49 protein-coding genes and 1 pseudogene (2 of these 50 cut by a window edge) are annotated in these 57,671 nt (G+C 61.2%); 14 read left to right on the top strand and 36 right to left on the bottom strand.

The features are described from left to right. From GT019_RS16160 to GT019_RS16180, 5 genes are all read right to left on the bottom strand, one after another. Positions 1-271, bottom strand: the beginning of a protein-coding gene (locus GT019_RS16160) for a carbohydrate ABC transporter permease (protein ID WP_161744225.1). 560 nt of this gene lie to the left of the window's left edge; 271 of the gene's 831 nt are visible here — the first part of the coding sequence; its start codon is at positions 269-271; its stop codon lies off the left edge, out of view. Then, positions 268-1,218 carry a carbohydrate ABC transporter permease gene (locus GT019_RS16165; RefSeq protein WP_161744226.1) on the bottom strand — a complete coding sequence of 317 codons (951 nt, stop codon included), beginning with the start codon at positions 1,216-1,218 and terminating at the stop codon, positions 268-270. The genes GT019_RS16160 and GT019_RS16165 overlap by 4 nt, the downstream gene beginning before the upstream one ends. A gap of 90 nt (positions 1,219-1,308) precedes the next feature. Continuing rightward, positions 1,309-2,772, bottom strand: coding sequence for an ABC transporter substrate-binding protein (locus GT019_RS16170; RefSeq protein ID WP_161744227.1), 1,464 nt, complete (start codon positions 2,770-2,772; stop codon positions 1,309-1,311). A gap of 119 nt (positions 2,773-2,891) precedes the next feature. After that, positions 2,892-4,667 (bottom strand): cache domain-containing sensor histidine kinase, encoded by a 1,776-nt coding sequence (locus GT019_RS16175; protein WP_161744228.1) that lies wholly within the window; start codon positions 4,665-4,667, stop codon positions 2,892-2,894. Then, complete coding sequence (locus GT019_RS16180) at positions 4,664-6,490, bottom strand: response regulator transcription factor (protein WP_161744229.1); 1,827 nt, start codon at positions 6,488-6,490, stop codon at positions 4,664-4,666. The genes GT019_RS16175 and GT019_RS16180 overlap by 4 nt, the downstream gene beginning before the upstream one ends. Before the next feature lie 392 nt (positions 6,491-6,882). Here GT019_RS16180 and GT019_RS31985 point away from each other — a divergent pair, with 392 nt between their 5' ends. The 3 genes and pseudogenes from GT019_RS31985 to GT019_RS16190 form a co-directional block, all read left to right on the top strand. Beyond that, positions 6,883-7,293: a serine dehydratase beta chain gene (locus tag GT019_RS31985; protein ID WP_235948327.1), complete on the top strand. Its 411-nt coding sequence runs from the start codon at positions 6,883-6,885 to the stop codon at positions 7,291-7,293. Further along, positions 7,254-7,559, top strand: coding sequence for an ACT domain-containing protein (locus GT019_RS32485; protein WP_328803977.1), 306 nt, complete (start codon positions 7,254-7,256; stop codon positions 7,557-7,559). Before GT019_RS31985 ends, GT019_RS32485 begins: the two co-directional genes overlap by 40 nt. A 48-nt stretch (positions 7,560-7,607) precedes the next feature. Beyond that, positions 7,608-7,760: pseudogene (locus GT019_RS16190) on the top strand (L-serine ammonia-lyase, iron-sulfur-dependent, subunit alpha); the annotation flags it as partial. A 136-nt stretch (positions 7,761-7,896) separates the two neighbouring features. On the opposite strand, the gene GT019_RS16195 reads toward GT019_RS16190, so the two are convergent. From GT019_RS16195 to GT019_RS16210, 4 genes are all read right to left on the bottom strand, one after another. After that, a complete protein-coding gene (locus GT019_RS16195) occupies positions 7,897-8,040 on the bottom strand; it encodes a sporulation protein YjcZ (RefSeq protein ID WP_161744230.1) in 144 nt (47 codons plus the stop codon). A 372-nt stretch (positions 8,041-8,412) separates the two neighbouring features. After that, entirely contained in the window at positions 8,413-9,195 is a 783-nt protein-coding gene (locus tag GT019_RS16200; protein ID WP_161744231.1) for an ABC transporter permease, read from the bottom strand. Between the two features lie 4 nt (positions 9,196-9,199). Next, on the bottom strand, positions 9,200-10,003 hold the full coding sequence (locus GT019_RS16205) for an ABC transporter permease (RefSeq protein ID WP_161744232.1): 804 nt from the start codon (positions 10,001-10,003) through the stop codon (positions 9,200-9,202). Beyond that, positions 10,000-10,977 (bottom strand): ABC transporter ATP-binding protein, encoded by a 978-nt coding sequence (locus GT019_RS16210; RefSeq protein ID WP_161744233.1) that lies wholly within the window; start codon positions 10,975-10,977, stop codon positions 10,000-10,002. Before GT019_RS16210 ends, GT019_RS16205 begins: the two co-directional genes overlap by 4 nt. A 476-nt stretch (positions 10,978-11,453) precedes the next feature. On the opposite strand from GT019_RS16210, the gene GT019_RS16215 reads away from it, so the two are divergent. Continuing rightward, entirely contained in the window at positions 11,454-12,239 is a 786-nt protein-coding gene (locus GT019_RS16215) for an SDR family oxidoreductase (RefSeq protein ID WP_161744234.1), read from the top strand. Positions 12,240-12,534: 295 nt separating this feature from the next. Here the strand turns inward: GT019_RS16215 and GT019_RS16220 are convergent, their stop codons facing one another. After that, positions 12,535-15,270, bottom strand: coding sequence for an alpha-L-rhamnosidase (locus GT019_RS16220; protein ID WP_161744235.1), 2,736 nt, complete (start codon positions 15,268-15,270; stop codon positions 12,535-12,537). Positions 15,271-15,407: 137 nt separating this feature from the next. Here GT019_RS16220 and GT019_RS16225 point away from each other — a divergent pair, with 137 nt between their 5' ends. Further along, positions 15,408-16,274, top strand: a complete 867-nt coding sequence (locus GT019_RS16225; RefSeq protein ID WP_161744236.1) for an AraC family transcriptional regulator — start codon at positions 15,408-15,410, stop codon at positions 16,272-16,274. A 281-nt stretch (positions 16,275-16,555) separates the two neighbouring features. On the opposite strand, the gene GT019_RS16230 is transcribed toward GT019_RS16225, so the two are convergent. The 4 genes from GT019_RS16230 to GT019_RS16245 form a co-directional block, all read right to left on the bottom strand. Then, complete coding sequence (locus GT019_RS16230; RefSeq protein WP_161744237.1) at positions 16,556-17,056, bottom strand: hypothetical protein; 501 nt, start codon at positions 17,054-17,056, stop codon at positions 16,556-16,558. Between the two features lie 67 nt (positions 17,057-17,123). Beyond that, complete coding sequence (locus tag GT019_RS16235) at positions 17,124-17,354, bottom strand: hypothetical protein (protein ID WP_161744238.1); 231 nt, start codon at positions 17,352-17,354, stop codon at positions 17,124-17,126. 67 nt (positions 17,355-17,421) lie between these two features. After that, positions 17,422-17,973: a glutathione peroxidase gene (locus GT019_RS16240; RefSeq protein WP_161744367.1), complete on the bottom strand. Its 552-nt coding sequence runs from the start codon at positions 17,971-17,973 to the stop codon at positions 17,422-17,424. A 427-nt stretch (positions 17,974-18,400) separates the two neighbouring features. Then, the gene (locus tag GT019_RS16245) at positions 18,401-19,279 is read right to left on the bottom strand and encodes a helix-turn-helix domain-containing protein (RefSeq protein WP_161744239.1); all 879 of its coding nucleotides are present in this window, start codon (positions 19,277-19,279) and stop codon (positions 18,401-18,403) included. Positions 19,280-19,411: 132 nt separating this feature from the next. Between GT019_RS16245 and GT019_RS16250 the strand changes: the two genes are divergently transcribed. The 3 genes from GT019_RS16250 (at position 19,412) to GT019_RS16260 (ending at position 23,175) form a co-directional block, all read left to right on the top strand. Then, positions 19,412-20,389, top strand: coding sequence for a Gfo/Idh/MocA family protein (locus GT019_RS16250; RefSeq protein ID WP_161744240.1), 978 nt, complete (start codon positions 19,412-19,414; stop codon positions 20,387-20,389). A gap of 19 nt (positions 20,390-20,408) precedes the next feature. Continuing rightward, on the top strand, positions 20,409-21,395 hold the full coding sequence (locus tag GT019_RS16255; RefSeq protein ID WP_161744241.1) for a Gfo/Idh/MocA family protein: 987 nt from the start codon (positions 20,409-20,411) through the stop codon (positions 21,393-21,395). Positions 21,396-21,702: 307 nt separating this feature from the next. Beyond that, positions 21,703-23,175, top strand: a complete 1,473-nt coding sequence (locus tag GT019_RS16260) for an exosporium glycoprotein BclB-related protein (RefSeq protein ID WP_201755414.1) — start codon at positions 21,703-21,705, stop codon at positions 23,173-23,175. Between the two features lie 204 nt (positions 23,176-23,379). Here the strand turns inward: GT019_RS16260 and GT019_RS16265 are convergent, their stop codons facing one another. The 9 genes from GT019_RS16265 to GT019_RS16305 all read right to left on the bottom strand — a co-directional run bounded on the left by GT019_RS16265 (position 23,380) and on the right by GT019_RS16305 (position 32,803). Next, the gene (locus tag GT019_RS16265; RefSeq protein ID WP_161744242.1) at positions 23,380-23,877 is read right to left on the bottom strand and encodes a discoidin domain-containing protein; all 498 of its coding nucleotides are present in this window, start codon (positions 23,875-23,877) and stop codon (positions 23,380-23,382) included. 26 nt (positions 23,878-23,903) lie between these two features. Beyond that, a complete protein-coding gene (locus tag GT019_RS16270) occupies positions 23,904-25,151 on the bottom strand; it encodes an MFS transporter (RefSeq protein ID WP_161744243.1) in 1,248 nt (415 codons plus the stop codon). 199 nt (positions 25,152-25,350) lie between these two features. Beyond that, positions 25,351-26,349 carry a type I glyceraldehyde-3-phosphate dehydrogenase gene (locus GT019_RS16275; protein WP_161744244.1) on the bottom strand — a complete coding sequence of 333 codons (999 nt, stop codon included), beginning with the start codon at positions 26,347-26,349 and terminating at the stop codon, positions 25,351-25,353. Between the two features lie 96 nt (positions 26,350-26,445). Continuing rightward, positions 26,446-27,276: a sugar phosphate isomerase/epimerase family protein gene (locus GT019_RS16280; RefSeq protein ID WP_161744245.1), complete on the bottom strand. Its 831-nt coding sequence runs from the start codon at positions 27,274-27,276 to the stop codon at positions 26,446-26,448. Between the two features lie 5 nt (positions 27,277-27,281). Then, entirely contained in the window at positions 27,282-28,373 is a 1,092-nt protein-coding gene (locus GT019_RS16285; protein WP_161744246.1) for a Gfo/Idh/MocA family protein, read from the bottom strand. 97 nt (positions 28,374-28,470) lie between these two features. Beyond that, positions 28,471-30,312: a glycoside hydrolase family protein gene (locus GT019_RS16290; protein ID WP_161744247.1), complete on the bottom strand. Its 1,842-nt coding sequence runs from the start codon at positions 30,310-30,312 to the stop codon at positions 28,471-28,473. Positions 30,313-30,519: 207 nt separating this feature from the next. Then, a complete protein-coding gene (locus GT019_RS16295) occupies positions 30,520-31,461 on the bottom strand; it encodes a methylenetetrahydrofolate reductase (protein WP_161744248.1) in 942 nt (313 codons plus the stop codon). A gap of 362 nt (positions 31,462-31,823) precedes the next feature. Beyond that, positions 31,824-32,576, bottom strand: a complete 753-nt coding sequence (gene tatC / locus GT019_RS16300) for a twin-arginine translocase subunit TatC (protein ID WP_161744249.1) — start codon at positions 32,574-32,576, stop codon at positions 31,824-31,826. After that, positions 32,573-32,803 carry a MerR family transcriptional regulator gene (locus tag GT019_RS16305; protein ID WP_161744250.1) on the bottom strand — a complete coding sequence of 77 codons (231 nt, stop codon included), beginning with the start codon at positions 32,801-32,803 and terminating at the stop codon, positions 32,573-32,575. Before GT019_RS16305 ends, tatC begins: the two co-directional genes overlap by 4 nt. A 366-nt stretch (positions 32,804-33,169) precedes the next feature. On the opposite strand from GT019_RS16305, the gene GT019_RS16310 reads away from it, so the two are divergent. The 3 genes from GT019_RS16310 (at position 33,170) to GT019_RS16320 (ending at position 35,698) form a co-directional block, all read left to right on the top strand. After that, positions 33,170-34,774 carry a flavin monoamine oxidase family protein gene (locus tag GT019_RS16310; protein ID WP_161744251.1) on the top strand — a complete coding sequence of 535 codons (1,605 nt, stop codon included), beginning with the start codon at positions 33,170-33,172 and terminating at the stop codon, positions 34,772-34,774. A 103-nt stretch (positions 34,775-34,877) separates the two neighbouring features. Beyond that, positions 34,878-35,435 (top strand): RidA family protein, encoded by a 558-nt coding sequence (locus GT019_RS16315; protein ID WP_161744252.1) that lies wholly within the window; start codon positions 34,878-34,880, stop codon positions 35,433-35,435. Positions 35,436-35,515: 80 nt separating this feature from the next. Continuing rightward, positions 35,516-35,698 (top strand): twin-arginine translocase TatA/TatE family subunit, encoded by a 183-nt coding sequence (locus GT019_RS16320; protein WP_161744253.1) that lies wholly within the window; start codon positions 35,516-35,518, stop codon positions 35,696-35,698. A gap of 204 nt (positions 35,699-35,902) precedes the next feature. Here GT019_RS16320 and GT019_RS32490 read toward each other — a convergent pair whose 3' ends face one another. The 5 genes from GT019_RS32490 to GT019_RS16345 form a co-directional block, all read right to left on the bottom strand. Beyond that, complete coding sequence (locus GT019_RS32490) at positions 35,903-37,906, bottom strand: carbohydrate-binding protein (RefSeq protein ID WP_161744254.1); 2,004 nt, start codon at positions 37,904-37,906, stop codon at positions 35,903-35,905. A 644-nt stretch (positions 37,907-38,550) separates the two neighbouring features. Next, complete coding sequence (locus GT019_RS16330) at positions 38,551-39,606, bottom strand: Gfo/Idh/MocA family protein (RefSeq protein ID WP_161744255.1); 1,056 nt, start codon at positions 39,604-39,606, stop codon at positions 38,551-38,553. 137 nt (positions 39,607-39,743) lie between these two features. Then, on the bottom strand, positions 39,744-41,408 hold the full coding sequence (locus GT019_RS16335) for an extracellular solute-binding protein (RefSeq protein ID WP_161744256.1): 1,665 nt from the start codon (positions 41,406-41,408) through the stop codon (positions 39,744-39,746). A gap of 68 nt (positions 41,409-41,476) precedes the next feature. Further along, positions 41,477-42,388, bottom strand: a complete 912-nt coding sequence (locus GT019_RS16340) for a carbohydrate ABC transporter permease (RefSeq protein WP_161744257.1) — start codon at positions 42,386-42,388, stop codon at positions 41,477-41,479. Between the two features lie 21 nt (positions 42,389-42,409). Beyond that, positions 42,410-43,339, bottom strand: a complete 930-nt coding sequence (locus GT019_RS16345; protein WP_161744258.1) for an ABC transporter permease — start codon at positions 43,337-43,339, stop codon at positions 42,410-42,412. Between the two features lie 313 nt (positions 43,340-43,652). On the opposite strand from GT019_RS16345, the gene GT019_RS16350 reads away from it, so the two are divergent. Both GT019_RS16350 and GT019_RS16355 read left to right on the top strand, forming a co-directional pair. Then, the gene (locus tag GT019_RS16350) at positions 43,653-45,392 is read left to right on the top strand and encodes a sensor histidine kinase (protein WP_161744259.1); all 1,740 of its coding nucleotides are present in this window, start codon (positions 43,653-43,655) and stop codon (positions 45,390-45,392) included. 4 nt (positions 45,393-45,396) lie between these two features. Beyond that, positions 45,397-47,001, top strand: a complete 1,605-nt coding sequence (locus GT019_RS16355; RefSeq protein ID WP_161744260.1) for a response regulator transcription factor — start codon at positions 45,397-45,399, stop codon at positions 46,999-47,001. A 168-nt stretch (positions 47,002-47,169) separates the two neighbouring features. Here GT019_RS16355 and GT019_RS16360 read toward each other — a convergent pair whose 3' ends face one another. The 3 genes from GT019_RS16360 to trxB all read right to left on the bottom strand — a co-directional run bounded on the left by GT019_RS16360 (position 47,170) and on the right by trxB (position 49,325). Continuing rightward, on the bottom strand, positions 47,170-47,628 hold the full coding sequence (locus GT019_RS16360) for a MarR family winged helix-turn-helix transcriptional regulator (RefSeq protein ID WP_161744261.1): 459 nt from the start codon (positions 47,626-47,628) through the stop codon (positions 47,170-47,172). Positions 47,629-47,819: 191 nt separating this feature from the next. Continuing rightward, the gene (gene tpx, locus GT019_RS16365; protein WP_161744262.1) at positions 47,820-48,341 is read right to left on the bottom strand and encodes a thiol peroxidase; all 522 of its coding nucleotides are present in this window, start codon (positions 48,339-48,341) and stop codon (positions 47,820-47,822) included. 57 nt (positions 48,342-48,398) lie between these two features. After that, positions 48,399-49,325, bottom strand: a complete 927-nt coding sequence (gene trxB, locus GT019_RS16370; RefSeq protein ID WP_235948330.1) for a thioredoxin-disulfide reductase — start codon at positions 49,323-49,325, stop codon at positions 48,399-48,401. A 367-nt stretch (positions 49,326-49,692) separates the two neighbouring features. Here trxB and GT019_RS16375 point away from each other — a divergent pair, with 367 nt between their 5' ends. Next, positions 49,693-50,643: an alpha/beta fold hydrolase gene (locus tag GT019_RS16375; protein WP_161744264.1), complete on the top strand. Its 951-nt coding sequence runs from the start codon at positions 49,693-49,695 to the stop codon at positions 50,641-50,643. A gap of 140 nt (positions 50,644-50,783) precedes the next feature. Here GT019_RS16375 and iolB read toward each other — a convergent pair whose 3' ends face one another. The 5 genes from iolB to GT019_RS16400 form a co-directional block, all read right to left on the bottom strand. Further along, positions 50,784-51,602: a 5-deoxy-glucuronate isomerase gene (iolB, locus tag GT019_RS16380; protein ID WP_161744265.1), complete on the bottom strand. Its 819-nt coding sequence runs from the start codon at positions 51,600-51,602 to the stop codon at positions 50,784-50,786. Between the two features lie 25 nt (positions 51,603-51,627). After that, the gene (locus GT019_RS16385; RefSeq protein WP_161744266.1) at positions 51,628-53,088 is read right to left on the bottom strand and encodes a CoA-acylating methylmalonate-semialdehyde dehydrogenase; all 1,461 of its coding nucleotides are present in this window, start codon (positions 53,086-53,088) and stop codon (positions 51,628-51,630) included. A gap of 21 nt (positions 53,089-53,109) precedes the next feature. Beyond that, positions 53,110-54,105: a 5-dehydro-2-deoxygluconokinase gene (gene iolC, locus GT019_RS16390; protein WP_161744267.1), complete on the bottom strand. Its 996-nt coding sequence runs from the start codon at positions 54,103-54,105 to the stop codon at positions 53,110-53,112. 182 nt (positions 54,106-54,287) lie between these two features. Then, entirely contained in the window at positions 54,288-56,153 is a 1,866-nt protein-coding gene (gene iolD / locus GT019_RS16395; RefSeq protein ID WP_161744268.1) for a 3D-(3,5/4)-trihydroxycyclohexane-1,2-dione acylhydrolase (decyclizing), read from the bottom strand. Beyond that, positions 56,150-57,671 carry the end of an alpha-mannosidase gene (locus GT019_RS16400; protein ID WP_161744269.1) on the bottom strand. It continues 1,781 nt past the right edge of the window, so 1,522 of the gene's 3,303 nt are visible here — the last part of the coding sequence; its start codon lies beyond the right edge, outside the window — the gene reads right to left on this strand; it ends in the stop codon at positions 56,150-56,152. Before GT019_RS16400 ends, iolD begins: the two co-directional genes overlap by 4 nt.

A 57,671-nucleotide genomic window follows, 5' to 3' on the forward strand; every position in this document is an offset into this window, starting at 1 on the left:
CCACGGTGCTCGAGACGACCGTGCCGAGCAGCACGCTCGCGACGATGATGAGCGTGTTCTTGAAGAACGCGCCGAACGGCACGACCGTCAGCGCTTCCTTGAAGTTCTCGAAGTGAAACGGCCTCGGCCACCACGCCGGCGGCATGATGAAGATCTGGGACAGATCCATGACGGAGCTGCGCAGCAGCCAGACGAACGGGACGATGAACAGCACGGCTACGATGAGCAGGGCGATATACCCCGCGGTAAGCTTCAGCCTGGACTCTCTCATGCGCGGTCCCCCTCGTAATGCACCCAGGATTTGGACGTCTTGAAGACGATGAACGTGAAGAACAGGATGATGACGAACAGCACCCACGCCAGCGCGGACGCATAGCCCATCTCGGTGTCGCGGAACGCGGTGCGCCACAGGTAGAACACGAAGAACAGGCTTTTATTGTTCGGTCCGCCCTGGGTCAGGATATACGCCTCGCTGAACACCTGGAAGGAGCCGATGATCGTCATGATCGTGTTGAAGAAGATCGTCGGCGTCACCATCGGTATCGTGATATGCCGCAGCTTGTGGTACCAGCCGCCGCCGTCGACGTCGATCGCCTCGTAATACTGCTTGGGAATGCCGGAGAGCCCCGCCAGGAAAATGATGACGGTGCCGCCGATGCCCCACAGCGTCGTGAGGACGATGGACGGAATGACGCTGCTCTCCCCGAACAGCCAGTTGCTCGTCGGCAGATGTAGCCCTCTCAGCATCGTGTTGACGAGGCCGAGATCCGGATTGAGCAGCCAGAGCCATATCATCGAGGACGCCACCGCCGGCACGATGCTCGGCAGGTAGATGATCGTCCGGAACACGGACCGCCCCTTTACGTTCATATTCAGCAGAAGCGCCAGGACGAAGGAGATGACGATGACCGCCGGCACGCGCAGCACCACGAAATAGAACGTCGTGCCGAGGGATTGATAGAACAGCTCATCCTCTCCCGTGAACAGCTTCGCGTAATTGGCAAAGCCGATAAACGCCGTTTTGTCCTTGAAGACGTTGTAGTCCGTCAGACTGAGATAGAAGCTCGCGACCATCGGCCCAAGCGTGAAGATCAGAAAGCCGAGTATCGCCGGCGACGTGAATAAAAGCCCGTAGAACAGCGCCTTGCGCTCTCTAGAGGTGGTTTTCTTTCGGGCTGCGGGTCGAGCCTGCTGTCCATCGCGTGCCGAAATCTCCATGCCGAATAACCTCCTGTCTATGAAAGAAGACGGCGTTCCCAGGGCAAGAACGCCGTCCCCCTATCGTCGTCCGCTTCCGCGGACGGCATATTACTTGATGTCGCGGCGGCCCTGCACCTGCTCCTGCGCCTTCGCGGCGACGGCATCGAGCGCTTCCTTGGCCGATTGCTTGCCAAGCCATACTTTATCCATGGCGGGATTGATGACGTCCATGATCTTGTTGAAGTTCTTGACGTAAGCCGTCGGCGTCGCGTGGCTGTGGCTCAGCAGCATGTCGATGACCGCGCCCTTGTAGCCGGACGGACGGGACGGCAGGTCCTGCGTCCACTTGGCCAGCTTGTCGGCATCCGTGTACCAGTCCTTGTGCGACGGCATCCACGTGCCGGCCGTCAGCATGTCGAGCGATGCCTCCGGATCGATCAGCGCCTTCAGCAGCTCCCAGGATTCCTGCGGATGCTTGGTCGATTTGAAGATCGAGAACATGCCGGCGACGACGGTCGTGACCGGCTCCTTCATGACCGGGAGCGCGGCAACGTTATAATTGAATTTGGACTGCGCGAGCGCCGTCGTCGCCCATTGTCCGTCGAACGCCATGGCGACCTTCTTGGTCTGGAGCGCCACGTTCGTGCCGGGGATATTCTTCGCTTGCAGCGGGGAAGGGGCCACGTGGTCCACGTTGATCAGATCCGCCAGCTTCTGGATCGCTTCTACCGCTTCCGGCTGGTTCAAGCCGAGCGTCTTGCCGTCGGCCGAGAGGAAATCCCCGCCGTTCGAGTAGATGAAGTTGCTGTACAGGCCCCACCAGGTGGGCAGGTTGATGCCGAACTGCTTGATGTTCTTCGGATCGAAGCCCGTCTCCGTCGCGTTGCGGCCTTTGTTGTCGATCGTCAGCCGCTTGGCGACGTCCACGAATTGGTCCCACGTCCACGCGTTCGCCGGGTCGGCCGGCGGCGGATCGATGCCCGCGTCCTTGAACACGTCCTCGTTGTAATACAGCACGAACGTCTCCGGTCCCGGTCCGATCCCGATCACGTTGCCGGGCTCGGCGGAATACGTGATGTTCGGCACGAGCGCATCCATGTTGATTTCGGTGTCTTTATCGAGATAGTCCTGCAGGTTCAGGAATTTGCCCTGCTCCGCGAGCGGGAACGCGATCGTGGCGGATTCCATCATGGCCACGTCCGGTTCGTCGTTGCCGGCGACCATGGTTGTCATCTTGGTGTCGTAATCGGCGCTGATGGCTTGAAAATCGACCTTGATGTTCGGCTTGGCTTTCTCGATCCGGGCGATGGCGACCTTGTACGCCGCGATCTCGTCCGGGGAGCCCCAAGCGGCAAGGCGAAGCGTGATCGGCTCGCTGCTGCCGGCGTTGGCCGCCCCATTCTCCGCATCGGCGTTCGCGTCGGCATTGCCCGCTGCATTGCTCGCGCCGTTTTGCGATGCGTTCGTATTGGCATTTCCGCTATCCGATTTCGTGCAGCCGGACAGCAGCGTCACGGCCGCCAGCAGCAGCACCAGGAACAGGGAAATCGGTTTTGCTTGCTTTCTGATCATACGATAAGAGCCCCTTTCTGCGATCAACCTCATTGGCTCATAGCTGCAGTCTATGATGGTTTTATTGTAAGAGATGGACAGCGCTTTCAAAACCCGAGCTTTTCTAGAATGGTGGACTATTATTGGGTATTGTGCGGAAGCTCGATCAAGATGCTCGTCCCTTCGCCCCGCGCGGAATGAATACGGATGCCGTACGTCTCGCCATAGGCCATCCGGATGCGGGAGATCGTGTTCTTGATGCCGATGGACGCGGATTCCTTGTACAGGATGGCGTCGATCCCTTCCTTGCTGATGCCCCGCCCGTTGTCGCGGATCTCGAAGTAACGGCTGCCGCCCGCCGTCCAGCCGCGGATCGCGATCCGCCCGCCGGCCTCCAGCCCGCCGAAGCCGTGCAGGATGGCATTCTCCACGAACGGCTGGAACAGCAGGCGCGGCAGCTTCTCTTCGTAGAGCGCGGGCTCGATCTCGTAGACGACCTCGAATTTCCCTTCGAACCGGGCCGCCATGATGTAGAAATAGTTGCGCATCCACTCCAGCTCCTCCGACAGATGCACGGCGCCCCAGTCCTTGCGGGACGTGTAATGCAGCATGTTGGACAAACTGACGAGCATCTTGCTCAGCTCCTTCTGTCCGTTCTCGATGGCGGTCCAGTTCATGACGTTGAGCGTGTTGTACAGAAAATGCGGATTCATCTGCATGTTGAGCGCCTGAATCTCCGCTTCCTTCTCCTTGAGCTTGATCTCGTAGTTTTCCTGAACCAGCATGCGGATGCGGTCGTTCATCCGGTTGAACCGCTGCGACAGCAGGCCGAACTCGTCGTTCCTCGCCACCTCGACACGCGTCTGGAAATCCCCTTCGCCCACCGAGCGCATCGCGCTCATCAGCTTCTTGATCGGTCCGGTAATCCGGCCGAGAATGAAATACGCGAATAGCAGCGCAACGACGCTCAGCGCGAGCGCGCTGACGATCGTCGAGGTGCGAATAACGGGTACGAGGCTGCTCACGAGCGCCGACTGCGGGGTCACGACGATGGACAGCCAGCCCGTCAGCTCCGAGCGGTCGAAGCAGACGATCCGATTCTCCCCGTCCAACGACAGCCGCTCCGTCCCGCTTCCCTGCGCGCGGAACCGATCGATCCACGGCTGCTCGTAGCGCTTCGTGATCTGTGACTTATCGCTGGACGCCACGACGATGCCGTCGGGGTTCAGCACCATATAAGACGAGCCGGCGGGAATGTCCTGCTCGAAGAGCTCGTCCAGCACCGTGGACTTGTAGCTGATCGTCAGCACGGGGCGCTCCACCCCCGGCTTCAGCTTGACCAGCGTGCTGTCCTCCAGATGGGAGAAGTTCAGCAGCCGGGTCGCGGAGAACAGGTAGCGAAAATCGATCGTCCCCTCCTGCAGCCAAGGCTGGTCGAACATCGCCGTGAAATCGTACGTCGGGTACCAGACCATCTTCCCGCCTGCCTGCACGGCCTCCTTGTAAATCCGCGATTGGGCCGGATCGCCCTGGGGAAGCGAACGCGACAAGCCGAAGCTGTAGTACGAGGTCCAGAGCTGCGCGGCGTACACTTCGTCGTTCTGGGAGAAGTACTTGCTCAGGATCGCGGAGATCTGGCGATCGGCGGCGACGAGATCCTCTTCCTTGGACGGATCGAGCTTGTTGAAGATCTGGAACAGATCCTTGTCGACGAACATCGACCGGCTGTTCTGGTCCGCGATGCCGAGCTTCGTGTCGATGACGTCGTTGTTCTTCTTGACGACGGCGTAGACGTTCTTCTGCGCCTGCTCCGTGACGACGTTCAGGCTCGACCGGTAGAACAGCGAGCTGAGCACGAGGAGCGGCAGCGCGATGAGCGTCAAGTAACTGAGCAGCAGCCTTGCCCGGAACGTCATGGCGTGTCCCCTTTCCCGGCCTGCGGCCGCGCCATATGCTTATAATTTTCCGGAGACAGCCCGACCTGGCGCTTGAACATCCGCGTAAAATATTTCGTGTCCCGGTAGCCGCATTGCTCCGCGATCTCGTAGATCTTGAGCTGCCCGGCGGCAAGCAGCTCCTTGGCCCGGCGCATGCGCGCCTCCGTGAGATGGTCGGAGAACGAGCGCCCCGTCCGCTGCTTGATTAACGTGCTGAAATACGACGCGTTGAAGTGAAACTGCTCCGCCGCCATCTCCAAGGTGACGTCCTCCCGGTAATGCGTCTGAATCCAGCTCAAGCAATGATCCGCGGCAAGCTCGCTGCGGCCTTGCTTGCGTTCGGCGAGCGACCGGTGGACCTCGCTCAAATAGCGGAGCAGCAGCTCCACGAGCGCCTCGCCGCTGCGGCATGCCGGCAGCTCCGAGGCGGCCGCTTGGGTGAGAACGCTTCCAATCCGCTGCTCGACGATATCGCGGGTTCGGCTCTTGATCTTGATCAGCGTCAAGGACGCGTAATCCTTCATGAGCTTGGGATCGGCGCGTCCTCCGGCCGCAAGCTCGCGGAATGCGCCGCGGCACATGGCCTCGGCCGCCGCCATCGTCGGCTCCTGAAGCGCCTCGAACAGCTGCTCGCCGTCCAGCCGGAAGACGGATTCCGCCGGCGGATCAAGCGCTTCGCCGCTCGCGACGCCCTGCCATTCGGCGTGAAACGTATACGCGAGCGCTGTCTGGGCCTGCCGGTACAGGCCGGGAATATTCGCGCCGTCCTGCCGGTTCGCCGTACCGCCCGTTATGGAACCGATGCCATATGAGGCCTGGATGCCGCGTCGCCGCCATCTCTCCGCAAGCGCCAGCAGCGCGCCGCGGAGTTCCTCCAGCTTCGCGGACAGCGGCCGCCCGAGCCGCAGCGCCGTAACCAGCCGCATCCCTTGGTTCGGAACGACCTGCAAGGAAAACGTGCAGACTTCGCCGAATGCCGCGACCGCACTGCTCAGCTGCTCCGTCAGCGTATCCAGCGGGAACGAACGCTCGTCTTGCTCGCCGTCAAGATTGTCGGAGTCGCGAGCGGAGGCGTGATTGTAGCTGCTATTGCGGCCATGGGTGCTATCGAGGTCGCGACCGGGACTGCCGGGGTCGCAACCGGGAACATGGCGCGGGTTGGGGCTAGAATTAAAGCCGCCATCGGAACTGCAGCCGGCGTCGCGGCCAAAGCTGGATCCATAATCATGGCCGCACTCCCCGTCCTCCGGACCGAATTCCGTCAGCACAAGCGCGTCCGCCTCCCGCAGCCGCTCCCAGTCCTCCAGCTCCGTCCGTTCGTCCGGCGGCAGCTCGCCGCTCAGCCACAAGTGCAGCAAGCGGCTCCGGTACGCCGAGGACGCAAGCCGCAGCCTTTGCTTCATGCTGTCGGACTCCCCGCGCTCCTTCGTTTCCGCCGCGACCTGCTCCTCCAGCCGTCGCAGCAGCGCCTCCACCTTCTCGGCATCCACCGGCTTCAGCAAATAATCGTACGCGCCATGCCGGATCGCGGTCTGGGCGTATTCGAACAGATTGTAGGCCGACACCATGACGACCTTGGTCCGCAAGCCTTCCTCCTCCAGCAGCTGCAGGAACGCAAGCCCGTCCATGTTCGGCATTTGAATGTCGCTCAGCACCACGTCGGGCAGCCCGGACCGCACGATCGCGACGGCCGCTTCCCCGTCTTTGGCCGTCGCGACCTGCGCGTCCGGCCGCATCTCCCGGATCATGGCCGCCATCCCTCTCAAGTGCCGCGGCTCGTCGTCCACGATCAGAATATTCATGCCGCACTCCTTCCCGCCCGATCGGGCCAATAGTTTCTTATACAGTACTACGTCCCGAAGATGTTGGGTAGGGGGCATGAAGGCGCATACTTGAATTAGGTTCATTATCTTCCGCCTTCGGACAAGCGCCGGATCTGCCGTCGTTCGCACCGTTTTCAATCATGCGAACAGGCCGCAGGGCGGCTCGACAGCCTGCGGCGTCGCCGCCGAGTCCTGATCACCGGACCGATCCTATTATCGTGTCGCGGCACTGTCTCACCTGATCAAGGCGCTCTCCTTGCCTTGGACGGCGCTGCCATGGTCCGGCGTCCGTTTCGCGCATAATCCCCTGGTTATGAAGCACACTAACATTTTCCAGCATTAATGATCGATTCGCTTCGGGAGGCATGGCCATGCGCTTCAAAGACGTCTTCTCCATCATCGGCCCGCCCATGATCGGGCCATCGAGTTCGCATACGGCGGGCGCGGCGCGCATCGGCAGAGCCGCCAGGCAGCTGTTCGGTGGGCTGCCGCGGCGCGCGGACGTGATCTTCTACGGCTCGTTCGCCGCGACCTACGAGGGGCACGGCACGTACGCCGCCATCGTCGGCGGGCTGCTGGACATGGCGACCGACGACGTCCGCCTGCCGGATTCGCTGGAGCTCGCCGCGCAATCGGGCATGCACGTGGACGTCGGAACGGGAACCGGATTGTTCCCGCTTCCAACACGGCCGAGCTCCGGCTGTACGACGATACCGAGGACGGGCACCCGGCATTCACGCTCGTGGGCACGTCCATCGGCGGCGGCAATATCGAGGTCGTGAACATCGACGGCTTCAAGGTGAAGATGACGGGCAATTATCCGACGCTCGTCATTCGGAACGACGACGCGCCCGGCATGATCGCCATCGTGGCGCGCCTGCTGCAGCAGCACGGGATCAACATCAGCGCGATGACCGTCGACCGCAAGAGCCGCAGCGGCGAAGCGATGATGGCGCTGGAGACGGACGAGGATTTCCCGCCGGACTTGAAGGACGAGCTCGCTGCCTATCCCGAGATCCATAGCGTCGGCTTTGTCCATATCACGTAAAGGAAGGAACGATCGACCATGCATTTTCGAACGCTGCGCCAGCTTGCCGTGCGCAGCGTCATCCCGTCCGACGAGGTGGTGCAGGTCATGCTGGAGGTAGGCACGGCGATGCCGGAGGCGCTGCGGGAAACCGCGCGAGGCGGACTCGCGCAGACGCCGACGGGGAAGCAGATCATGGCGGACCTGCGGAAGAAGAAATAAGCAATCGCGACGAACAGGCATGCCCCAGCCGAAGCTTGCGGGCATGCCTGTTCGATTGCGCCTGTTTGTTCGATGCCGAAATCATTTATGCCATGCTATTGGTTCAGGAGGTAGTACCAATAGGACCCATTTCAAATTAGCAGAATACGGGACGCGAGATGATAACCAGCAAGATGAACAGGACAAGAATGATTCCGGCGAAGCCGCCGCCCAAGCCGATGCCGCCTACAGGGCCGCAACCTTGACCTACTCCTCCGACGTTCCCTAATCCATAACCCATTTTTTCATCCCCTTTAAGTTTAGGTACATCTGTAATATATGTCCTTTCGTCCAACTTGCATGGGCCTCGCCGAAGAAAGGGCCATTACCCCGCTCGGCCACATCCGCGAATTGAACCGAATACCGGCGCTCGAAAGCCGCAAGCCGCGCCGATAGCGGGATTCGCGCCGGGTAACGCGCGCGTCCCGCATCCGGCCGCCATGAGGCCGCGAGGTACATTGGCCCGGCATTCCGACGTTTGGGCCGATGCCATTCCCCTCGAAATGCCCGCGCCCGAATTACCGGGCCAAGCCGGTACCGCCCCCCACATGCATATCGAAAACTCGTCATTGCGGAAGCACCCCGCCAACTAAAACAACGGCGATCGCTCCTCCTAAGAGCCCGTGGAACGATAATGGCGTACGCCGAACTGCCATACGAGCACGCAGGGCAGCATGAATGCGAAGCCCGCAAGGGGCGTCAGCATGTAGAGGATCCCGTTGCCGTCGGCCCGGCCCAGTATATAGAGCATCGGCAAATAGTTGACGCAGCCGAACGGAATGATGAACGTGAAGAACACCGTCACCCATTTCTGATAAATATTGAGCGGGTACTGCGCCATCTCGCGGCCCCCGTCGGTAAAGATGTTCGCGATCTCCAGCCCCTCGATGGTCCAAAAGCACAGCGTCGCCGCCAGCATGAAGATGCCGGTGAAAATCATCACGCCGCTCGTTACCATGAGGAGCATCGTGACCGCCTTCGCCGCGGTCCACGCGACGGGCAAGTGAATGAGCGCCACCGCGAGGACCAGACAGCTCTGAAGCAGGCGGCCGAAGCGCGTGAATTCGAACTTGGAGCCGAGCACCTGCAGCGCCGTCGTGCGGGGACGGACCAGCAACCGGTCGAAATCGCCGCTGCCGACCAAGGTCGAGAAGGCATCGAAGCCGCGCGAGAAGCATTCGCTGAACGAGAAGGCCAGATGGATCACGGCAAAGCAAAGCGCGACCTCGTAGAAGCTCCATCCCTGCACTTGGCCGAATCGCTCGAACATGAAATACAAGCCCGCGAACACCGAGAACGGGATGAAGAATTGGCCGACGGTCAGCAGCCAGAACGAGGTTCTGTACTGCATCTGCGACTTGAATTGAATCGCCAAATAATGCATGTATAAACGCATCGCGTTACCCTCCTTGAACGACGACTTGGCGCAGCGCCCGATGCAAGCTCCATCTGCCGAAGCCGACCAGCGCCGCAAGCCACAACAGTTGAATGAGAATCCCCCACAGCGCCTCGGCCTGCGGAATTTGCCCGGAATACACGCGGAAAGGAAAATCCGCCGTCCATCGGAACGGCAGGGCGTTGGCGATTTGCTGCAGCCATGCGGGCATCAGCGGGACCGGAATGACCAAGCCGGCGAAAAACTCGCCCGCCACGGCGATCAACAGCGTCGAACCGACGGGCGACATGGTCCAAAACACCGAGATATAGATCAGCATCGAGATCGAAACGACGACGAGCAGGCCAAGCAGAAGCGACACGACGAACAATAAGCCTGCCGTGAGCGATGGAGGCAGTTGGAGCCGATAGGGCCGGGGGAGCAGGAAGGCGACGATCAGAATCGGGAAACATCGCAGCGCCGCGCTGGACACGCGCTGAGCCAGCAGCTTGGAGAACCAGAATTCGTAGATTCCGCACGGCCTGCAGAGCTCGTAGGCGATATTTCCTCCGGTAATCAACTGGAAGATCTCGTTATCGCGGAACCAGAGCATGATGAACGCCAGAAAGATCTGCTGCAGCCAGGTATACGAGATGACATCCTTCAGGGAGATGGGCTGCTCTTGCGTGCTATGTTGATAGAAAGCCACGAAGATCATGATAAAGACAAGGCCGAAAAACAACTGCGTTGCCATGCCCGCATAAGCGGCGGCGCGGTACTGCATTCCGTTGATGAACCGCAGCCTCCAAACCGAGAGATACGCGTTCATATGCGATGCTCCTTATACAGCTCGACGATCAGTTCGTCGACGGGCTTCGTCTCGATCGCCACGTCCACGAGCTCGACCTGCTCCGATAATCGCGCGATCACGAGGGCCATCAATACCTGCTCGGTGTCCACGCTCAGCACCGCCCTCTCCGGCGACCACGAGAGCAAGGAAGCGCCCGGGATATCGAGCGGCGTGGCATTGGCGCGATAATCGACCGTAACCGTGCGATGGGTGCCGAAGCGCCCGCGCAGCTCATCCAGGTTGCCGTCGTAGAGCAGCGTCCCGTTGCCGATCATCAGGATCCGGTCGGCCAGCGCCTCGATATCGCTCATGTCGTGCGTCGTGAGGATGACGGTGACGCCTTTCTCTTTGTTGATGGTTTTGATGAATTGCCTGACCGCGATTTTGCTGATCGCGTCCAATCCGATCGTCGGTTCGTCCAAGAACAGAATCTTGGGACCGTGCAGAAGCGACGCGGCGATCTCGCAGCGCATCCGCTGACCTAGACTGAGCTGCCTGACCGGGGTTTGAAGCAGGCTGCCGAGTCCCAGCGTTTCCGTGAGCAAGTCGAGGTTCCCCGCATACGATCGATGGGGGATCTTATAAATATCCCTTAGGAGCTCGAAGGAATCGATGACCGGCACGTCCCACCACAGCTGCGAGCGTTGGCCGAAGACGACGCCGATATTGCCGACGTAAGCCCTTCGTTCCTGCCATGGCGTATAGCCCATGATGGAACAGCTTCCGCGATCGGGCACCATGATGCCGCTCATGACTTTGATCGTCGTGGATTTGCCTGCGCCGTTCGGTCCGATGTAACCCACGATTTCCCCTTCCTTGATGGTGAACGAGATGTCCCGGAGCGCATCCACGATAGCATGCTCGCGGACGAACAACGCTTTCATGGCTTGCCGCATGCCCGCCGACCGCTTCGCGACGCGGAACGATTTACTGATGCCTTGCAGTGTGATCATCGCTTCTTAAGCCTCCTCTTTTTTAGCCGCTCGAAAAATATATCCAAAACCGGAAAAAAAGTATAGACTTATAATAAATTCTCATTTATAATAATATTATAGAGGTCGAGGACATCTATATCGCACCCAAAGATTTAAAAATTACTTTTTTCACGAACATATTCGTTTTTTAAATTGTCTATTTGGTACGATCCTATAAATAGGAAGCACCCGTTGCCGCGAGCAGCAGGTGCTTTTTTTGATTTTGAGATGGAGGTCTTTGCTTGTCCTTTGAAGCGTTGGCCAAGTTACGCTTGCGTGCGTCTATGCCTGCGGCCCTTCCGCGACGCAGCCTAGCGGCAACGGACTCGACAATACGATTCGACTATTGCATGCTGTAAGTAATCGCCGATCGCGTCATCGTTCATGGGCCTGCAAGCTAACCCCTACGATAGGCGCCAATCGGACTCGCTTGCGCGAATAAGGAGGAACTTGCCATGGATTTGGAACTGAAAGGGCGCGCCGTCATCGTGACGGCCGCCAGCAAAGGCCTGGGGAAAGCAGCCGCGCTGCGGCTCTCGCAGGAAGGGGCCAACGTGGTCATCTGCGGCCGCCATGCGGAGACGATCGAGGGCGCGGCCGCCGACATCCGGTCGGCGACCGGCGGGGACGTGCTGGCCGTACGGGCAGACGTCTCCTCGGCCGCGGATATCGAGTCGCTCATTGCGGCCAGCGTCGAGCGGTACGGCCGGATCGACGGCCTCGTATGCAATGCCGGGGGGCCGCCCGCGGGATCGTTCGCCGCGATCACGGACGAGCAATGGGAGTCCGCCTTCCAGCTGAACATGATGAGCGTCATTCGGCTCATCCGGCTGTCGCTGCCGCATTTCCCGGCGGAAGGCGGCCGCATCGTCTACGTCTCCTCGACGTCGATCAAGCAGCCGATCCCGGGTCTCGTGCTCAGCAACGCGCTGCGGCTTGGGGTGCAGGGCTTGATCAAGACGCTCGCCGACGAGCTGGCGCCGCGCAACATTTTGATCAACTCGGCCGCGCCCGGCCGCTTCGCGACGGACCGCGTCCGGTCGATGGACGAAGCCCGCGCCGCCGCGGCCGGCGTCCCGTACGAGGAACAGCGCGCGAAGTCCGAGCGCGAGATCGGCGTGGGACGTTACGGCGACCCGGCGGAGTTCGCCCGTTACGTCGCGTTCCTGGCATCGCCCGCGAATAGCTACGTGACCGGGCAAAGCCTGATGGTCGACGGCGGGCTGGTGCGCGGGGTGTAGGCGTAAGGGGGTTACAAATAGGGGGTTGGCACCTGTGGGTGCCAGCCCCTTTCGTTGGTTTGACGAGCCTTTTCCGGCACGTGTACGGCGCTAAGTGCTGTTCCTGCTCGGAAACTGCGCATTTTCGCCTCATCTTGAGGCTCGCTCAAGCGCGGCGACCTGAGTCCGGCGTCGATGATGCCGGGATCGTCGACAGGACGACTAATTCCGGCGCTCGCCCCGAACGCAACCAGCCTCGAGCCGCCGCTGTACCGGGCGTTTCGAGGCTGGTTTCCCTATCGACAGCGATCATGCGCTATACAAGCGCATGCTCCTTCCGCGCATCCTGCTTGACGGCGTATCGGAACGCGTACGTGCCGGATCCCACGGTCAAGCTCACGCCCGTACCGGTTTCCGCGATCGCGAAGACGCCATCCACTTCCGATGCCGCAACTCCGCCTTCCGTCAATTCGGCCGGGGTCACGCCGTCCAGCACCACCTCGGCCGTCGCATTCGCCGGAACCGTCAGATGCAGGACGGTCTCGCCGGCCTCCTGCGTCCAGCCGGATTCGATGCGGCCGTACGGCGACTCCAGTGCGGCGCGCGCATGCGTGAGCGCGCCTTCGGCAAAGCGCGGCCGGATGCGGATTTTTTTGTACGCGGCGAACGCTTCGTCCATGTCGAGCCCGGCCACGTAGCGGTACATCCACTCGCCGATCGCGCCGTACGCGTAATGATTGTACGAATTCATGTCGTCGCTCCAGAACGAGCCGTCCGGCTTGATGCCGTCCCAATGCTCCCAGATCGTCGTCGCGCCTTTGGTGACGGAGTAAAGCCAGGACGGATAACTTTCCTGCATCAGCAGCTTCACGGCGGTGGCGTGGTAGCCGTTGTCCGACAGCGCGAAGCACAGGTACGGCGTGCCGACGAAGCCCGTCGTCAGGTGGTAGTCGTTCTGCGCGACCAGCTCGTTCAGCTCCCTGGCGACCCGCTTCTTGTCCTCGCCTTCGACGAGCCCGAACATGAGCGCCAGCGCATGCGCCGTCTGCGTCGGCGCGGCCAGCCGGCCGTTCGGCGTCAGGAACTCGCGCCGGAATTCCGCTTTGATCCGGTCATGCAGCTCGCCGTACGCGCGGACGTCCGCCGCCTTGCCGAGCACGACGGCCGCATCGCGGACCAGGCGCGTCGAATGCGCGAAGTAGGCCGTGGCGATCAGATCGCGCGGCGTCGCGCCGACGTAGCTGTTTTCCTTGGCGTCGAGCCCGAGCCAGTCGCCGAAATGAAACCCGGTGTTCCACAGGTACTCGTTCTCGCCCTGCCCGCGAATGTAGGCCACCCACGCGCACATGCTCTCGTATTGCTCCGCCAGCAGACGGACGTCCCCGTAACAGAGGTAGATCGTCCATGGGCAAATGACGGCGGCGTCGCCCCAAGCCGCGGACGTCGGAATATTCTCCTGCGGCGGCGGCGTCGCGGATTCGTGCAGCGCGTTCGGGATGACGAACGGCACGCTGCCGTTCGGATTCTGATCCGCCTTCAGATCGCGCAGCCACTTCGCGAAAAAAGACGCAACGTCGTAGTTGAACGCCGCGGTCCGGACGAATACCTGCGCATCCCCCGTCCAGCCGAGACGCTCGTCGCGCTGCGGGCAGTCCGTCGGCACGTCGACGAAGTTGCCCCGCTGCCCCCACCCGATATTGCGCTGCAGCTGATTGATCATGTCGCTCGAGCTGTCGAATTCGCCGGTCTGCGCCATTTCGGTGTGCAGGACTTCGCCCGAGAAGGCTTCGAGCAGCCCGCTTTCCAACCGCTCCGGACAGCCTTCGATCCGCACGTACCGGAAGCCCATGAACGTGAACGTCGGCGCGTAGGTCTCGCCTGCGATTCCCTTGGCCGTATAGACGACCGTCTGCTTGGCCGTCCGCAGGTTGCCCGTATAGAAATTGCCTTCCTTGTCCAACACTTCCGCATGGTGCAGCGTAATTGCCGTGCCAGCCGGCACGTCCAGCGTCATCCGGATGCGCCCGACCATGTTCTGCCCCATGTCGAGCACGATCTCGCCCTTCGGCGTGCGGATCAAGCTTTGCGGCTTGATGATTTCCGTCACGCGAATCGGTTGATGCTCCTGAGCCGTCAGATGGTTCACCGGCAGACCGACGGTTTCCGTCCCGCTCCAGCCCGAATCGTCGAAGCCCGGCTCGCTCCAGCCCTCCTGCTCCAGATTCGCGTCGTACGTCTCGCCGTCGTAGAGGTCCGCCAGGCGGATCGGCCCTTCGGAGGCTTTCCACGTGGCATCGCTGCCCACGATCTCCTCCGAGCCGTCGGCATAGGCGATATGCAGCTGCAGCAGCAGCGCCCGGCGGTCGCCGTACAGATTAATGCGGTTCGCCTCCCAGCCGAGCCGCCCCTTGTACCAGCCGTTGCCGAGCATCGCGCCGATGGCGTTCGTCCCGCCTCCCGCCAGCATGGCCGTCACGTCGTAGGTTTGATATTGCTGCCGTTTGCGATAACTGGTCCAGCCCGGCGCCAGCAGCTCGTCCCCGACCCGCTTCCCGTTCAAGTACAGCTCGTACACGCCGGCGGCCGTCGCATAGATGCGCGCGGACGCGACGTCCGGCTTGACCGCGAACCGCTTGGCGAGCAGAAAAGCCGGCTTCGCCTGCGGATCGATCGCCGCCGCGTCGGGGGTGATCCATTCCGCCCGCCATTCGTCCGGCGAGAGGAACGACGTTTCCCACCAGACGGGCTCGCTCCATTCCGATTCGCGCCCGGACCGGTCCCATGCTTTGACCCGCGCCTGATAGCGCGTCCGCGATTGCAGCTCCGGGCCGGCGTACGCCACTTGTATTGACGCGTCCGAGAGGATTTTGCCCGTATCCCAGATCGGATCGTCGAAGCTTCCGCCCGCCTTGATCGCCTGTACCCGGTAGGCTTCCTGCACGATTCCCCGATCCGCCGACTGCAGCTTCCATCCGAACCGCGGCGCCTTGACATCCGTCCCGAGCACGCTTGCGCGATATTCGCAAGTAAGCGGTTTCACTATCAATCCCATCGATTGCCCACGCTCCATTCTTTTAGTCGCTTGAAGGCTTCCTAGATCCAGTATAAGATGGAATCACGTCGTATATTGCAGGCTAATCGGACTTTTACTGTCGTCGAATATGACATTCCACGAAGAGGTGACCAACGATGCCCATCCAACGCCCGATCGCGCAAATGCACGGCAAAGACTTCTTCGACTCCGCGCTGCCGATCTATGTCAACCGGGCGGTCGAGACGTACCAGCTGACGGAGCACCGCCACGATTTTCTGGAAATCAGCTACGTCAGCGAAGGGGCCGGCACGCATCATCTCGGCGAGGAAGCGTTCCCGGTCGCGCACGGCGATATCTTCCTCCTGCCGGTCGGGGTATCGCACGTATTCCGGCCGTCGAACGCCTCGCCCGAGCATCCGCTGATCGTGTACAACTGCGTCATCGCGCCGGAAGCCGCGCGCCGTCTCGCGGAGGCCGTACCCGGCGGGGAAGCGCTGCTGCCTTTCCTGGAGACGGTCCACTATCGCAGGTACCGGGATCCGCACGGGGAGTTCCACCGGCTGTTCCAGCGCCTGCATTACGAGTATCTCTCGGCTCAGCCCGCCCGCGAGGCCGCGCTGCACCAAGGCGTGCTGGGGCTGCTGCTCTATCTGTTCCGGCTGGACGGCCGCAGCGACGCTTCCGCCGCTTCGGCCATTTTGCCCGCCGGCCTCGAGACGGTCCTCGCAACGATCCACAGCCGCTTCGACCAGGACCTGCCGGCCAAACGGATGGCCGCCCTGGCCGGGATCGGCGAACGACAATTTCACCGGCTGTTCGCGAGGCAGACCGGCATGTCCTACAAGACCTACCATCAGAACGTCCGCATCAGCGAGGCCTGCCGGCTCCTCCGCACCACCGACCGCAAGATCAGCGATATCGCCTCCGCCGTCGGTTATCAGGACATCGCCTACTTCAACGGGCTGTTCAAGCGGAAGAACGGCGTCACGCCGAGCGTTTACCGGCAGGTGGATGCTTCTTGAATTGCCGCGGATAGCGGATTGGCGGAAACATGGCTTGCGGATTGCGGCTTGACGGAAGCGCGGCTCGCGACCGACGCCATCGAGCAATCAAGCGCAACTACGAGCTTTGAACGAAGCGCCTGGCCAAGTCGTTACTTGAACCGCCGGGCGCTCCAGTGAACGGCAGCTCGGCAGACCTACTACCTCGAGCAAACAAGCGCAAATGCGAACATGCAAGAAGCCTCCCCGGCGCACATGCCGAAGAGGCTTCTATTGGCTTTACCGCATCCATATCCAATGCGTTACGAAGAAACGAGCTGCGGCCGCTCCGCGTCGAGCCGTTCTTCCAGGATCCGCTTCGCGACCCGGTAGCAATCGTCGACATGCGAATTGCCGACGTACTTCATGGCGCCGAAGCTTAAGGCGCCGGCCACGGCCGTGCCGATAACGGGCACGAATTTGGTCGTGCCTTTCACCGCGAAGCGCGCGGCCGCTTTCTTCACCAGCGCGAAGACCAGCCTGCGCGTGACGGCATGGCCGATCAGCTGGCTGCCGACCGACGTGATCATGCCGTAGACCACGGCCTTGCGCTGCGTGTCCAGCTCGGCCAGCTGCGCTTCCGAAAGCCCGAAGCGCCGGTTGATGTCCGGAATCAGGCGCATCAGCATCCCGACGTCCGCCAGCATGTCCGTTCCCGGAATCGGCACCATGGCCGCCGTCCCCGACAGCATCGCGCGCCTCGTCACCAGTTTCTTGCACGACTTGCGAATTTGCTCCAGCTCCTGCATCGATCGAGGCAGCATGGCAAGTCCCACCCTTCTATGCGACTCTTCCCGCCGTTGTCCGGCAGCGGCCGGAGGGGAGCAACCGTTAGATCCCCGTACGGTATTTACGTTCGCTCGAGGAATCGCGTTTCGTCTCGTCCTTGCGCTGCTCGTCCTGCCGTTCGATCGCCTGATCCTCGACCGGAATGGGATCGACCGTCCGTTCGCTCGCGAACCGGTCGAGCAGGCTCTCCTTGTCCGTCGGCACGCCTTCCGGATTGTCCCGCTTGCCCTGCTGCGTCCGGCGCCCGTCGGCGCTGCGTTCGAATGCGTTCATTTCCATCCCCCCGTAAGTTCGTCGTACCCTTCATTACCTTTTTCGGAGGATCGTCAAACAAACCGCATTAGGCGCGCAGCAGCGATTCGATGACGGGCGCGAGGCGATCCGGCTCTTCCGGCGTCTCGAACCGGCCCGCGATCGTGCCGTCCCGGCCGACCAGGAACTTGGCGAAGTTCCACTTGATGCCGTCCCCCGCGTACAAATCCGGATGCTTCGCCTGCAGGAAATCCCGCATCCAGCGACCGTTCTCGTCGGCGTGGTCGAAGCCTTGAAACGGCGCTCGGCCGGTCAAATACGCAAACAGCGGATGCGCCCGTTCGCCGACGACGTCGACCTTCGCGGCCAGCGGAAACGACGCGCCGAACGTCGCTTCGCAATACGTCCGGATCTCCGCGCCGTCCTCCGGCTCCTTCGCGTTGAACTGATTGCACGGGAAACCCAGCATATCGAAGCCCTGTCCGCGATAAGCGTCATACAGCTGCTGCAGACCCGCCAATTGCCGGGCGTAACCGCACCGGCTGGCCGTGTTGACGATCAGGAGCACCCGTCCCCGATACGCCGACAGCGGAATCGGCTCCCCGTCTATCCCTTGAACGGTAAAATCGTAGATCGACATGCCCGCCAACCTTCTTTCTCCCATCGAATGTGCCTCCATCATAAGACGGGAATCCCGGCCGGTCCAATAGGATTATGAAATATCGGCTATATGGAATGACAATAAGTCCGCTGCGAAAAAGCAGCGGTCCGTGTGCGCGGTTCGGGGCGGTTGCGCGGCTGCCGGATCAGCATGGGAGACCAATCGGTCGACTCCGCCGGCCGTTGGGTCGGCCCTGGCGGCCGTTCGGTCGGCATGCAAAGCCAATGCGGCCGGAAAAGCATCGCGGCCGTTCGGTCGGCGCGCAAAGCCGCGCTGGGCCATGTTGCGGCTCCGAAGCTAGGGCTTGACGTTCGAAAGGCAAAGCTAGCCTCGTGTAGCGAGCGGCTTGGAAATCCGTGCTAAGTTACGCAGCTCGAACGACATCGCATTGCCGATCGCTCCGCCCCTATTCTTCGCGCTGCAGCAGCCGGTGCGCGTATTGCTTCGGCGTGCAGCCGCTGTAGCGCTTGAACAGCTCGTAGAAATGCGCCATATTGGCGAAGCCGACATCGGCCGCGATCTCGGCGACGCTGCCGGGCCGCGTGACGAGCAGATGCTCCGCCTTGCGAATGCGCTGGCGGTTGACGTAATCGACGAAGGATACGCCTATTGATCGTTTGAAATACTTGGAGAAGGCGCTGTAGCTCATCCGGGCGATCCGGCTGACCTCGTCCATGTCGACGCGCTGGGCCAAATGCTCGTCCACGTAATCGAGAACCGGCCGCATCGTCGCGTCGTCGACGTACGCGTAGCCCTGCAGCAGCTCGCGGCGGTCGTGGCGCAGCAGGGTCAGGAGCAGCTGCTTGATGCGCATGCTGGCCGCGATCTCGTAGCCTTTGCGCTTCTCCATCATCTCCTTGTGGATATCGAGAATAATGCCGGCCGTCTCCTGCCTCGCTTCGCCGTTTTCCCGAAAAATATAGTTCAATTCCTCGAGCGGCCGCACCAGCTCGGAGAAATGCCGGTAATACATCATCATCGCCGGGTCGAAATAGCGCTGCAAATCGACATGAAGCACGATGTAGACCAAGTCCTCCTCCGACGTCTTATGGCTGAGGTGCAGCTGCGAGGAGCCGATCATGACGATATCGCCGGGACGAAGCGCGTAGACGGCGCCGGCCGTATGCACGCCCATGGCGCCCCGCAGCACCAGGATCAGCTCGACTTCCTTGTGATAATGCCATCGCCTTCCGGCCGGCTTGGGGCTCGCGTCGTCTTCGAACTGCCAGGCTTTGATGCACAGCTGCGGGTTCTGATAATGAATCGGCTCTTGGAATTGCTCCATCCGCGGATTTCCTCCTCGCCGTTCGTGTAGGATTGGATACAAACTCGCCAAAAATCGTGATTGTTGGCGGCTGGTGCCCCGTACTATGATGACTCATGAGCATTATACCTCAGAACAAGGAGCGAATCCGATATGAAAGTTGCGGTAGTGGGCTGCGGCGGCATGGGCCGCGTGCATGCGGAAAGCTACGCCCGAATGGACGGCGCGGAGCTCGTCGGGGTCTGCGACATCGACGGAACGGCTGCCGGCGAGCTGGCGGCGATAACGGGCGCGCGCCCGTACCAGTCGTTCGAGCGGCTGCTGGAGGAAACGGCCCCCGAGGCGGTCAGCATCGCGCTGCCGAGCCATCTGCATAAAGAATACGCGCTCAAGGCGGCGGCGGCGGGCAAGCATGTCATCTGCGAGAAGCCGATCGCCCTTACGCTGGAGGACGCGGACGCGATGATCGAAGCCTGCCGGGCAGCGGGCGTATCGCTGTTCGTCGGACATGTCGTGCGTTTCTTCCCGGAATACGAACAGCTTCGCCGGCAGCTCGCGGACGGCCGGATCGGCGTCCCCGGCGTCGTCCACGCGAAGCGCGGCGGCGGCCATCCGGCCGAAGCGAAAAGCTGGTTCGGCGACGCGGACAAAAGCGGCGGCGTCATCGTCGACATGATGATCCACGATATCGATTTCGTGCGTTGGACGCTGGGCGAACCGAAGTCCGTCTATGCCTTGAACAAACGCGACGACCGCATGGATTACGCGCTGGTCACGCTGGAATTTCGGAGCGGCGCCGCCGCCAACCTGGAAGGGTTCTGGGGGTATCCCGGACCGTTTCATTACGCGGCGGAATTCGCCGGCTCGGAAGGCGTCATCCGGCTGGACAGCACGAAAGCCGGCTCGCTGACGGTCCGCAAGGCCGAACGCGCGCAGGCGGGCGGTCCGGTCGTCGAGATCCCGCAAAGCGCCAGCGCGCTCAGCCCGTACGACCTGGAGCTGGCGCATTTCCTGGCCTGCCTCCGCGACGGCTCGGAGCCGGCCGTCACGGCGGCGGATGCCCGCGAAGCGCTCAGAATCAGCTTGGCCGCGCTGGAATCGATCCGCACCGGCCTAACCATTACGCTATAACCGAGAAGGAGGAGCAGCGGTGAAAAAACTTAAAGTTGGCCTAATCAGCTTCGCCCACGGCCATGCGTTCAGCTACTATGCAAGCCTTCGCTCCTTGCCGGAGGTCGAGATCGTCGGCATCGCGGACGAGTCGGCCGAGCGCGTGCGGCAGCTCGTCGAGCGCGACGGCGTGCCGTACTTCGGCGATTACCGGCAATTGCTGGCCGGCGACGCGGACGCGGTCGTCATCTGCGCGGAAAACGTGCGTCACGCGGAGCTGACGATCGCCGCGGCGCAAGCCGGGAAGCATGTGCTGTGCGAGAAGCCGCTCGGCATCAGCGTCGCCGAGATGGAAGCGATGATCGCGGCCTGCCGGGAAAACGGCGTCCAACTGATGACGGCATTCCCCTGCCGCTATTTGCCGGCCGTCGCGGAAGCCAAAGCAGCCATCGCCCGGGGCGAGATCGGCGAGATCGTCGCGGTCAAAGGCACGAACCGAGGATCGAACCCCGGCGGCTGGTTCGTCGATCGCGAGCTATCTGGAGGCGGCGCGGTGCTGGACCATACGGTGCATGTCATGGACCTCATCAACTGGATGCTCGGCGCGAAGGTCAGCGAGGTGTACGCTTACGCGGCGACGCGCTTCGGCGCGGCGGAGATCGACGACGCGGGACTGGTCCACGTCAAATTCGACACGGGCGCGTTCGCCGTCATCGATACGAGCTGGTCCCGTCCGAGATCGTTTCCGACCTGGGGGGACGTGACGATGGAGATCATCGGCACGGACGGCGTCATCTCCGTCGACGGGTTCGCCCAGAAGAACGAGGTGTACAGCGACGGCGACGGCAAAGGCACCTGGAGCTATTGGGGCGACGACATGGACGAGCTGATGATCCGCGACTTCGTCCGCGCCTTGCTGGACGGCGCGGCGGTGCCCGTCACGGGCGAGGACGGCCTGCGTTCCGCGGAGGTCGCCCTTGCCGCCTATGAATCATCCAAGCTTGGCCAACCGGTCAGCTTGGCGTAAACGAGCGAGCGCCCGTGTCCGCGGGCGCTCGTGACAATATGGCGATCAAACGACGTATCGCCGCAACAAGGGCCCTTTCGCCTCCCACTCGGGAGAACGGAAGGGCTTTTCGTTTATCCGCTTAGGCTTGAACCTGTCGCAGATGGCGAACAAGATCATATTTCCTATTTTTGGATATTCATATGTCGTTGCGAATTTTGCTATAAAATGTCATATCCTGCCGGGCGTTGTGTTATATTATTCTCAGAAACTACCAACGTTTCATAGTTTTCAACACATCCAAGCAGCAAAAGGAGAGAGCAGTAACATGTTGAAGAAAAAATGGCAGAAGGCCTCGCTCGCGTTCTCGCTGGCCATGACGCTGATGTCCGTGCCGGTCGTCCAAGCGGCCGGAATTTCCGTCGTCGTCGACGGAACGATCGTCCCGAACGACGTCGAACCGGTCGTCGCGGGCGGCAGCGTGCTCGTCCCGATCAAAATGATCGGCGACACGATGGGCGTAACCGTAAGTTGGGATGGAGCCGCGAAAAAGGTGACGGCGGTTAAAGGCTCGAAGACCGGAACGCTCGTCATCGGCAACAAAACCGCGGTCGTGAACGACAACGGCAAAGAAACGAAGCTGACGCTCGATCAACCGGGCAAGATCGTGCAAAGCCGGGTCATGGTGCCGCTGCGTTTTCTCGCCGAGCTGTTCGGGGCGCAAGTGGAATGGAATGCCGAAAAGCAGCTTATCGTAATCAAGACGCCAGTCGGCGCGATTGTGGGACCTCAAGGGCCGAAAGGCGATAAGGGCGTTAAGGGTGACAAGGGCGACACCGGAGCCAAAGGCGAAACAGGAGCAACGGGCCCGTCGGGGTCGAGCGGCTCTGGATCGCAAGGTCCTACCGGAGCCAAAGGCGACACTGGCGCGACTGGCGCCAAGGGCGACAAGGGCGACAAGGGCGACAAGGGCGACAAGGGCGACAAGGGTGATAAGGGCGATAAGGGCGATAAGGGCGATGCCGGTACCTCTGGAGCCAAAGGCGACACTGGCGCGACTGGCGCCAAAGGCGACAAAGGTGATCCAGGCACGGATGGGGCAACTGGCGCTAAAGGCGACAAAGGCGATTCGGGTACGGATGGAGCAACTGGCGACAAAGGCGATCCGGGTACGGATGGAGCAACTGGCGCGATTGGACCTCAAGGACCAATTGGCGCAACTGGACCTCAAGGACCAACTGGCGCGACCGGACCTCAAGGACCTGCCGGAGCGTCAGGATTGGCGGCGATCGTTCCGTTCGCATCCGGAAAACCGATTACGATGACGACGATAGCAGGCGGTTTGAACGGCACCGGAGCACTGATCGGCTTTGGCAATTCCGTCAGCGGCGTAAGTAATATCGGTGGGCAATACGATCTTACGGGCGGACCAGGGGCTGACCTCAACTATGCGTTCTCCGTCCCGGCCAATGGCGTCTTGACTTCCTTGTCCGCTTACTTCAGTACAACGCTTGCTCAAGCCCTCATCGGCACGACCGTTACGATTACAGCGCAATTGTACAGCTCGACCACGCCGGATAATACGTTTAGTCCGGTTCCCGGAGCGACGGTAACCTTGGCTCCTGCGCTGACAGGCGTACTCGCGATCGGCACGGTAAGCTCCGGCATCACAACCGGCCTGAGCATCCCGGTTACGGCAAATACGCGCTATATGTTCGTGTTCAACGCATCCGCTGCCGGTATTTCCTTGATTAATACCGTTTCCGGCTACGCCAGCGGCGGCGCGGCATTCGCATTCTAAGTTTAACGGACAAGTTCGCGCCTCGAACGCGCGTACAGCTAAATATCTCTTCTTGTCAGGCCAACCGGTCCATTTCCCGGTTGGCCTTTCTTTATGCCCGGGTACGATGGCGGCAGCCGGAGAAACGCGCATAATAAAAGGGCCGGGAGCACCTCGTAACAGGTGTCCCGGCCCTTGCCTGGCCGCATGCTCTGGATCAAGCGATTAATAGACTTCGAGTTCGAACAAGGAGTACCCGTACTGCGTGGTCCGTTCCGTCCCGGTTACTTTAACGTAACGCGCTTCGGTCGGATTGATAAGCAGATTAGCGATGCCTTCGCGACCGCTTGTTGTGGCGTACGCCGACTTCCAGGTCGAGCCGTCTGCGGACAACTCTGCTCGGTAAGCTTTGGCGGCGGCGTTCTCCCAGTTCAGCACGACGCGCTTGATCGTCGTCACCTCTCCCAGATCAACGCTGATCCATTGCGGGTCGACGCCGTGGCGGGATTCCCAGCGCGTGCTTTTGCTGCCATCTACCGCGAAACTGCCGCTTTGCAGCGGTCCTTCGGAAGTCGTTGTCGATTTGTTCAACGCCAGGTTACGCGAAGAGCCCAGCGTGACCGACTGCAGAACCGAGTCATTCTTGTAGCCGGTTGCCCCGACCGTGATCGCGTTCGGTTTAGCGTCGATGAACAGCGCGGCATCCAGCGTGTCCGCTTGCATTTCGCGTCCAGCTGCGTCGTTCTGACCTACACTACCTCGCCCCGCCTGCGCAGCAGAACGAACAGCACCGCGCAGCACGCCGCGCACAGCAGCGCCATCAGCGCGATGAAGACATATCCGGCCTGCATGCCGATAAGCTGTCCCGGGGCCGAGCCGCCTTCGCCTTCGCCGAACAGCCCGCGGACGAACTCGATCACGTACCCGATGAACAGATTCCCGATCACGCTGGCGATGCCCATGAGCGTCACCGTGAACGTGATGGCCGTATCCGTTCCTTTGGGATAGCGCTTCGCGATCATCGCCATGACGGTCGGATAGATCGGGGCGATGCCGGCGCCCGCGATCGCGAACAGGATCGCGCCCCGCTCCCCGATCAGGATCGCCGCCAAGCTGCAGATGCCCGAGAAGGCGGCGAAGATCATCACCGATCTCGTGTAGCCGATCCGGTCGGTCACGGGGCCGAGGAACAGCCGCGCCAGCGTGAAGAAGAGGAAGAAGAGGGACAGCATGCCGGAGGCGTCGCCCATGCTCCAGCCGTACGCCTTCTCCAGAAAATTGACGAGCCAGCTGCCCACCGCCAGCTCGGAGACGACGCCGAACGACAGAATCGCGACGATCAGCCAAGCGATGCGGTCTCGCAGCAGCGAGCGGTACGAGGTCTGCTCCCCCGTCTCATGCCGCTCTTCCTCCGGAAACTTGCCCCACAGCGAAGGGATGATCGGCAGCACCGCCAGCGACAGCATGATCAGGTACATGCCCCGCCAGCCGAGCATGCCTCCGCCCGGCAGCTGCCAGCCCATCATGGACGCGGCGATCAAGGGCGCGACGATGGAGCTGAGCCCGTAGAAGAAATGCGCCAGGTTCATCATCGTGCCCGTGTTGCGGATGAAGATGCGGGCGGCCATGATCGCGAGCCCGATCTCCAGCATGCCGTTGCCGATGTACATGAGGAAGTAGGATGCCGAGAGAAACCCGTAGCCCTGCGCCGCATGCATCAGCACGCCGGCGATCGCCATGGACGCGAACGCGCCGATCCCCGTCCACTTGATGCCGATCCGCCGCGACAACGCCGACGTGAACGTGCAGGCCGCCAGGTAGCCGAGCGAATTCAAAGCGAGCAGCATGCCGAGCTGCCCCTCGTCAAGATTGAAATCCGCCTGCATGCGGGGAATGGCCGGCCCTTTGATGTTTTCCGAGAACCCGAAAACCAGGAATCCGCCGAAAACGACGACCAACAGCAGGACGTCGTTGAGCTTGAACATTATTTTTCGCATGCGCGCTTATGCCTCGTTTAAGGAAGATTAGCCCCTCGGTCGCCCTCGGAGACCTCTTCATATTCCATGGTATCGCCAAATTTGTCAATCGCTGCGCTGCGGGAAAGCAAAAAAGAGCCGCTCGCATGAGCGGCCCTCGATCATCCGGCGCCGGCCGTGATTTCCCGTCACCGGCACGGAATGCCCGGACGTTCCGTCGTTATTTGTCCGCCAAGAACGCGGCAACTTCCGCCAGACGCGTAGCGAAGCCCCATTCGTTGTCGTACCAGGTCGCAACGGACAGGAGCTCGCCTTCCACGTGCGTGAGCGGCAGATCGATGATCGACGTATGCGGGTCGCCGACGATGCGCGATGATGCCCATTCGCCTTCCAGCACGTCGAGCACGCCCTTCAGCGGGCCTTCCTTGGCCGCGCCGCGGAACATATCGTTCACTTCCTGCACGTTGCAAGGCTTCTCCGTGATCAGGTTCAGCTCGGCGATGCTGCCCGTGCGGGTCGGGATGCGGTACGCTTTGCCCGTGATCTGCAGGTCCGGCCAGATGAACTTGAGCGCCTTGGCCGCGCCCGACGAGGACGGAATGATGTTCTCGGCAGCCGCCCAGGAGTCCCGGCGGTCGCGCATCGGCTGATCCGTCAACGATTGGGTGTTGGTATAGGAATGGACCGTGGAGAACAGCCCGAATTTGATGCCGTAGTTTTCTTTGACCAGCTTGACGACGGCGGCCAGGGCGTTGGTCGTGCAGCTGGCCATGCTGATGATGCGGTGCTTCTCGGGATCGAAGCTGTCGAGGTTGATGCCCTTCAGCAATACCGCGTCGCAATCGTCGAGGGTCTTGCTCGGCCCGCTGATCAGGACGCGCTTCGCGCCGCGGTCCAGATGCACCTGCGCGACGGAACGGACGACGGCGCGGCCCGTGCAATCGACGACCAGATCCACGCCGAGCGCCTTCCAGTCCGGCACTTCCTGCGAGGAATTAATATAGAGAATCTCTCGTCCGCCGATGACCATCGCGCCTTCTCGGGCGGATACGTCCTCGTGCCAACGCTTATAGTTGGAATCCACTTCGAACAGCGCGGCGAGCGTGCCCTCGTCCTTGATATCCGACACCGACACCGGAACGAAAAGCTTGTCCTGAAGCGCCACGCGCAGCAGCGTTCTGCCGATGCGGCCAAATCCGAAAATCGCAATTTTACCCATTTTTCTCAGCCTCCATAGCAAGATGTTGTCGACGGGTATAGTGTACTCTTCTGCGCGCCCGAAGTCCAACGAAGGCCAGATTCCCGGTTGCGGGGGTCAATGAAGATTTTGTAAAAAGGCGAGACTGCCCGCGGCTTCCCGCTCTTCCAGCCCGTGCATGACGAGCGGTCCGTCGAACCCGGCCGTCCGCAGCAGGCGAAGGTAACCGGCGAAATCCAGATCGCCTTGTCCGACCGCCGCGAATGCCGGCTCGCTCCCTGCGCCGGCGCGGATGTCCTTCGCATGGGCCAGCACGATCTCCTCCGCCAGCAGGTCCGCCGCTTCCTGCAGCGTCCCGGACCAGGAAGCGCAGTCGCGCCCGGCGACGAGATTGGCGGCGTCGAACACGATCTTCAGATGCCGCGACTGCAAGGTGTCGAGCAGCCTCCGGGCCGACCTCGCATCGTTGACCACGTTCGCGGCTTCGGGCTCCAGCGCGAGCACGACGCCGTGCCGTTCCGCGATCGGAAGCGCCCGTGCCATGCAATCCAGCATGTCGCGCCATGCTTCGGCGCTTCGGTTGTCGGGATGCGCCTTCCACATATCCAGCGGATCGCGGCTGCCCGACCCGAGCGTCACGATCCGCACGTCCATGTGGACGCACATGGCGGCCAGATGCTCCAGCCGCGCCAGGCCTTCCGCCCGCGCCGCCGGATCGGGATGCGCCATGTTGAAGGTGCCCGACACGGCTTCGATCGCGATGCCCCTGCCCGCCGCTTCCTCGCGCACGCGCAAGGCGACGGCTTCGTCGTAACGCTCCGGCATGGACGCCATGCCCGCGCAGGCCATATTGAACTGCATGCTTGCGAAGCCGTGCGCGCGGACGGCATCCAACGTCTCGGCCAGCGAGTCGCGCTTGAAGGTTTTGGCGAAGATGCCGATTCTCATGCCCGTTACACGCTCCCCGCGACGTCGGCGAGCCGGACCTTGCGGCCGCCCTGCGCCGATTCGGCGATGGCTGCCATGGCGCGCATCGCCGCAAGCCCATCCTGCACGTCCGCCCCGCGCTGCGGCGCGCCGTTCAGGATCGCGTCCGCAAAGCCTTCCACCTGCAGCTTGAAGAAATGGGCATCCGCGCCGAGCGGCTTGCGCGAGGCGCCCTCCCGCGTCGAGAACAGCTCGACGTCGCTGGACTTGAACCGCCACGGATGATAGGTCGTGCCCGTTACGCTGCCATGCTCGCCATAGACCTGGAACCCCTCGTGCCAGTCCATCCTGACCGGGATCGTCAGGTCGAGATGGCCGATGGCCCCGCTTGCGAATTCGGCGGCGGCGAACCAGCAGTGCGCTTCGAATTTGCGGACGTAGCTTGCCTGCACGGATACGATGTCCCCGCCCAGGAAACGCGCCGTGTCGACCAGATGACTGCCGTGCGTGAGCATGAAGTAGCGCTGCTTGTCGCCCGTGGGATCCTCCTCCGGCTTGCGCGAAGCGGCGCTTCGAACCGGGATCGGCTGGATATTATCCGTCACCGCGTAGCGATAAACGGAATCGCAATACCACGCCTTCAGCGCCAGCATCTCGCCCATCTCTTCCCGGATGAAATCGCGCGCAGCGACGATGCCGGGATCGAAGCGCTTCATGTTGCCGACCTGCAGGACCAGCCCCGTCCGGGCGACCGTCTCCGCCAGCGCCTCGCATTGTTCGATCGTCGTGCCGAGCGGCTTCTCGACGAGCACATGCTTGCCCGCCTCGAGGGCGCTCGTCGCCGCGCCGACGTGAAACGCGTCCGCGATGCCCACGATGACGGCATCCACGTTCGGATCCGCCAGCATGGCGTCGTAGTCGGAGTAGACGGCGCGCGGCTCGTGAATGGCGGCCATCCGCGCCGTCAAGTCCTCCGCGACGTCGCAGATCGCGTAAAGCTCGGCGTTGTTCGCCCGCCGGCAGGCGTCGAAATGCGCGGCCTGCGAGATCGGCCCGCATCCGAGCACGCCGATACGCAGCCGTCGATGCCGATTGTCTTCCGTATTCCCGGTAGCCATAAGATCAATCCTCCTTGTGCGACCCCGGCACCGCATCACCCGTGCGGCGGCCTGAATCGCACGCCTGTCTGTCGTTCAAGTATACCTGAACCGGCGGCTACCTCGCGATTTCCCGGACGGCGATCCGTTCGAACGTCGCCGCGCCGAACTGGGCGAAGAAACGGAGATGACCGCTTGCCCCGCCGGTTCGCGAGATAAGCGTCCGGCTGCCGCCCACGCACAGGTCGATCCAGCCCGGCTTGACGACGGCCTCGACGGCAATCTTCTCCGACAGCCCCTCCACGCGGTAGATGGAAGACGACTCGTCTTCCTGCAGCGAGCGGGCATGGATGCGATGGATGCCGATTTTGCCGGCCGACGGCTCGATGCGGACGTCATAGCCGTCCGCGAATTCGGCCGAATCCGATACCGAAAAGCCCAGGTACATGTGCGGGTAGCGCGCGATCGCCTCGAAGGTCAGCACGTAATCGGACTCGAACGGTCCCAAGCCTCGCGAGACGAAGCCGTTCATGTCCGCCAATTCCAAGTCCCCGTGGTCCCGGGGCTCGCCCGCCGCTTCCCGCAGCTCCGGCACGAATGCCAGCCCCAGCGTACCGTCCGCCCGCTGCACCAATTCGCGGAAGACGAGCTCGCCCGCGTACCTGTCCGGCGAGCTCAGGAAGCCCGCGGCGATGCGCCGTCCTTCGTGGAACGGCGCCGTCTTGGGAACGCGCCACTGCACGCAGTCGAACGCGTCCATCGCCGGCCGGAGCCAAGGTCCTTCCAAGCTGCGGGCGTAGCGGTAGCGCGCCAACCCGTCGTTGCTGAAGACGAGGTAGTGCCAGCCGTTCCACTCGAAGCAGTCCGAGCATTCCGGCTCGTCGTGATAGCCGGGCACGATGAACGGCCCGACTTCCTCCCACTCGGTCAGGTTGGCCGACACGAGGTGAACGAGGCAGCCCTTCGGCCTGCCGGGCTCGTCCGCGAGACTCGTCGTGACCAGCATATGATACGTGCCCTGCCCGTCCTCGAACACATGCGGATCGCGGACGGACGCGCGCGCATACCGGTCCGAGATCCGAATGTCCGCTTCCGTCTTCGCGAAATGAACGCCGTCCCCGCTGACCGCGTAGGTGAGGCGCGCCGGGGAACCGTCGACCGCCCTTACCGCATAGAACGCGTGATAGACGCCGTCCTTCAGGAAGACGGAGCCGGTGCAGATCGACCCTTCCCCTTCTTCCGTAATGCCGACCGCGATCGGATGCGGGGTCCACGAACGGAGATCCTTCGTCGAGATTTGCGCCCATTGATGCGCGCCCAAGCCCCATTTGCTGGCATGTCCGCGGCGGTCGTAGAGGTAATAAAGCCGGAACGTCGTCCCGTCGAAGAACGGCATGCAGTCGCCGACGCCCGTGTTATAGCCGCGCGGCCGCCAATATTGCACCGTCGCCGGCTCTTCGCCCAAGTAGCGGCTCACGAGCGCCGGGCTGCCCGGTTCGGGCGATACCGCCTCCCTCCACAAGGCGACGCGATCGGCGCCGTCATGCACGCTCACGGCCGCTTCGCTCAGATCCACCGCGCCCATCGGCCAATCCTCGTCCGCCAAGACGCCGTCCACGTACAACCGCGCCGCGTGCCCCGCATACTGCAGCAGCACGTTATGATTCGCGCTGCCGATGCGTTCCCAGGGGATCGACAAGACAAGCGGCGTATCCCTTGCGTCCGTATGGACCTCGGCGATTAAGGATAGCGCTTTCGCATAAGGGATAAAGCCCGTATAGAAGCGCACCCGCGTGCCGGATTCGGCCGACGCGACGACGGCCAGGTCCCCCTCCGGCGAGCCCGCGGTTTCTAAGCCGAGCGAAAATTGCCTGACCGCTCCCCAGTTCAGAAGCCTCGGCGAATCGTTCCTTCCGACGGTCGACTCGGGGGAGATCCGCGATAATTTATCCGCATTCATGCTTGAAGACACTCCGTTCGTCATGGAATAGGCAGCCGCGCGGCGTCATTCTTCCTGGTACGGCTTCCACTTGGTAGAATTCTGTAAACGGACGCGTCTTCCTGCCTGCCGCCGCCGGGATTTCCCGCCCGAACGCCAATAAGGCCGCCGCTCATACGAGCGGCGGCCTCGGGCGCGAACGCCGTGCCCGGCTTTCGCGGCTTGTCCTCAGATGGCGAATACCGGACGCAGCCGCTTCTCGATCGCGGCCTGGATATCCTGCACGAGCTGGATGGAGGCGTCGATCTCGACCTTTCGCGTCGAGACGCTCTCCACGCTGCACCCGAGCGGGATGCCTTTCTCGAGGCCGAAATCGAAGATTTCCTCGAAGATCTTCTGCGAGAGCCGGACGGACTTGTCCAGCACGTCGTTGGAATGCTTCAATTCGTTTTCCAGCCATTTCGGGATGCTGATGCCGAGCCATTTCATGAAATCCAACGTCTTGGCCGAGCCGCAGGGCGCCAGGTTGATCAAGATCGGAACCATGTCGATCTCTTGCTCCATGCAGTGATAATAGTAGTCCGAGAGGAAATTTTTCGTCGCCTCGACGTCGTACGTCGCCTGCGAGATGAAGAAGCTGCAGCCGTTCTTGATCTTGCCGGCGATTCGCAGGTGCTCGTCGTTTTTCTTGGCATGCCGTTCGGGAATGACGACCCCGCCGTAGGTGAGCGCCGGATTCGTTCTCCGGCTCAATTCATAGGCCTCCGGCAACCCGAGCGCCACCTGCTGCTTGCCGGAAGAGGCGCCCACGAACACGGAGAAGCGGTCTTGATCCGAGGGCGCCCCCAGCCAATCCGCCAACTGCGGCTCCGAATATTTGCCCACGCAGCGGTAGATGATCTTCGGCACGTTTAACCCGCTTAAATACTCGCTGCCGTAGGTCGTCGGATCGACCGTCTGCAGGTAAGGGAAGGGACGGTCGTCCTCGATGCGGTCGCTCTCCTCCTGCACGTCGTACAGGATGAGCCCGTCGATCCGCACCGTTTCCAGCCGCTCGACCTGCTTCCGCGCGATCTCGGCGAGCTTGTCCGGCGCATGCGTTTCCTTGGGCGGCGTCATGCCGTAGGTGACGATGCCCGTCTCCTTGCGGCGTATTTTATCTTTCAGCATCTGCTCACATCCTTAGTCGCTTCTTGTCCTTATGCTTATGCTCTATGAATATTCAACGCGGTTAAATAATGAAACAAGCTTTTGAAACAAGCATGGAAAACAAGCCGTCTTCCCGTCGCGCTCTTCTACGTTCTTCGCGCCCCTTCCTTAATCCTACGGCAATTCCGCTGCATGCCGCAAGCTTTGACGCGCTGCCGCTGGATCGGCGTCCAGCATTATCCTTCCGCGGCCCCCGGCGGACATAAAAAAGAACCACTCCTTCGAGCGGTTCGGTTCATGAATAGCAAGGCCGGCCGCCGGCCCGCGGCGTCATTGCTACTGCCGGCGCGGCGGATCGGGTGCGCGGCGTCATGCCCGCGGCATCAGGCGCCCGAGGCCTCGACGAGCGACGCGCTTCGGCGCCGTCCGTAGACGAGACGGGACAGCAGGACGCTGATCTCGTAGAGCAGCACCAGCGGGATGAACACCATCATATGCGACACCAGCTCCGGCGGGGAAATCAAGCTGGCGACGATCACGAGGATCAGGTACGCGTAACGCCGCATCTTATGAAGCGCCTTCGGGGTCAGCACGCCGATCTTCGTCAGGAACATCACGACGACCGGGAGCTCGAAGGCGATCGCGAGCGGGAGCACGATGTTGAACATGAAGCCGAAATACTGCGCCACGCCGTAGGTTTCGACCAGCTGCATGCTGCGGGTGATGCGGGAAGTGAACGCGTAGCTCATGGGGAAGACGACGAAATAACCGAAGCTCAGCCCGACCAGGAAACAAATCACGCTGTACGGCACGTACCGCAGCGCGGCGACGCGCTCCTGCGGATGAAGACCCTTCTTCACGAAGCCCCACAGCTGGTACAGAATGAAAGGCAGCGATATCGCGAGCGCGAATGCAAGCGCGATGGTCATGTACATCCGAATGCCGTCCCAAGGCGAGAACACGTTCCACGTCATCTCCGAGCCAGGGGGAACGCTCTTCAAATACCGCAGCACCTTCGGCGACACGTACAGCCCGCCGCCCAGCGACACCAAGACGACGGCGAGAATGCGCCAGATTCGGCTTCTCAGCTCGGTCAGATGCCCCATGAGCGTCATCGTCTCGTCGCTCCGTTTCATTCGCCGCACGCCCTTCCGGCTTTTCTAAGCTCGAACGTGTGAAACCCGTCCCTCAGCTTGTCGTTGATTTCCTTCAGCCGCTCCACGTCGCCGAACGAATACTTGCGCACGCCTCCGCTCGTTCGAACCGGAAATACCAACTGCTTCTCCTCGTAATACCGGATTTGCCTCTCCGTCAAGCCAGTCAAATCGCATACGATTCCGATGCCCATCACCTTGTCATTCATCGTCCAACGGCCTCCCCTAGTGTGTGTAGTAGTCGGTCGCCGGGTGAATCCCCGACAGAAGACATGTCACGAAACCTTACAAATGCCTTCTTGGGTCGAAATGATAACAGCACGTTAGGAAATATTCAATGGGCCTGTTAGCCCGGTCCAGGCTTGTCTTTTATGTTGCGAAACGTTTCTTTAGTGCATAAACGCACTAAAACTGGTGATTTTTCCCTACCAAACGTTAGGTGATTGAATATTTTTATCATACATATAAATTTTATTTATGTTAGGCTTTCTTACAAAAGATTGGATTTGCCAAAAAAATCCGTGTTACATTGCTCGCAGAGTCGGACTGACGATCCACAAAAGGAGCTGAAGCGCATGGAAACGAAAGAAACGCCAAACGAAGTCTCGCGCAGACAATTTCTGACGACCGTCGGCAAAATCGGCGGCGCCGCCGCCGTATTCAGCGTCATGGGCACGATGGGACTGTTTACGCCGGAGACGATGAAGGCCGCGGAATACACGCCTCCTTCCGGCTGGGACCTGAAGGGCTCGGGCCGCTCCGGCAAAAAAATCGTCATTCTCGGCGCCGGTCTCGCCGGCTTGACGGCCGCCTACGAGCTCGGCAAGGCCGGTTACGATTGCACGATCCTCGAGGCCCGGGCCCGTACCGGCGGCCGGAACTGGTCGGTGCGGCGCGGGACGACCGTGACCGAGGTCGGCGGACAGAAGCAGGTCGCGCGCTTCGACGACGGCCATTACCTGAACGCCGGCTGCATGCGCATCCCGCAGTTCCACTCCACGATGGAATACTGCCGGGAATTCGGCATTCAGATGGAGCCGTTCAACAACGTGAACGACAGCGCCTTTTATTACAACCAGAACGTCGGCGCCTTATCCAACACCCGGGTGGTGAAGCGCGCGGCCAAGGCCGACGCCAAGGGGTATATCAGCGAACTGCTGGCCAAGGCCGTCAACCAGCCGGGTCTCGATCTGCCGCTCACGCCGGAGGAGAAGGACAAGGTCGTCGCTTATCTCCGCTCCGAGGGCAATCTCGACGCCGACTTGTTTTACAAGGGCTCGTCTCGCGGCGGCTACAAGGATGAACCGGGCTCGCGCCTCGACGCCGGCGTCATTCGCGATCCGTTCGACATGAAGGCGATCATCAACTCCGGTTTCGCCAATTATTTCAGCAGCGAATACAGCTACGATCAGCAGATGATGATGTTCCACCCCGTCGGCGGCATCGACGCCATTCCGAAAGCGTTCGAGAAACGGCTCGGCAACCGGATCAAGCACAATATGGAGGTCACCGAGATCAAGCATGTCGGCGAGAAGGTGCAAGTCTCCTACAAGGACCTGCTCAGCGGGGACGCGAAGCAGATCGAAGGCGATTATTGCATCTGCACGATCCCGCTGTCCGTGCTGAAGACGATCAAGCACGACCTGTCCTCCGAGATGACGAACGCGATCAACAACACCAAATACGCGAATGCCGGCAAAATCGGCCTGCAGTTCAAGCGCCGCTTCTGGGAAGAAGACGATCTCATCTTCGGCGGCAATACGCTGACGAACATGGACATCTCCTCCATCTACTACCCGCCGACCAACTACATGGCCAAGAAGGGCGTGCTGCTCGGCTATTACGCGATGGGGGCCAGCGCGGACAAGATCGGCGCCATGACCTTCCAGCAGCGCGAAGCGCTCGCCCTTGAGCAAGGCGGCAAGATCCATCCGCAATACTTCAGCGAGTTCGAGTCCTCCTTCTCCGTCAACTGGAAAACGATCAAGTACAACATGGGCAGCTGGGTATCCTACTCGGCCGACGACCGCAAGACGAACTACCCGGCGCTGTGCCGGCCCGACCGCCGCGTCTACCTTGCCGGCGAACACATCAGCTACATTACGGCCTGGATGGCCGGCGCGATCGACTCCGCCCGCTCGGTCGTCACCGACATTCACGAGCGCGTCATGAAAGAGTAGCCGGCCGCCCATTCGCCGGCAATCGACCGATTTCGATCCGGAGCCAAGCGTATCCGGGCGCACCGCACTAGGTTGTTACCAGTCCATTCGGGAGGGAATATCCATGAAAATGAGTCGAAAATTGAAGATCGCCGCCGGCATCGTCGTGATATCCTGCCTCGCCGCCGCCGCGAGCGTCTACGCCGCGATCACGCCGAACAAGTATCCGCTCGCCCCGATTAACGAGCCGGAATTCTACGGAAGCCCGACCTCCTCCATTGCCAGCGCCGTGGCCATGCCGGGCGGCACCGCCACGTTCGAGACGAGCGGCACGACGCCGTCCGTCATCAATAAGGAAGGCAAAACGATCTACGAGCGTTACGGCGATACGGAAACGCAGGGCCTCAGCGTGCTGAAGAACATCGAGAAGCAGTTGAAGGAGCAGGGCCTGTCGATGAAGGACGTCACGTACCTGCGGGTATACGTCGCGCCGGACGCCGCGAAGGACGGCAAGTTCGATTTCGACGGCTGGTTCAGCGCATACGCGAAGTATTTCAATACGACGGAAAACCCGACCAAGACCGCCCGCTCCACCGTCGGCGTCGCCGGTCTCGTCAATGCCGATTGGCTGATCGAGATCGAAGCCGTCGCCGCCTATCCGAGCAATCACGATCAGGATTAACGGGCGCCGCGAATACGCACGACGTCTGAGCCCGACGTATAGGGTACCGCATTCCTACTATAAGAATGGAGATGATTCGCATGCTGCAAAACGTTGGCTTTCCGGGTCTTATGATGATTCTGGTCGTCGTCTTGATCATATTCGGGCCATCCAAACTGCCCGAGCTCGGCCGCGCGGTCGGCCGCACGCTGCACGAGTTCAAGTCCTCCGCCAAGGAGCTCGTCTCCGACAGCAAGGAAGAGGTTACGGATTCGAAGTCGTAGCCGACGCACGCAAGGAACGCTTCTGCGGACGCGGCAGCATGGCGCTCCGCGGCGCCGTGACATGCATAAGAAAGCCCCGTCGTTTCCGGTTTCATCCGGGAACGACGGGGCTTTCGCTTTTGCGCAGCGCGCCGGGCCGGCGCGCTGCGCGAGGCTCGGCGTGCGCAAGGCGCGGCTTACGGATCAGCCGCGCGAGGCCGGCTTTTACTGCACCCGCAAGTTATCGAAGTAATAGTCGAGCGACGTTCTGCCGTTGATCTGCGCGGTGAAGCCCGAATAGAGGTACAGATTGACGCTATTGAGCTGATGGCGGCTCGCCTGCGGGATGCCGGAGAGGTTGACCGTCACGGTATTCCACTGGTTGGCCGTCAGATTGGGCAGGCGATCCTCGTAAATGACGCCCCCCGCCTGATCCTGCAGCTTCAGCGTGATCGGCTCGGCCTGCCCGGAAGGCGTCTGGCTGGTCGGATAGACGTCGAGCTTCAGGCTCGCCGCGCCCGAGATGTCGACGTACGGGCTCGCGATGTTATAGTAGCCGTTCGCCCAGCCGCTAGACGGCACGGTGTAATGGAACTTGATCGACTGCGCGCCTTCCGTCTTCTTCGTCGTATCCGCCGTACGCGTGGCCTCGCCCGCCCATTGCGAGACATTTTCGAAGCCGTTGATCGTCAGCGCGGACGAACCGGTCGTCGTCACCGTGAATTTGTCGATGTCCGCAGCCGGCGTATCGCCCGAATCCCGCTGAATCTTGATCGTGTTGGACGTTCCGGCATTCAACGGAATCGTAATGTTCGCCGTATTGCCGAACGTATTCCATCCGCCCGTTGCCGCGTAGCTCGTTTGCTGAATTTTCGTCCCGTTCACGTAGAGGCTGAGCGTCGACGCTCCACCGTTGCCGTTGGCGTAGCGGATAACCAGCGTCGCATTGCCTCCGCTGCCCCCGTTTACGCTGCCGACCTGCGAATACGCGCCGACCGAGTTCAGATTGCCCACGACCTTGCCGCCGGACGCGTTCGTCGCGTTCTGCTGCTGTCCTCCGCCGCCGTATGTTCCGCTCTCCGCTTCATAGGTTACGGTCGTTCCGCCCGTTGGCGGCGTTGAACCGCCGTAGCCGGAAGTCGGCGGCGTCGGTGCCGGCGGCGTATTGGTCATTACCGTCAGCAGCTGGCTCATGACCGGCTTGAACGTGTTGTTGTTGCGCAGCAAGCCGAAGTTCGATTCGGGATCGTTCAGGTTCGTGCTGCCGTCCTTGTACGTGTACAGGAACATCGGTCCCGTCCAGGACTGCCAGGCGGACTGGGTCCACACTTGAAAGGCCGAGACGATGTAATCGCTTTGCTGCTGCTCGGTTACCGTATTCGGCCCGGACGTCGGATAACCGAATTCGGTCGCCCACACCTGCTTGCCGCCGTCTCCGTTATTGGCCATGATCGCGTGAATCTCGTTCGCCCGCAGCAGCGCGTTCCATACGCTCGGCGTGGTCGGCGCTGCCGGCCAGCAGTATGGATGGATCGCCTGGACGTCAAAGTAGTCTTTTCCGCCGTTCGCGTAGATCTGCGTGACCCAGTCGTACGGGTCGACGATGCCAGAGGTGTTGATCAGGTTCGCCGGAGCCCCGTCGACGATCGTCACCGGAATATGCAGGTCGCTCGAAGCCGCTCGAAGCGCCGTCGAACCCGGAATCAGGATGTTGCTGACGAACAGCGAAGGGCTGGATTGGACCGAATAGTTCGGCTCGTTCCACAGCTCGTAAGCCGTCACGCCGAGCGGCATGTAGCGTCTCGCCGCGAGATCGAGGAAATTCTTCCACGCGTTGATGTTCGCGGCGTTCGGATAATAGCGGGTGTCGGCATTGCCGCCGTTCGCCCAGCTCGGCGCGTAGGAAGCGACGAGCAGCACCTTCAGCCCCCGGCTGAGCGCCGTATTGACCATTTTGTCCGGCCAGCTCCAGTCGTAGGAGGTCGCCCCTCCGGCCTGGACGATATCCCATTTCAAATCGATCCGAACCCATTGCATGCCCGTCGCGACGACGTTGTCCGCCGCCGTATTGAGCTCGGCCTGCGTGCCGAAATACCACTGCCCGTTGACCCCGCCTCTGGAATTCGGCGTACTGTAAGCGCTAACATAAGCAGGCGCGATAAAGCCCGAGATCAGCATGGCCAGCATGGCGAAGCACAGCAGCAGCGAAACGCGGTTTTTCCTTGTCACGATAAAACCTCCCGATGGTTAAAGTGTGGATGATGCGGCATCTCCCTTTCCTTGCGGTCTTGTCCCTCCCCGAAAATGGTCTGAAGCGCGGCCGGCCGCGCTTTGAGGCTATCGTAATTCACGGCCCGCGGCGGGTCAATTCAAGATCTTTACCTGTGCGGTATTGGATTCTTGATATTCCGCGGCCGGCGACCGCGCACGACAAAAACCGCCAAGCCTCGGCATTTCCGAAACTTGGCGGTCGATCTGCGAACATATGGGGATTACGCGAGCACGGCCTTGGGATCGCTGCCGCCTCGGCCGCGGCGGTCCATCACTTAGACGGTAAACGAATCGGTCCAAGCCAGCGTCAATCGTTTATAATGCTCGGTTGCTCTCAATGTCCCGTGGACGTTTATCAATCCCGGTCCCCGCCCCGTAACAAGACCGGAAATCGCGGTTCCAGCGACCGAAAGAACATGATCTCGGGTAAAATCGCCAGTTGGTATCGTCATCCCTTGCTCCCTTTCTCTGCTCAACGTTAGGTCCAAGGTACGCTTGTATTTATGAATGGATGATGAACGGTTTCGAATCCTCGTAAAAAAAACCATCCCGACGCAGATGCATCGGAATGGTTACTGTCAATCTTTAATTACAACTGCCGGCTACAAGCTCAAGCTCACCGTACGCTTCTCCGCATTCGACCGGATAATCGCGTCCAGCACCTCCTGATTGCGGTAGCCGTCCATGAAGCCCGGAAGACCGTCCGGCGCGGCGCCGTCCAGCATCGCCAGGAAATCCGCGTATTGCGAGACCTTGCAGCGTTCCGGCACGTCGATAACCGCCCTCGCGAGCTGGCCAGGCGCTTCTTCGCGAATCCAGATCAGCTGATCGGGATTCAGCGTCGACGCGTGCAGCGTTCCCGCGTCGCCATAGATCGACGCCTCGTGCTGATTGCCGGAGCCGATCGCGTTGCGCGAGGACTGGAAGATGCCGACGGCTCCGTCCGCCATGCGCGCCTGGAAGCTGACGAAATCGTCGACTTCGATGCGCACCATCCCGCCCGTCGCGGGATCCGGCCGCTCGGGGATGAGCGTCTCCAGCTGCGCCGACAGCTCGCGGAATTCGCCGAACAGAAACCGCGCCAGATCGATCATATGCGAGCCCAGATCGCCGAGCGTGCCCGTGCCGGTGATGTCCTTGTTGAACCGCCAGATGTACGGCGTGTCATGGGAAGCCGCTCCCCAGCTCTGCAAATATTGGATCGAGAAGCTTCGCACCTTGCCCAGCTTGCCTTCCCGCAGCAGCTCCCGCGCATAGCGGAACGCCGGCGTATACCGGTAGCTGAAGCCGATCATGCCCGCCGACGGACGGCGCTCGTACAGCGCGAGCAGCGGAGCGGCTTCCTCGAAGACGCGGGTGAACGGCTTCTCGCCCAGGAACGGCTTGCCCGCCTCCAGGCATGCCTGCATAATCGCCGCATGGACATGGTTCGGCGTCACGGATACGACCGCGTCGACGTCCGGATCCGCGATCAGCCGCACGAAATCCGCGTACCGTTTGTCCGTCTGGATACCGAGCTGATCGCCGACGCCCGCGAGCGCCTCCTCGTTCACGTCGCTTACCGCGATGACATCGAACCGCCCCTCGGCAGCGAGCCATCGAATATGAGACTGCGCCATGCCGCCGAGCCCGATTAAGCCAATGCGATATTTGTTCATCTTCATTCCTTCTCCCTTCATCTCGGAGCTGCTCATGCGGCACTCGTTCCTAACGGCAATCCGCCATGAGACCTCGCTCACCGCATCGTTCCATGAATCTGCCCCGCAGGCGTTCTGCGGGGCAGCAGGCAGAGCGATTATTTCAATTCCTGGTAACGCGCGAAGGCGTCGTTATAGATCTTCACCAGCTTCTCGAGGCCCATGTCGTTCAGCTTCTTGACGTAGCCGTCCCATTCTTCGTCGATGCCGCCCTTCGTAATCCACTGTGCGCGGGTGCTGGCGATATAGCTGTCGATGTCCGTCGTCAACGTCGGCAGATCCGCGTATTCTTCGGCCGTGTACATGACGTCCGGGAACGGCTCCGTCACGAACTCCTTGCCCAGGTTGTCGAGCTGCAGCTTCAGGCCGTCGCCGCTCGTCGGATCGAGCTTGATGCTCTTCTCGAATTCGGGGCTGGCGTACTTCGGCCCGAAGTCCCGCAGCGAGCCGTCCCAGTACCACGCGTCCGCGCTCGTGCCGTCAGGCGGATCCATCAGCGTGTACGTGCCGTCGCTTTCCTTCTTGATCGTGGTGCCGATCGCGCCCCAGAAGTTCTGGATGCTCGCTTCGCCGGTGTAGAATTGATCCGCCCAGCGCGCGGTTTCGTCCGGATATTTGTTCGTCGTCGTAATCAGCACTTCGTTGCGGCGGTAGCTCATGCCGTTCGGCTCGCCGAGCTGGTACTTGTTGCCGTCCGGGCCGGCAATCGGCGCGATGGCCTCGTACTCCTTGCTCCATTGGCCGAATACGGCGTCCGGCGTCCACTGGTACGTGAAGCCGATCAGCGAGGCATCCGGATTTTGGCGCTTCGCCGTCAGCATCGTGTTGTCCTGGGTGAACGTTTCCTTGTCGATCAAGCCTTCGGCATAGAGCTTATGCGCCCATTCCATGGCGGCTTTGTATTCATCGGACGTCGGGAAATATTCGGTCTTGCCGTCCTTGACGACCATATGGTTGGCCCGGAGATCCGTAATGCCGAACGGCGCGAGGAAGTTCATGTCCAGATCTCCCGAATCGCTGTACGGAATTTCGTCCGCCTTGCCGTTGCCGTTCGGATCCTGCTCCTTGAAGGCCTTGAGCACGGTGTACAGCTCGTCGATCGTCGTCGGCTCCTTGAGCCCGAGCTTATCCAGCCACTGCTTGTTGATGACCGGCTGCACGGAAGATACCGGACGCGACGGGAGCCGCGCGGGCAGCGAGTAGATCTTGCCGTCCGGGAACGTGCTCAGCTTCTTCAGCTCCGGCGACTCCGCCATGGCGGCCTTCAGGTTCGGCATATCCTTCTCGATGTACTCGTCGAGCGGACGGAAGATGCTCAGGTTGTTGACGATGTCGGCATTCGTGAACGCGATGTCGCCGATAATGACGTCCGGCAGCTTGCCGCTCGCCAGCATGACGGACTTCTGGTCGCCCCAGTCGTTGGACGAGACGACCTGCCAGTTGATCTTGACGTTCGTCTGCTTCTCCAATTCCTGCAGCCAGGCGTTCTTCGTGAACGTGTCGCCCATGCTGCCCCAGCGGATCGTCAGCACGTTCAGCGTGATCGGATCTTTGACGATCGGCAGGCCTTCCGGGTTGTAATTGCCGTCTTCCGTTTTGCTGCCCTCCGATTTGTTTCCCGCCGCATTCGTACTCGTATTCGTATTCGTATTCGTGCCGCCGTCGTTGCTGCTGCAGCCCGCCAGTACGGTCGTGCCGAGCACGGACAGCAGCGCCAGGCCGGACAGCATGCGGAATGCGCTTCGCTTCGATACATTTGCCATGCGTATATCCCCCTATCAAGTAGTCGGTTCCATGAGTTCCGTTCCAATCTTGAACTGCGGACGCGCCTCTACTCCTTCACCGCGCCGATCATCACCCCCTTGTTGAAATACTTCTGCACGAAGGGGTAGAAGCAGATGATCGGCAGCGTGGAGACGATGATGACGGAATAGCGGAGCAAGTTAGCCAGCCGCAGCGCGATCTGGGCCGCTTCCCCGGTTCCGAGCGCCGTCTGCATCTGGTTCGTGACCAGAATATCCCGAAGGATGAGCTGCAGCGGGAACAGATTCTTGTCCTGCAAATAGATCAAGGCGTTGAAATACGCGTTCCACTGCCCCACCGCGAACCACAGCGCCAGCACGGAGACGACCGCTTTGGAGAGCGGCAGCACGATCTGGACGTAGAAGCGGAGATTGCCGCAGCCGTCGATCTGGGCCGCCTCCCACAATTCCGCCGGGATGCTCGTACGGAAAAAGGTGCGCGCCACGATGATGTCGAACACCGCGACCGAGAACGGCAGCACCATGACCAGGAACGTATCGTACAGATGAAAATCGCGAATGGTCAGGAACGTCGGAATAAGCCCGCCGTTGAAGAACATGGTGAAGATGAAGAAGAGCGACAGGGCCTTGCGGCCGACGAGGTCCCGCCTCGACAGCGCATAGCCGGCCGAGACGTTGACGGCAAGCCCGATCGCGGTGCCGACGACCGTGTACAGGATCGTGTTGCGATAGCCGATCCAGATATTCGAGTGCTTCAGCAGCTCCTTGTAGCCGTCGATCGTCCATCCGCGGGGAAACAGCCACACTTTCCCGCCTGCCACGGCGGAAGGATCGCTGAAAGACGCGATTACAATGAAATAAAGCGGATATAACACAATCAATAGCATGAGAGCGGCCCAAATGTACAGCAGCGTCTCCAGCGCCTTGTCGCCGGACCCCGGCTTTTTGCGCCGCAATTTCAGGTTCGTTGCAGCTTCCATCGCGGTTCGACCTCCCTCCCGTTACCAGAGACTGTGCTCGGTATATTTTTTGGACACCCAGTTGACGAGGAGGAGCAGCGAGAAATTAATTAACGTGTTGAACAGGTTGATCGCCGCCGAGAAGCTGTATTGGGAGCTGATAAGCCCGATCTTGTACACGTAGGTCGAGATCACCTCGCTGCCGGAGATGTTCAGGTTGTTCTGCATCAAATACGCTTTCTCGAAGCCGACGCCGAGCAATCCGCCGACCCGCAGGATGAGCAACGTCACGGCCGTCGGGATGAGCATCGGGATGTCGATGAACCGGATCTTGTGCCACCGGCCCGCCCCGTCGACCGTAGCCGCCTCGTAGAGACTGGGGTCGACCGACGACAGCGCCGCGATGTAGATGATGCTGTCCCAGCCCATATGCTGCCAGACGTCCGACCACACGTACACGCTGCTGAACAAGCTCGCCGATCCCATCAGGTTCGGCGCTTCCGCCCCGAACAGCCGGTACACGGCGCCGATCAGGCCGTTCCCCGGCGACAGCAGGATCAGCATCAGGCCGACGACCACGACGGTGGAGATGAAATGCGGCATGTACGTAACCGTCTGGAACACCCGCTTGAACCGCCCCGCCCGCATTTGGTTGACCAGGATCGCGAACGCGATCGGAATCGGAAACGTCGCGAAGCTGTACAAGCTGATGATCAGCGTATTCTTGATCGTGACCGAGAATTGGTAGGAGTTAAAGTACTTCTCGAAATACTTGAGGCCCGCCCACGGGCTGTCCATGATGCCCTTGGCGGGGCTGAAATCCTTGAACGCGATGATGACGCCGTACATCGGTTTATACGTAAAGAGCAGCAGCAGCACGACGGCCGGCAGCAGCAGGACGTACAAGCCCCAGTTCCTGCCGATCCTCGCGAATATCCGCTGCGCGCCGCCGCTTGATTGCGTGTCGAGCATCGCCCGAACCCCCTTTGCCTGTGAATGATCCCGCCGTTCTCGTCCATGACCCCAGTATACGCGCGGATTCCGGTGCCATATGGACTTCATCCGCGCATATTCCGGACATTTCGCCTGCCGGCGCCGATGACCGGACCGATCCGGACCTTCGGGCGCGCGCCCGGCGATGCAATCCAGACTTCTTGCTGGCATTTTCCGGACATTCGTCGTTTGAAAGCGGATTCGCATCTTGTATTTTCGGTTGGCGGCATTATAATAATCAGACGGCGCAACGGAATTCCCGAAGCCGATCGAAAGGGGACTGCGGCGGCAGATGGCACGACAAGCGGAGAACAAGCTGTATCCGATCCAGCACTACGTCCGAATTATCCTGATCATCTCGTTTTCCGCGCTGGTGCTGGATTTCATGATCAGCTTCGCCTCGATCACGATCGTCAAGCAGCAATCGGCCCGGGATCTGCGGGACACCGCCTATCTCTACATCAACCGGATCAACAACGACTTCTCCTACATCTCCCACTTCATGGGCTGGACGCTGGCCAACGACGAGAACATCAAGGTCATGGCGGCCCACGGCCCCGACGAAACGGCATTCCTGAAAGCCAACTTGTCGCTGTACCGGCGTTTCGTCGAGCTGCAGAAGAGCTACGGCACGGCCTACAATTTCTTTCTCTATTTCGATAAGAAGAATTACCTGCAGAACTGCGCGCCGATGGGGATGACCTACACGGAGTACCAAGCTCTGCAGAAGCAGGTCGGCATCTATATCAAGGACAAGGTTTATTACGAGAAGCTCTATTCGTGGTGGTCGACCGTCCAGCTCGCGGGGAAATTTTATATCCTGAATATCGTGCCGTACCATGACAGCTACCTCATCTGCCTCATCTCCGCGGACGATCTGATCCGGCCCCTGCGCCAGACCAATCTGGGCGAGAACGGCTATGCGTCCCTGACCAGCGAGGACGGCACGCGCGTGACCAGCCCGATCTCCAACAAGGGCGAGCTGCTCGACGTCAAGCCGAAGCAGACGGCGTTCCCCGATCTGCTTCGAACCAAAACGACGGTGAACGGCGAATTCACCAACGCTTCTTTCTACGTGAAGCTCGTCATCCAATTCGGCGCGTTCGAGAAAATCATGATCGCCCAGCTGCTCATCGTGCTGCTCGCCGTCATCATCGCCTGCAGCCTGTGCTTCATCATGCTTTATTTCAAGAACAAGGTGCTGCAGCCGATCAAGAACTTCTCCTACAACCTGACCTTCTGGGACGGCGACGGCGAGCCGCTCGACATTCGGAGCAGCAAGATGTTCGAGCTGGAGAAGGCCAACAAGCAGTTTCTTAACCTGGTGAAACAAATCAAGGATTACAAGATCGACATCTACGAGCGCGAGATCGAGAAGCAGCGCATCCAGCTGGATTACATGAAGCTGCAGATCAAGCCGCATTTCTTCCTGAACTGCCTGACGACCATCCACAGCATGGCGCAAATGGGCATGGACGAGGAAATCCAGCAAATGGCTTTATCCACCTCGGATTATTTCCGGTACATTTTCCAGAACGGCCAGGACTTCGTCCGGCTGGAGGATGAGCTCGAGCATGTCCGGATTTATCTCGAGATTCAGAAAAGCCGCTACCGGGACTCGTTCGTCTACCGGATCTCGCAATCCGAGCGGACGCGGGGCGCTAGGATCCCGCCGCTTGTCCTGCAGACGTTCGTCGAGAACGCGATCAAGTACGCGGTGTCCAGGGACAACGAAGCGCAGATCTCGCTCGACGTCGCGCGCGAGCTGACTGAGGACGCCGAGATGACCGTGATCCGCATCTCCGATAGCGGTCCAGGCTTCGCGCCGGACGTGCTGACCAAGCTGCAGGACGGACAGCCGCTCGACCAGGCGCACGGAACGCAGATCGGCATCATGAACACCGTCCAGCGGCTGGCGTATTTGTACCGCGATCGGGCGGCCATCCGCTTCGCCAACCGCGAAGGCGGGGGCGCCTGCGTCGTACTCTATCTGCCGGAGCCGCCGGCCAATTCAACCGGGATGGGAGCGTGACCGCATGAACGTGCTGCTCGTGGACGACGATTATTTCGTCGTGACCGCCTTGGAGAAGAAGATCGACTGGAACTCGCTGGGGATCGAATCGGTCCATACCGCCCATAACGTCGCGCAGGCGCGCGACGTTATGAAGCGCCATGACATCGAGATCCTTATCTCCGATATCGAGATGCCGCAGGGCAGCGGGCTGGAATTGCTGGCGTGGATTCGGGAGGAACACTACGACGTGCAGGCCATCTTCCTGACGAACTACGCCGATTTCAATTACGCCCAGAAAGCGATCGAGCTGCGGAGCTTTGAATATTTCCTCAAGCCGATCCAGTTCGACAAGCTGATGCTGATCATCCGCAAGGCCGTCGAGCGGGCGCAGGAACAGCAGCAGAACGAGCGGGCGATACAAGAGGGCCGCTACTGGCAGCAAAATCATGCGAAGATGCGCGAGCATTTCTGGCGGAAGCTCGTCGGCGGCAGCGCCTCCTCCCCGGTCAAGCCGGCCGAGATCGCGGCGGCCGTCCAGGAGCAGCATCTCGCCTACGGCATGAACGATGCCGTGCAGCCCGTGCTGTTCAGCCTGTTCCCGTACGACGGCAGCATGGGCCGCGACGAGAAGAACCTGTTCGACTTCGCGCTGCTGAACGTCCTGTACGAATTGTTCCGGCACGCGGACTTTACCGTCGAGACCGTCCTGGAGTACAAGACGCGGCAATGGATGGCTATCCTGAACTGGAACCGGCCGCCCGCCGACGGGGTGCTCGCGGATCTATGCGGGTCGTTTATCCGGCAGGCGAACCGCTCGCTCAAGAGCGATGCCTGCTGCATCGTCGGCGTCCCCGGCACGCTCGGAGGCGCGAGCCCGATCATCCGGCGGCTGCTCCAGCTGAACGAAGACATCGCCAAACGGCGCAATCGGGTCTTCTTCGCGGAGGAGTATGGCCGAACGTCCGAGGAAGGCTATGCGCCGCCGAATCTGAAGCTGCTCGAAGCGCTGCTCGACGAGGGCAAGCCGGCCGAATTCCTGAAGGAAACGACCCGGTATTTGAACGACCGTTCGCGCCAGCCCTATTTCACCACCTCCGTGCTCAGCCTGTTTCGCCTCGATCTGATGCAGCTCGTGTACGCGTTCCTCAAGTCGAAGGGCATTCAGGCGCATCAGCTCTACGCCGGCAGAGCGAACGAGCAGCTGCTCGCCCAGTCCCTGAATTCCGTCGAAGACATGGAGGAATACCTGCGCTGCCTGGTCAATACCGCCATGGAATACCGGGTCTTCGCTGAGCAGCCAAAGTCCGTCGCGGAAGAGATCAAACAGTACATCCATGCCCGTTACGGAGAGGATCTGACCCGCAACAGCCTCGCGGACGTCGTCTTCCTCCACCCGGACTACCTGGCGCGGCTGTTCAAGAAGGAGACCGGCGTATCGCTCGGCGCCTACATCATCGAGGCGCGAATCGCGGCCGCCAAGCAGCTGCTCCGCGCGACGGACCAGTCCGTGTTCGCCGTCGCCAAGAAGGTCGGCTATGCCAACTATTCCTACTTCGCGAAGGTGTTCAAGCAGGAGGCCGGAGTGACGCCGAGCGAGTATAAGCAGCATGGCGCGCGGCAGCCGTGATCGGCATCGCGCGAAAAAGGCCAACCGGGCAGAATCGGGTTGACCTTTTTCGCATATAGCATGCAATGCAAAAAGACAGGCACATAAAGGAGGGCCTTCGTGGGAATTAATGCCATAAACAAAAAAGCCGCGATTGCCGCAGCCTTTGATGATTCGATATTCTGATCGTTATTTCCCTGCCGACTTCTCGTTCACCTGATGAAGCAGCTTCCGGATCGCCCCGTTCAGTACGCCGATCTCCGCTTCGGTCATCCCGCTCGCTTCCAGAAGCGACAGCGGCACGCACGTCGATTGGTCTTTGAGCGATATCCCTTTGTCGGTAATCCGAATGTGCAGCACCCGCTCGTCTTCCTTCGAACGTTCGCGCCGGACAAGCCCCGCGGCTTCCATTCGTTTCAACATCGGAGTCAGCGTGCCGGAATCCAAGACCAATTGGTCGCCCAAGTCCTTGACCGACATCGTCTCATGCTCCCATAGCGCGAGCAGAACCAGGTATTGCGGATAGGTTAAGTCCAAATCGTCGAGCAGCGGCCGGTACATTCGGAAAATCGCCCTCGAGCAAGCATATAACGAAAAACACAGATGAGCATCCAACGGTATATGAGGTCCCTGATTATCGTTTTTCATAGGTCATCCCTCCTCGAACGTTTCTTCGACAGCCCATCGCCCTTCATATTACAATCCCTTTTACGAAAAAACAATGCATCGCGGAGCCGCAAGACGGAAATAGCGAAAAAAGAAGATGAAGCCCCTTGATCAAGGGGCTTACGTCTTCGTTGCGCTTTGTTCGTATTGCTCCATTTAGGCCGATGGCCCGCTTAATCCGCGATCCCGCGCAGGGCGGCCAGCGCGCCGTCGTAATCCGGATGATCCGACAGTTCGCTCAAGTATTCGACGTAACGGACCGTATCGTCGGCGTCGACGATAAAGATCGCGCGTTGATCCAGCTGCAGTTCTTTGATCAACACGCCGTACGCCTCGCCGAAGGCGCGGTGTTTGTAATCCGACAAGGTGATGACGCGTTCGATGCCGGCGGTGGCGCAAAACCGGCTCTGCGCGAACGGCAAGTCGACCGAGATCGTCAAGACGACCACGCCGTCGCCCAGCTTCGAAGCCTCTTGATTGAAACGGCGCGTTTGCGCGTCGCACACGTCGGTATCCAGCGAAGGCACGACGGAGATAAGCTTGATTTTGCCTTTGTAATCGGAGAGGCTCGCTTCGGTCATCAGATCCTTGTTGATGGTGAAAGCGGGCGCTTTGTCCCCGACTTTCAATTCCGGGCCAACCAGCGTGATCGGTTGTCCGCCTACCGTTGCTTTGCCTGTACGTTCTTGTGCCATGTGAAATAACCTCCATTGGTTGATTAGTTTAGTCGGTCGATAGCCGTTGCATCCTGATTACTGCCGTTCGAACAAGAAGCTCTCGCAATCCAAAGCCGCTTTGCACCCGCTGCCCGCCGACGTGATCGCCTGACGATATATCGGATCCATGACGTCTCCGCAAGCGAATACGCCGGGAACGTTCGTGCGGGAAGTCCCCGGAACGACTTCCACGTAGCCCAGCTCGTCGGTTTGGACCTGGCCGCCCAAGAAGCCGGTGTTCGGACGATGGCCGATCGCAAGGAAGATGCCGTCGGCTTCCAGCACTTCCTCCTCCCCCGTCGCGTTGTTGCGCACCTTGAGGCCGGTCACGCCTTTGTCGCCGGCCATGACTTCGAGCGGGGCGGCGTTAAGGCTCCACGCGATTTTCGCGTTACCGCGCGCGCGGTCCTGCATGATTCGGGAAGCTCGGAGTTCCTCCCTGCGATGCACGAGCCGGACCTCGGAAGCGAACCTCGTCAAGAATTGCGCCTCCTCCATCGCGGTGTCGCCGCCGCCGATGACGATGATCTTCTTGTTCCGGAAGAAAAATCCGTCGCAGGTCGCGCAGGTGCTCACCCCTCTGCCGAAATTCTCGGCTTCCCCGGGGATGCCGACCGTTTTCGCGGAAGCGCCGGTCGAAAGGATCACCGCGTCCGCCGTTATTTCGCCGCCGCCTTCCAAATACAACGTGAACGGACGCTTGGCTAGATCCACGCGGGCGACGTAGCCTGATTGCACGCGCGCGCCGAATCGCTCGGCTTGCTTCCGCATATTCTCCATGAGCTCCGCTCCCGTGATTCCCTCCGGGAAACCGGGGAAGTTCTCGACTTCCGTCGTCGTCGTCAGCTGCCCGCCCGGCTGCGACCCTTCGATAATGAGCGGCGACAGGTTCGCCCGAGCCAAGTAGATCGCCGCCGTTAATCCCGCGGGACCCGTTCCGATAATGACCGTTTGATGATGCAAAGTGTTTTCCTCCCTCGTTCGCCCGCTAATCATTTGTGCACAAACTTTATGAACCAATCATAGCTGCGCAGAAACAATTTGTCAACAAATTAATTTTACACAAATTATATCCGCGATAACCGTCCCAATCACGTTAATGCGATTTTGCACGCCTATATGGAAGCATTAAAATCAGCGGCTCGAACGCAGCGGAATCCGTTCGTTCTTAAGCTTCAATAGAGCGTTTAGCGGAGCTATTTTCGCAAATTAATTTGTTGACAAATGATTTGTACACAAATAATATAGAGACACGGACGAGCCAAAACTTACCACGAATGCGATGGCGAAGTCAGGCTCGCCAACCCACAACTCCGAGGAGGAATACATGATGAAAAGCTTGAAAAACAACAAACTCTTGACGCTGTCGCTGGCGGTGGCGCTGATCGGCACCGGCACGGGAATCGGAACGAGCCTCGCGCAATCGCCCGTCGCGGAAGCGCAGCATTATTCGTCCGGCGTCGTGAATACGAGCGGCGGCCATTACGTAACGGTCGCGAACAACGTGAAGCTGTACGTCGAAGACGTCGGCGAAGGCAAGCCGGTCGTCTTCATTCACGGATGGCCTGCCAATCACGAGATGTACGAATATCAGGAAACCGAATTGCCCCAGAAGGGCATTCGCTTCATCGGAATCGACCTGCGCGGCTTCGGCAAATCCGATCATCCTTACGACGGCTACGATATGGACACCTTCGCGGACGACGTGCGCCAGGTCATCGACAAGCTCGAATTGAAAGACGTGACGCTGGCCGGATTCTCGATGGGCGGCACGGTGGCGACGAATTACATGATCCGTCACAAAGGCCACGCGGTGTCCAAGCTGATGCTGTTCGGAGCCGCTTCGCCCAGCTGGAGCCAGCGCGATGGCTATCCGTACGGCATCACGCAGCAGGATATCGACAACCTCGTAGCGAACCTGAAAGCGGATCGCCCGAACATGCTGAAAAGCTTCGGCGACGATTTCTTCTACAATCAGCCGAGCCCGGCATTCCGCGCTTGGTTCGATCAAATGGGACTGTCCTCGGATCCCCGCGCAACGATCGAGAGCATTCGATCGGTCGCGGAAACGGATCTCCGCGCCGGCCTGAAGAACATCGGCGTGCCTACGCTGATCTTGCACGGGGTGCACGACAAAGCGGTTCCGTTCGCCATCGCGGAACAGCTGCACAAAGGCATTCGGAACTCGACGCTCGTGCCGTTCCAAAACAGCGGCCATGGCCTCTTCTATGAAGAGAAAAATAAATTCAACGATGAGATCGTCAAATTCGTAAAGCCTTAAGACCGATGCGCCTTCGGCAGCCCAGCTTCCCGCTCCCGCAGCCGGAAACGCCTCCCCTCGTTAACCCATGCAGTATCGTTACGATCGGACATGAAAAAACCCGCCGAATACCCGGCGGGTTTGTCCTATATTCGCATGATTTATTTCCCAGCCGGCTTCGGCATAAGCCACGCATGATCCGGATCGTTGTGAAACTTCCACGTCCGCACCGGCCCCGCCATCACGTTCAAATAATACACCTCGTAGCCCGGCGGCGCGGACACGGGATGGTAGCCGCGCGGCACGAGGACGGCTTCGCCGCTCGCCACGGCCAACGTCTCGTCCAGCGAGCGGTCGTCCGTATAGACACGCTGCACCGCGAAGCCCTGCTTCGGCTCCACATGATAGTAATACGTCTCCTCGAGCAGCGATTCCTCGGGCAGACGATCCCGGTCATGCTTGTGCGGCGGATAGCTGGACCAATGGCCGCCCGGCGTGAACACTTCCACGACGAGCAGGCTGTCCGCCGCCTCGGATTCCGGCAAAATGTTGTGGATCAGCCGCTCCGTGCTGCCTTGTCCGCGAGCTTCGACGCCCACGTGCTCGGGGCCGATCAGTCGGGCCGCGTGCGTCCCCTTGCCCGGCGCCCGGCAGACCGCGAGCCGAAGCTCGGTCACGGCCGTGACCTCGAACCGGTCGCCGGAAGGCACGTAGACCGAATACGGCGGAATTTTCTCGAACACGCTCATGCGCGCGCCGATATTGTTCCACGCCCGCTCCGCGGTCGCAACGTCCGCGCGGCCCGCGAGCAGCACGAGGCACGCCTCCTGCTCCCCGGTCGAACGGACGAGCCGTTCCCCGGCTTGCAGCACGTAGACTTCGAAGCCGACATGCGCCCAGCCCGCCGATGCCGGCGTGATGCGCAGGATATTGCCGTCCGCGTCCGGCGTCGGACTTGGTTTGACGATGAGTTCGCTCATGGATGCTTATGCTCCTTCCTGTCGCTTACCAGCGCGCCGTGACCATTTTCTTGCGCGTATAGAACTCCACGCCGTCCTGTCCGTTCGCGTGCAGGTCGCCGTAAAACGATTTTTTCCAGCCCGAGAACGGGAAGAACGCCATCGGCGCGGGCACGCCCAGATTGATGCCGAGCATGCCGGCGTCGATGTTCTCGCGGAAATGGCGGACGTGGCTGCCGTTCTGCGTGAAGAGGCACGCGCCGTTCGCGAAGTCCGATTCGTTGGCCAGCGCGATCGCTTCGTCCAAGCTGTTCACCCGCACGACCGACAGCACCGGCGCGAAGATCTCGTCCTGCCAGATCTTCATCTCGCTCGTCACGTGATCGAAGATGGTCGGGCCGACGAAGTAGCCGTCGCCCGATGCCGCGGCATCGGCGCGTCCGTCGCGGCGCAGCACCGCGCCGTCCTTCTCGCCGGACGCGATGTAGCCGAGCGTGCGCTCCTTGTGCGGACCGCGGATGACCGGGCCGAGGAAGACGCCCTCGTCCATGCCGTTGCCGATCGTGATCCGGTCCGCCGCGGCGACCAGCTTCTCGATCAGCGGCTCGGCCGCTTCGCCGACGGCCACGACGACGGCGCAGGCCATGCAGCGTTCGCCCGCGGAGCCGAAGGCCGCGCCGACGATCTGCGTGACCGCGGCATCGAGATCCGCGTCCGGCATGACGATGGAGTGGTTCTTCGCGCCGGCGAGAGCTTGCACGCGTTTGCCGTGAGCCGACGCGGTCTTGTAGACGTATTCGGCCACCGGCTGGGAGCCGACGAACGAGATCGCCCGGACGTCCGGGTGCTCGAGCAGGCCGTTCACGACGTCATGCGCGCCGTGGACGACGTTCAGCACGCCGTCCGGCAGGCCCGCTTCCCGGAACAGCTCCGCCAGCCGGTTCGCGAGCAGCGGCGTCCGTTCGGACGGCTTCAGCACGAACGTATTGCCGCAGGCGATCGCGAGCGGGAACATCCAGCACGGCACCATCATCGGGAAGTTGAACGGCGTGATGCCGCCGACCACGCCGACCGGATAGCGGTACATGCCGGATTCCAGGTTCGTCGCGATATCCGGCAGCTGCCGGCCCATCATGAGCGATGGCGCGCCGGCGGCGAATTCAACGCACTCGATGCCGCGCAGCACCTCGCCGTGCGCCTCGGTATAGCTCTTGCCGTTCTCCAGCGTGACGATGCGGGCGAGTTCGTCCCAATGATCGACGAGCAGCTGCTGGTATTTGAACAGGATGCGCGCGCGGCGGGGAACCGGCGTCTTGCTCCATGCCGCGAAGGCGGCTTGGGCGACGCGGACCGCGCCGTCCAGCTCTTCCTTGGACGATAGCGGGACATGGTTGATGATCTCGCCGGTTGCCGGGTTATAGACCGGCTCGGAGCTGCCGGAGACGGATGCGACCCATTCGCCGCCGATGAAGTTGGGAAGCAGGGCCGGTGCGTTCGTGTGGGACATGCGGAAGATCTCCTTTCGTGATTACGCGTGTTGGGAAGCCTCAATATAATCTTCGATCTGCCGAACGGTCGGCATCGCGTCGGAGCAGCTGTGGCTGGAGATGACGATGGACGCGGACGCGCTGCCGAACGCCATGCTCCGGCCGACGCTCCACCCCTGCATCAGGCCGTAGAGGAAGCCCGCCGCGTAGGAATCGCCCGCGCCGAACGTCTTGATGACCTTCGCGGGGAAGATCGCTCCCCGATGCGAGCTGCCGTCTTTGCCGTAGGCGATCGAGCCGTCCTTGCCGTGCTTGATGACGACGAGCTCGGCGCGGCAGCCGAACCATTGCGCCGCCGTCGCCTCGTCGCTCCGTTCGGCGTTGCCGTCGAAGCGCTCGAGCATGTCGAATTCCTCGCGGGTGCCGATGATGATGTCGCTCTTCTCCGCCGCGAGATGGTAGTAGATCGCCGTTTCCTCCGGCGAAGCCCACGAATACGGCCGGTAATCGATATCGAAGACGACCTTCGTGCCGTGCTTGCGGGCATATCGGAGCGCCAGCAGCACCGCTTCGCGCGACGGGCTCTTCGCGAGCGCCGTGCCGGAGACGAGCAGCACCTTGCTGCCGGCGATAAGCGCCTCGTCCACTTCTTCCGGCGCGAGCAGCAGATCGGCGACGTTGTCGCGGTACATGAGGATGCTGCAGTCCTCGGGACTCTTGATTTCCGTGAACGCGAGTCCCGTTACCGCGCCCGTGCGGTCCGTCGTCACGCCGGACGTCTCGATGCCGTTATCGCGCAAATATTGCAGGATGAAACGGCCCATCTGGTCGTCCGCCACCTTGCCGATGAAAGCGGCGCTCTGCCCCAGGCGGGACATGCCGATGCAAATATTGGCCGGCGAGCCGCCGACGTACTTGGTGAACGTCATCGTCTCTTCCATCGGGCGATTGATCTCGTTGGCGTTCAAATCGATGCACAGCCGGCCGATCGCGACGAAATCGCGCGGCTTGCCGCTATCGAAAGCGATGGAATCCATGCAGCAGCCCTCCCTGATGATCGGAATGAATGTATGTCATGCCAGGAATGAATTTCACGCGGTGAATGATTTATTTCGTGAAAGGAATCGATTATTACGCGATGCATCCCTTATTTCTCGAATGATTGGCAATGTATCGAAGTGCAAGCTATTTCATGCGATGAATCGCCTAGGAACGGCCGTCAATACGGACGCGCGGCGCGGAGTGCCTCTTGCATCCGTTCGTGCGCCTCGACGACCTTCCCGCTCTCGGACACCTCCGGCACGCCGACATGCCACCACGACTCGTAGCCGTCCGTGTTCGTGCCCGGCAATACCTTGATCTCCACCAGCGCCGGACCTTCCTCGTCCTTGGCCAGGCGCAGCGCTTCGGCCAATTCCTCGGCCGTGCGCGCCGTATAGGCGGCAGCGCCCAAGCTGCGCGCATGCATTGCGAAGTCGATCGGCATGTACTTGCCGCTCAGGCGGCCCGTTTCCTTGGAGCGGAAACGAAATTCGTTGCCGAAGCCGTCGCTGCCGTGCCCGCGCTGCAAATTATGAATGCACTGGAAGCCGTGATTGTCGAGCAGCAGCACCGTCAGCTTCACGCCTTCTTGAATGGCCGTCACCAGCTCCGAATGGAGCATGAGGTAGCTGCCGTCGCCCACGAAGGCGTACACGTCGCGCTCCGGCTCGGCGAGCGCTGCTCCGAACGCCCCGCTGACCTCGTAGCCCATGCAGGAGAAGCCGTATTCCATGTGGTACGTCTTGGGCTCGGTCGTGCGCCAGACGCGGTGCAGGTCGCCCGGCAAACTGCCGGCGGCGGCCACGATGACGTCCTTCGGACCGATAAAGGCGTTGATGACGCCGAGCGCGCGCGTCTGCGTCAAGCCTTCGTCGCTTTCGAGCGCATAGAGACGGTCGACCTCGGCGTTCCATTCCGCCTTGAGCGCGGCGACGGCTCCTTCCTCGTAGCCGCTCATGTAGCCGAGCAGCGTCAGCTCCTCCGCCAATGCAGCAAGCCCTGTCCGGGCATCCGCCGCGATGGCCGCGCCTTCCAGCTTGACCGCGTCGAACGCGCTGACGTTGATGTTCACGAACGCCGCGTCCGGGTTCCGGAACGCCGACTTGGACGCCGTCGTGAAATCGGAGAAGCGCGTGCCGACGCCGATGACGACGTCCGCTTCCGCGGCGATCCGGTTCGCGGCCAGCGTGCCGGTCGTGCCGACGCCGCCGAGGGCGAGCGGATGGTTCCACGGCATGGCGCTCTTGCCGGCCTGCGTCTCCGCGACCGGGATGCCGAACGCTTCCGCGAACCGCAGCAGCGCTCGCGTCGCCTCGGCGTAGAGCACGCCGCCGCCCGCGACGATCAGCGGCTTGCGCTTGCCGACGATCGCCTCGGCAGCCCGCTTGACCGCATCCGGAGCCGCCGGACGGCGGTCGAGGTAATGCACCCGCTTCTCGAAGAACGCGGCCGGATAGTCGTAAGCTTCGGCCTGCACGTCCTGCGGCAGCGCCAGCGTAACGGCGCCCGTATCCGCGGGATCGGTCAAGACGCGCATCGCCTGCAGCAGCGACGCCATCAGCTGCTCGGGGCGGACGATCCGGTCCCAGAACTTGCTGACCGGCTTGAACGCATCGGTCGCCGAGACGGAATAATCGCTCGGCACCTCGAGCTGCTGCAGCACGGGATCCGGCTGCCGGCAGGCGAAGTTGTCGCCCGGCAGCAGCAGGACGGGGATGCGGTTGACCGTCGCCGTGCCGGCCGCGGTCACCATGTTCAGCGCGCCCGGACCGATCGACGAGGTGCAGGCGAAGATCTGCCGGCGGTTCTTCTGCTTGGCGTAAGCCGCCGCGGCATGCACCATGCCCTGCTCGTTCTTGCCTTGGATGAATTCGAGCCCGCCGGACGCCCGTTCGAGCGCTTCGCCGATGCCCGTCACGTTGCCGTGGCCGAAGATGCCCATGACGCCGCGGACGAATTTGATCTCTTCCCCGTCCGCGGACAGGTATTGGTTGTCCAGGAACTTAAGAAGCGCCTGGGCCATCGTCAGTCGAATCGTATTCATGCGTTGCCGCCTCCGTTCACGGATGATGTCGAGCCGGATTCCAGCTCGATCAGGAAGGTCTTGATCTCGTACGGCTTCAGTTCGATGGCATGCTTCGCGACGCGCCCGCGAATCGGAGGGTTCTCTTCAACCCCGCCGATAGCTTGGCTCCCGCGGCTCTCGCGAGTCGCGCCGTTCGCCCGATCCTCGCCGTCCGCTCTATTCCCAAGGTTTTCTCCGGTCGCGCCGTCCGCGAGCGGCCGCTCCATCAGATCGCATTCCCGCACGGAGCGGATCCGCAGATCGCTGCGGAGCTCCGCGTTCGCGCGCATGCCCGCGAATTCATGGACGCGCAGCACGATCCGCTCGCCGTCCTCCGACTTCTTGACGGCATCCACCATCACGTTCGGCGCGGACAGCGCGAACATGGACAGGGTGCCCCCAGCGGGCGCGCCGGCGACGCTCGTCAGCGGATTGTTGAGCGCCCACGCTTCCTGCGCCGTATTCCCCGCATACCAATCGCCTGCATGCGGCAGCAGCGCGTACGTGAATTCATGCTCCCCGATATCCGCGTTCGGATCGGGATGGATCGCCGACTTGATCAGCGACAGGCGCATGACGTTGTCCTTGATATCGTAGCCGTACTTGCAGTCGTTCAGCAGGCTGACGCCATAGCCGCGCTCGGACAGGTCGGCCCATTGGTGCCCGACCGATTCGAACCGCGCGTAGTCCCAGCTCGTGTTCCAGTGCGTCGGCCGCTTGACGTTGCCGAATTGAATGTCGTACGTCGCTTCCGTCGCGCGCACGGCCACCGGGAAAGCGACCTTCAGCAGCTGCTGGTGCTCCCGCCAGTCGATATGCGTGCGGAAATCGATCCGCCGGCTCCCGGCGTAGACGGTCATCTTCTGCGTGACGACGGACCCGGCGTACCGCCAGCGGAACGCGACGGTCGCCGCCAGCGGTCCGAGCTCGACCAGCTCGGCCGACTCGAGCTCCGTGATCTCGCGCAGCTTCTCTTGATAGAAAATATCGATGTCCCACGCGTCGAAATGCATCGGCTTGTCCTCGAACGCCTGCAGCACGTTCCCGCGCGCGCCTTCGGCCAGCACGTCGCGCCCATGGTCCAGATCGTATATCCGTATCAATTGCCCCGCCGCGTTCCACGCGAGCTCGTAATGCGGCGTCTTCAGCACGCTGCCTTCCAATGCAAACGGCGTCTCCGCCGCGAATGCCGACGTCCAAGCTTGGTCGTCCGCGTAATGAATCGCCGCGACGCCGAGCGACGGCACGGCAGGAGATTCCACGATCCAGCGTCCGTCCGTCAACTGCGCCTGCAGGGGATTGCCCGAGGCATCGCTCCATGCGCTGCCCGCCGGCGCGCTCGCCGCATCCAGCACGACGAGCTCGCGCCGCGTCCACGACGAGCCGTTCATCACGGTCATCGCGCCCGCTTCCGCGCGGCCGGATCTGATGGCGGCCGCCGCCTCTTGCCAAGCCTCGTCCGCGATCGCTTGCGCCTGCGCATATTCCTCGCGGCTG

It is taken from the genome of Paenibacillus glycinis (assembly GCF_009909185.1).
Classification (GTDB): Bacteria; Bacillota; Bacilli; order Paenibacillales; family Paenibacillaceae; genus Paenibacillus_Z; species Paenibacillus_Z glycinis.

Bases quoted from the DNA above. Each gene is read 5' to 3' on its own strand.
- GT019_RS16165 (WP_161744226.1), bottom strand. From the start codon at position 1,218: ATGGAGATTTCGGCACGCGATGGACAGCAGGCTCGACCCGCAGCCCGA.
- GT019_RS16170 (WP_161744227.1), bottom strand. From the start codon at position 2,772: ATGATCAGAAAGCAAGCAAAACCGATTTCCCTGTTCCTGGTGCTGCTG.
- GT019_RS16175 (WP_161744228.1), bottom strand. From the start codon at position 4,667: ATGACGTTCCGGGCAAGGCTGCTGCTCAGTTACTTGACGCTCATCGCG.
- GT019_RS16180 (WP_161744229.1), bottom strand. From the start codon at position 6,490: ATGAATATTCTGATCGTGGACGACGAGCCGCGGCACTTGAGAGGGATG.
- GT019_RS31985 (WP_235948327.1), top strand. From the start codon at position 6,883: ATGCGCTTCAAAGACGTCTTCTCCATCATCGGCCCGCCCATGATCGGG.
- GT019_RS16195 (WP_161744230.1), bottom strand. From the start codon at position 8,040: ATGGGTTATGGATTAGGGAACGTCGGAGGAGTAGGTCAAGGTTGCGGC.
- GT019_RS16200 (WP_161744231.1), bottom strand. From the start codon at position 9,195: ATGCGTTTATACATGCATTATTTGGCGATTCAATTCAAGTCGCAGATG.
- GT019_RS16205 (WP_161744232.1), bottom strand. From the start codon at position 10,003: ATGAACGCGTATCTCTCGGTTTGGAGGCTGCGGTTCATCAACGGAATG.
- GT019_RS16210 (WP_161744233.1), bottom strand. From the start codon at position 10,977: ATGATCACACTGCAAGGCATCAGTAAATCGTTCCGCGTCGCGAAGCGG.
- GT019_RS16215 (WP_161744234.1), top strand. From the start codon at position 11,454: ATGGATTTGGAACTGAAAGGGCGCGCCGTCATCGTGACGGCCGCCAGC.
- GT019_RS16220 (WP_161744235.1), bottom strand. From the start codon at position 15,270: ATGGGATTGATAGTGAAACCGCTTACTTGCGAATATCGCGCAAGCGTG.
- GT019_RS16225 (WP_161744236.1), top strand. From the start codon at position 15,408: ATGCCCATCCAACGCCCGATCGCGCAAATGCACGGCAAAGACTTCTTC.
- GT019_RS16230 (WP_161744237.1), bottom strand. From the start codon at position 17,056: ATGCTGCCTCGATCGATGCAGGAGCTGGAGCAAATTCGCAAGTCGTGC.
- GT019_RS16235 (WP_161744238.1), bottom strand. From the start codon at position 17,354: ATGAACGCATTCGAACGCAGCGCCGACGGGCGCCGGACGCAGCAGGGC.
- GT019_RS16240 (WP_161744367.1), bottom strand. From the start codon at position 17,973: ATGTCGATCTACGATTTTACCGTTCAAGGGATAGACGGGGAGCCGATT.
- GT019_RS16245 (WP_161744239.1), bottom strand. From the start codon at position 19,279: ATGGAGCAATTCCAAGAGCCGATTCATTATCAGAACCCGCAGCTGTGC.
- GT019_RS16250 (WP_161744240.1), top strand. From the start codon at position 19,412: ATGAAAGTTGCGGTAGTGGGCTGCGGCGGCATGGGCCGCGTGCATGCG.
- GT019_RS16260 (WP_201755414.1), top strand. From the start codon at position 21,703: ATGTTGAAGAAAAAATGGCAGAAGGCCTCGCTCGCGTTCTCGCTGGCC.
- GT019_RS16265 (WP_161744242.1), bottom strand. From the start codon at position 23,877: ATGCAAGCGGACACGCTGGATGCCGCGCTGTTCATCGACGCTAAACCG.
- GT019_RS16270 (WP_161744243.1), bottom strand. From the start codon at position 25,151: ATGCGAAAAATAATGTTCAAGCTCAACGACGTCCTGCTGTTGGTCGTC.
- GT019_RS16275 (WP_161744244.1), bottom strand. From the start codon at position 26,349: ATGGGTAAAATTGCGATTTTCGGATTTGGCCGCATCGGCAGAACGCTG.
- GT019_RS16280 (WP_161744245.1), bottom strand. From the start codon at position 27,276: ATGAGAATCGGCATCTTCGCCAAAACCTTCAAGCGCGACTCGCTGGCC.
- GT019_RS16285 (WP_161744246.1), bottom strand. From the start codon at position 28,373: ATGGCTACCGGGAATACGGAAGACAATCGGCATCGACGGCTGCGTATC.
- GT019_RS16290 (WP_161744247.1), bottom strand. From the start codon at position 30,312: ATGAATGCGGATAAATTATCGCGGATCTCCCCCGAGTCGACCGTCGGA.
- GT019_RS16295 (WP_161744248.1), bottom strand. From the start codon at position 31,461: ATGCTGAAAGATAAAATACGCCGCAAGGAGACGGGCATCGTCACCTAC.
- tatC (WP_161744249.1), bottom strand. From the start codon at position 32,576: ATGAAACGGAGCGACGAGACGATGACGCTCATGGGGCATCTGACCGAG.
- GT019_RS16305 (WP_161744250.1), bottom strand. From the start codon at position 32,803: ATGAATGACAAGGTGATGGGCATCGGAATCGTATGCGATTTGACTGGC.
- GT019_RS16310 (WP_161744251.1), top strand. From the start codon at position 33,170: ATGGAAACGAAAGAAACGCCAAACGAAGTCTCGCGCAGACAATTTCTG.
- GT019_RS16315 (WP_161744252.1), top strand. From the start codon at position 34,878: ATGAAAATGAGTCGAAAATTGAAGATCGCCGCCGGCATCGTCGTGATA.
- GT019_RS16320 (WP_161744253.1), top strand. From the start codon at position 35,516: ATGCTGCAAAACGTTGGCTTTCCGGGTCTTATGATGATTCTGGTCGTC.
- GT019_RS16330 (WP_161744255.1), bottom strand. From the start codon at position 39,606: ATGAACAAATATCGCATTGGCTTAATCGGGCTCGGCGGCATGGCGCAG.
- GT019_RS16335 (WP_161744256.1), bottom strand. From the start codon at position 41,408: ATGGCAAATGTATCGAAGCGAAGCGCATTCCGCATGCTGTCCGGCCTG.
- GT019_RS16340 (WP_161744257.1), bottom strand. From the start codon at position 42,388: ATGGAAGCTGCAACGAACCTGAAATTGCGGCGCAAAAAGCCGGGGTCC.
- GT019_RS16345 (WP_161744258.1), bottom strand. From the start codon at position 43,339: ATGCTCGACACGCAATCAAGCGGCGGCGCGCAGCGGATATTCGCGAGG.
- GT019_RS16350 (WP_161744259.1), top strand. From the start codon at position 43,653: ATGGCACGACAAGCGGAGAACAAGCTGTATCCGATCCAGCACTACGTC.
- GT019_RS16355 (WP_161744260.1), top strand. From the start codon at position 45,397: ATGAACGTGCTGCTCGTGGACGACGATTATTTCGTCGTGACCGCCTTG.
- GT019_RS16360 (WP_161744261.1), bottom strand. From the start codon at position 47,628: ATGAAAAACGATAATCAGGGACCTCATATACCGTTGGATGCTCATCTG.
- tpx (WP_161744262.1), bottom strand. From the start codon at position 48,341: ATGGCACAAGAACGTACAGGCAAAGCAACGGTAGGCGGACAACCGATC.
- GT019_RS16375 (WP_161744264.1), top strand. From the start codon at position 49,693: ATGAAAAGCTTGAAAAACAACAAACTCTTGACGCTGTCGCTGGCGGTG.
- iolB (WP_161744265.1), bottom strand. From the start codon at position 51,602: ATGAGCGAACTCATCGTCAAACCAAGTCCGACGCCGGACGCGGACGGC.
- GT019_RS16385 (WP_161744266.1), bottom strand. From the start codon at position 53,088: ATGTCCCACACGAACGCACCGGCCCTGCTTCCCAACTTCATCGGCGGC.
- iolC (WP_161744267.1), bottom strand. From the start codon at position 54,105: ATGGATTCCATCGCTTTCGATAGCGGCAAGCCGCGCGATTTCGTCGCG.
- iolD (WP_161744268.1), bottom strand. From the start codon at position 56,153: ATGAATACGATTCGACTGACGATGGCCCAGGCGCTTCTTAAGTTCCTG.